General features: G+C 65.9%; 44 protein-coding genes (1 of these 44 running past the window's edge). 19 read left to right on the top strand and 25 right to left on the bottom strand.

What is annotated here, in order from left to right:
- From LOC56_RS11305 to LOC56_RS11320, 4 genes are all read right to left on the bottom strand, one after another.
- On the bottom strand, positions 1 to 215 hold a 215-nt coding region (locus tag LOC56_RS11305; RefSeq protein WP_229952372.1), incomplete at its 3' end, for a pore-forming ESAT-6 family protein.
- An 80-nt stretch (positions 216 to 295) separates the two neighbouring features.
- Positions 296 to 631 (bottom strand): hypothetical protein, encoded by a 336-nt coding sequence (locus LOC56_RS11310; protein WP_229952373.1) that lies wholly within the window; start codon positions 629 to 631, stop codon positions 296 to 298.
- A gap of 281 nt (positions 632 to 912) precedes the next feature.
- Complete coding sequence (locus LOC56_RS11315) at positions 913 to 1,218, bottom strand: pore-forming ESAT-6 family protein (RefSeq protein ID WP_227924368.1); 306 nt, start codon at positions 1,216 to 1,218, stop codon at positions 913 to 915.
- A gap of 80 nt (positions 1,219 to 1,298) precedes the next feature.
- Positions 1,299 to 1,634, bottom strand: a complete 336-nt coding sequence (locus tag LOC56_RS11320; protein ID WP_229952373.1) for a hypothetical protein — start codon at positions 1,632 to 1,634, stop codon at positions 1,299 to 1,301.
- 336 nt (positions 1,635 to 1,970) lie between these two features.
- Between LOC56_RS11320 and LOC56_RS11325 the strand changes: the two genes are divergently transcribed.
- The gene (locus tag LOC56_RS11325; protein ID WP_229952374.1) at positions 1,971 to 4,319 is read left to right on the top strand and encodes an FdhF/YdeP family oxidoreductase; all 2,349 of its coding nucleotides are present in this window, start codon (positions 1,971 to 1,973) and stop codon (positions 4,317 to 4,319) included.
- Between the two features lie 112 nt (positions 4,320 to 4,431).
- Here the strand turns inward: LOC56_RS11325 and LOC56_RS11330 are convergent, their stop codons facing one another.
- Positions 4,432 to 4,749 (bottom strand): DUF6457 domain-containing protein, encoded by a 318-nt coding sequence (locus LOC56_RS11330; RefSeq protein ID WP_229952375.1) that lies wholly within the window; start codon positions 4,747 to 4,749, stop codon positions 4,432 to 4,434.
- A gap of 143 nt (positions 4,750 to 4,892) precedes the next feature.
- Between LOC56_RS11330 and LOC56_RS11335 the strand changes: the two genes are divergently transcribed.
- The 6 genes from LOC56_RS11335 (at position 4,893) to LOC56_RS11360 (ending at position 13,093) form a co-directional block, all read left to right on the top strand.
- Positions 4,893 to 5,267 (top strand): hypothetical protein, encoded by a 375-nt coding sequence (locus tag LOC56_RS11335; RefSeq protein WP_229952376.1) that lies wholly within the window; start codon positions 4,893 to 4,895, stop codon positions 5,265 to 5,267.
- A gap of 5 nt (positions 5,268 to 5,272) precedes the next feature.
- Positions 5,273 to 6,598 (top strand): type VII secretion integral membrane protein EccD, encoded by a 1,326-nt coding sequence (gene eccD / locus LOC56_RS11340; protein ID WP_229952377.1) that lies wholly within the window; start codon positions 5,273 to 5,275, stop codon positions 6,596 to 6,598.
- 91 nt (positions 6,599 to 6,689) lie between these two features.
- On the top strand, positions 6,690 to 7,658 hold the full coding sequence (locus tag LOC56_RS11345) for a hypothetical protein (protein WP_229952378.1): 969 nt from the start codon (positions 6,690 to 6,692) through the stop codon (positions 7,656 to 7,658).
- Positions 7,655 to 11,662 (top strand): type VII secretion protein EccCa, encoded by a 4,008-nt coding sequence (gene eccCa, locus LOC56_RS11350; protein WP_229952379.1) that lies wholly within the window; start codon positions 7,655 to 7,657, stop codon positions 11,660 to 11,662. Before LOC56_RS11345 ends, eccCa begins: the two co-directional genes overlap by 4 nt.
- Complete coding sequence (locus tag LOC56_RS11355) at positions 11,659 to 12,084, top strand: hypothetical protein (RefSeq protein ID WP_229952380.1); 426 nt, start codon at positions 11,659 to 11,661, stop codon at positions 12,082 to 12,084. Before eccCa ends, LOC56_RS11355 begins: the two co-directional genes overlap by 4 nt.
- Positions 12,077 to 13,093 (top strand): DUF6177 family protein, encoded by a 1,017-nt coding sequence (locus LOC56_RS11360; RefSeq protein WP_229952381.1) that lies wholly within the window; start codon positions 12,077 to 12,079, stop codon positions 13,091 to 13,093. Before LOC56_RS11355 ends, LOC56_RS11360 begins: the two co-directional genes overlap by 8 nt.
- A 46-nt stretch (positions 13,094 to 13,139) precedes the next feature.
- Here the strand turns inward: LOC56_RS11360 and LOC56_RS11365 are convergent, their stop codons facing one another.
- The 13 genes from LOC56_RS11365 to LOC56_RS11425 form a co-directional block, all read right to left on the bottom strand.
- On the bottom strand, positions 13,140 to 14,363 hold the full coding sequence (locus LOC56_RS11365; protein WP_229952382.1) for an RDD family protein: 1,224 nt from the start codon (positions 14,361 to 14,363) through the stop codon (positions 13,140 to 13,142).
- A complete protein-coding gene (locus LOC56_RS11370) occupies positions 14,364 to 15,155 on the bottom strand; it encodes a hypothetical protein (RefSeq protein WP_229952383.1) in 792 nt (263 codons plus the stop codon). It lies immediately after the preceding gene.
- A gap of 90 nt (positions 15,156 to 15,245) precedes the next feature.
- On the bottom strand, positions 15,246 to 16,847 hold the full coding sequence (locus LOC56_RS11375) for a serine/threonine-protein kinase (protein WP_229952384.1): 1,602 nt from the start codon (positions 16,845 to 16,847) through the stop codon (positions 15,246 to 15,248).
- The gene (locus LOC56_RS11380; RefSeq protein ID WP_229952385.1) at positions 16,844 to 18,475 is read right to left on the bottom strand and encodes an FHA domain-containing protein; all 1,632 of its coding nucleotides are present in this window, start codon (positions 18,473 to 18,475) and stop codon (positions 16,844 to 16,846) included. The genes LOC56_RS11375 and LOC56_RS11380 overlap by 4 nt, the downstream gene beginning before the upstream one ends.
- Positions 18,472 to 19,365 carry a PP2C family protein-serine/threonine phosphatase gene (locus tag LOC56_RS11385; protein ID WP_229952386.1) on the bottom strand — a complete coding sequence of 298 codons (894 nt, stop codon included), beginning with the start codon at positions 19,363 to 19,365 and terminating at the stop codon, positions 18,472 to 18,474. The genes LOC56_RS11380 and LOC56_RS11385 overlap by 4 nt, the downstream gene beginning before the upstream one ends.
- A 7-nt stretch (positions 19,366 to 19,372) precedes the next feature.
- Positions 19,373 to 21,844, bottom strand: coding sequence for a transglutaminase TgpA family protein (locus tag LOC56_RS11390; RefSeq protein ID WP_229952387.1), 2,472 nt, complete (start codon positions 21,842 to 21,844; stop codon positions 19,373 to 19,375).
- A complete protein-coding gene (locus LOC56_RS11395; protein WP_229952388.1) occupies positions 21,841 to 23,199 on the bottom strand; it encodes a DUF58 domain-containing protein in 1,359 nt (452 codons plus the stop codon). Before LOC56_RS11395 ends, LOC56_RS11390 begins: the two co-directional genes overlap by 4 nt.
- Before the next feature lie 8 nt (positions 23,200 to 23,207).
- Entirely contained in the window at positions 23,208 to 24,185 is a 978-nt protein-coding gene (locus LOC56_RS11400; RefSeq protein WP_229952389.1) for an AAA family ATPase, read from the bottom strand.
- A 58-nt stretch (positions 24,186 to 24,243) separates the two neighbouring features.
- Complete coding sequence (locus LOC56_RS11405) at positions 24,244 to 30,339, bottom strand: Ig-like domain-containing protein (protein ID WP_229952390.1); 6,096 nt, start codon at positions 30,337 to 30,339, stop codon at positions 24,244 to 24,246.
- Positions 30,340 to 30,498: 159 nt separating this feature from the next.
- Positions 30,499 to 31,647: an adenylate/guanylate cyclase domain-containing protein gene (locus LOC56_RS11410; RefSeq protein WP_229952391.1), complete on the bottom strand. Its 1,149-nt coding sequence runs from the start codon at positions 31,645 to 31,647 to the stop codon at positions 30,499 to 30,501.
- Positions 31,640 to 32,209, bottom strand: coding sequence for a PH domain-containing protein (locus LOC56_RS11415; protein ID WP_229952392.1), 570 nt, complete (start codon positions 32,207 to 32,209; stop codon positions 31,640 to 31,642). The genes LOC56_RS11410 and LOC56_RS11415 overlap by 8 nt, the downstream gene beginning before the upstream one ends.
- A gap of 34 nt (positions 32,210 to 32,243) precedes the next feature.
- Complete coding sequence (locus LOC56_RS11420) at positions 32,244 to 33,110, bottom strand: biotin--[acetyl-CoA-carboxylase] ligase (protein WP_229952393.1); 867 nt, start codon at positions 33,108 to 33,110, stop codon at positions 32,244 to 32,246.
- Between the two features lie 80 nt (positions 33,111 to 33,190).
- Positions 33,191 to 34,048: an SDR family oxidoreductase gene (locus LOC56_RS11425; protein WP_229952394.1), complete on the bottom strand. Its 858-nt coding sequence runs from the start codon at positions 34,046 to 34,048 to the stop codon at positions 33,191 to 33,193.
- 265 nt (positions 34,049 to 34,313) lie between these two features.
- On the opposite strand from LOC56_RS11425, the gene LOC56_RS11430 reads away from it, so the two are divergent.
- The 5 genes from LOC56_RS11430 to LOC56_RS11450 all read left to right on the top strand — a co-directional run bounded on the left by LOC56_RS11430 (position 34,314) and on the right by LOC56_RS11450 (position 40,204).
- Positions 34,314 to 35,903 carry an acyl-CoA carboxylase subunit beta gene (locus LOC56_RS11430; RefSeq protein WP_229952772.1) on the top strand — a complete coding sequence of 530 codons (1,590 nt, stop codon included), beginning with the start codon at positions 34,314 to 34,316 and terminating at the stop codon, positions 35,901 to 35,903.
- Positions 35,900 to 36,133: an acyl-CoA carboxylase subunit epsilon gene (locus LOC56_RS11435; RefSeq protein ID WP_229952395.1), complete on the top strand. Its 234-nt coding sequence runs from the start codon at positions 35,900 to 35,902 to the stop codon at positions 36,131 to 36,133. The genes LOC56_RS11430 and LOC56_RS11435 overlap by 4 nt, the downstream gene beginning before the upstream one ends.
- Before the next feature lie 43 nt (positions 36,134 to 36,176).
- Positions 36,177 to 37,907, top strand: a complete 1,731-nt coding sequence (locus LOC56_RS11440) for a DUF885 domain-containing protein (protein ID WP_229952396.1) — start codon at positions 36,177 to 36,179, stop codon at positions 37,905 to 37,907.
- A 172-nt stretch (positions 37,908 to 38,079) separates the two neighbouring features.
- The gene (locus LOC56_RS11445; protein ID WP_229952397.1) at positions 38,080 to 39,474 is read left to right on the top strand and encodes a dicarboxylate/amino acid:cation symporter; all 1,395 of its coding nucleotides are present in this window, start codon (positions 38,080 to 38,082) and stop codon (positions 39,472 to 39,474) included.
- 94 nt (positions 39,475 to 39,568) lie between these two features.
- Positions 39,569 to 40,204 carry a Maf family protein gene (locus LOC56_RS11450; protein WP_229952398.1) on the top strand — a complete coding sequence of 212 codons (636 nt, stop codon included), beginning with the start codon at positions 39,569 to 39,571 and terminating at the stop codon, positions 40,202 to 40,204.
- Positions 40,205 to 40,532: 328 nt separating this feature from the next.
- Here LOC56_RS11450 and LOC56_RS11455 read toward each other — a convergent pair whose 3' ends face one another.
- On the bottom strand, positions 40,533 to 41,135 hold the full coding sequence (locus tag LOC56_RS11455) for a hypothetical protein (RefSeq protein WP_229952399.1): 603 nt from the start codon (positions 41,133 to 41,135) through the stop codon (positions 40,533 to 40,535).
- Between the two features lie 589 nt (positions 41,136 to 41,724).
- On the opposite strand from LOC56_RS11455, the gene LOC56_RS11460 reads away from it, so the two are divergent.
- Positions 41,725 to 43,530 carry an acetyl/propionyl/methylcrotonyl-CoA carboxylase subunit alpha gene (locus LOC56_RS11460; RefSeq protein WP_229952400.1) on the top strand — a complete coding sequence of 602 codons (1,806 nt, stop codon included), beginning with the start codon at positions 41,725 to 41,727 and terminating at the stop codon, positions 43,528 to 43,530.
- Between the two features lie 93 nt (positions 43,531 to 43,623).
- Here LOC56_RS11460 and LOC56_RS11465 read toward each other — a convergent pair whose 3' ends face one another.
- Positions 43,624 to 45,051 carry an MFS transporter gene (locus LOC56_RS11465; RefSeq protein ID WP_229952401.1) on the bottom strand — a complete coding sequence of 476 codons (1,428 nt, stop codon included), beginning with the start codon at positions 45,049 to 45,051 and terminating at the stop codon, positions 43,624 to 43,626.
- A 176-nt stretch (positions 45,052 to 45,227) separates the two neighbouring features.
- Positions 45,228 to 46,634: an NAD(P)H-quinone dehydrogenase gene (locus LOC56_RS11470; RefSeq protein ID WP_229952402.1), complete on the bottom strand. Its 1,407-nt coding sequence runs from the start codon at positions 46,632 to 46,634 to the stop codon at positions 45,228 to 45,230.
- Positions 46,635 to 46,725: 91 nt separating this feature from the next.
- Between LOC56_RS11470 and LOC56_RS11475 the strand changes: the two genes are divergently transcribed.
- From LOC56_RS11475 to LOC56_RS11485, 3 genes are read left to right on the top strand one after another with little or no spacing between them, the layout of a single operon-like run.
- On the top strand, positions 46,726 to 47,526 hold the full coding sequence (locus LOC56_RS11475; RefSeq protein ID WP_229952403.1) for a purine-nucleoside phosphorylase: 801 nt from the start codon (positions 46,726 to 46,728) through the stop codon (positions 47,524 to 47,526).
- A gap of 48 nt (positions 47,527 to 47,574) precedes the next feature.
- A complete protein-coding gene (locus LOC56_RS11480) occupies positions 47,575 to 49,335 on the top strand; it encodes a phospho-sugar mutase (protein ID WP_229952404.1) in 1,761 nt (586 codons plus the stop codon).
- A gap of 18 nt (positions 49,336 to 49,353) precedes the next feature.
- A complete protein-coding gene (locus LOC56_RS11485; protein ID WP_229952405.1) occupies positions 49,354 to 49,911 on the top strand; it encodes a dihydrofolate reductase family protein in 558 nt (185 codons plus the stop codon).
- Between the two features lie 41 nt (positions 49,912 to 49,952).
- Here LOC56_RS11485 and LOC56_RS11490 read toward each other — a convergent pair whose 3' ends face one another.
- The 3 genes from LOC56_RS11490 to LOC56_RS11500 all read right to left on the bottom strand — a co-directional run bounded on the left by LOC56_RS11490 (position 49,953) and on the right by LOC56_RS11500 (position 53,190).
- Positions 49,953 to 51,527, bottom strand: coding sequence for a putative bifunctional diguanylate cyclase/phosphodiesterase (locus LOC56_RS11490; protein ID WP_229952406.1), 1,575 nt, complete (start codon positions 51,525 to 51,527; stop codon positions 49,953 to 49,955).
- Positions 51,524 to 51,838, bottom strand: coding sequence for a DUF7793 family protein (locus LOC56_RS11495; protein WP_229952407.1), 315 nt, complete (start codon positions 51,836 to 51,838; stop codon positions 51,524 to 51,526). Before LOC56_RS11495 ends, LOC56_RS11490 begins: the two co-directional genes overlap by 4 nt.
- A gap of 323 nt (positions 51,839 to 52,161) precedes the next feature.
- On the bottom strand, positions 52,162 to 53,190 hold the full coding sequence (locus LOC56_RS11500; protein WP_229952408.1) for a hypothetical protein: 1,029 nt from the start codon (positions 53,188 to 53,190) through the stop codon (positions 52,162 to 52,164).
- A 525-nt stretch (positions 53,191 to 53,715) separates the two neighbouring features.
- On the opposite strand from LOC56_RS11500, the gene deoC reads away from it, so the two are divergent.
- From deoC to LOC56_RS11515, 3 genes are all read left to right on the top strand, one after another.
- Positions 53,716 to 54,390 carry a deoxyribose-phosphate aldolase gene (gene deoC / locus LOC56_RS11505; protein WP_227924335.1) on the top strand — a complete coding sequence of 225 codons (675 nt, stop codon included), beginning with the start codon at positions 53,716 to 53,718 and terminating at the stop codon, positions 54,388 to 54,390.
- Between the two features lie 39 nt (positions 54,391 to 54,429).
- A complete protein-coding gene (locus tag LOC56_RS11510; RefSeq protein WP_229952409.1) occupies positions 54,430 to 54,681 on the top strand; it encodes a hypothetical protein in 252 nt (83 codons plus the stop codon).
- Between the two features lie 133 nt (positions 54,682 to 54,814).
- Positions 54,815 to 54,952 carry a hypothetical protein gene (locus LOC56_RS11515; RefSeq protein WP_227924334.1) on the top strand — a complete coding sequence of 46 codons (138 nt, stop codon included), beginning with the start codon at positions 54,815 to 54,817 and terminating at the stop codon, positions 54,950 to 54,952.
- Between the two features lie 8 nt (positions 54,953 to 54,960).
- On the opposite strand, the gene mfd is transcribed toward LOC56_RS11515, so the two are convergent.
- Positions 54,961 to 57,671 carry the 3' portion of a transcription-repair coupling factor gene (mfd, locus tag LOC56_RS11520; protein ID WP_229952410.1) on the bottom strand. It continues 889 nt past the right edge of the window, so only the last 2,711 of its 3,600 coding nucleotides appear in the window; its start codon lies off the right edge, out of view; the stop codon is at positions 54,961 to 54,963.

Below are 57,671 nucleotides of genomic sequence, written 5' to 3' on the forward strand. Positions count from 1 at the left end.
ATAATGTTCCGGGTCTCATTCGCCGCGTTCCGGAAACGGTTCTCCACCGCCTGGTAATCCTCCGAAACACCATCAGCCTGGAAATCCGACATAGCCGCATTCACGGCCTTCTCACGCTCACCGATCAACGACTCCAGCCGGGCAACAATCGACTGAATGTCCCCCTGCACCGCAGAGGAAGTATCGGTGTCATAGCTCAAACGATCCTGGGACATGGCAAATCCTTTCAACACCGGCACACACGCGCCGGAAAGCAACGGAACTAAGGAAGAACTAAGAAAAAGGGACAGAAGAACTAGCGCGAGGAACCAAAACGCGCCGAGTCGAACGACGCCGAGCCCTGCTGCTGGGCCGCATTGTCCGCAGCCTCCTGGTCACCGGTCTGGAAGTGCCGGTCCATCTCCGACTGGCCCATCAGAATCGCCGAAAGGGAGCTGTTGAGCTCATTGGCGATCTCGTCCGTGCGGGCCTTGAACTCGTCAAACTTCACCCGGCCGGCACCGTTGAACTTGCCCTCCAGGGGCGCCGCAGCCTCCATCAGGCTCCGCACCAACTGACCCAGATCCTCGTTGGAGGAACTCGTCTGCTGCGTCAACGTCCCAAGGGTCGAAGAACCCATATCAAACTTCATGGCAAACCACCTTTTCGGCACCCCACGGCACCCTCGTCCGAACTGTTCCCCCGAGCAGCCGGACGAATTCACCAAAAGGTAAATCCCGTTCCATTTGCCGGTAGCCCCCATCAAACCCACCAAAACCAACCCGGTCAAGGAAAACGCATGGGTAGAACTACCCATGTGAAATCCGCAGAACTTTCGCCGGGCATCCAGCAGCATCAACAACAGCCAAGGCACCTTAAAGACAACAACGGCGCCGGACTTGGCCGGCGCCGTTGCTTCCTGGACTGAGTTGGTTAGCCGATGTTCTGCACGGCGGACTTCGCCCGAGCACCCGCACCCGCAGCGGTCTCGTCATTCTGCGACAGCGTCTGCTTCACCAACGCAATAATGTTCCGGGTCTCATTCGCCGCGTTCCGGAAACGGTTCTCCACCGCCTGGTAATCCTCCGAAACACCATCAGCCTGGAAATCCGACATAGCCGCATTCACGGCCTTCTCACGCTCACCGATCAACGACTCCAGCCGGGCAACAATCGACTGAATGTCCCCCTGCACCGCAGAGGAAGTATCGGTGTCATAGCTCAAACGATCCTGGGACATGGCAAATCCTTTCAACACCGGCACACACGCGCCGGAAAGCAACGGAACTAAGGAAGAACTAAGAAAAAGGGACAGAAGAACTAGCGCGAGGAACCAAAACGCGCCGAGTCGAACGACGCCGAGCCCTGCTGCTGGGCCGCATTGTCCGCAGCCTCCTGGTCACCGGTCTGGAAGTGCCGGTCCATCTCCGACTGGCCCATCAGAATCGCCGAAAGGGAGCTGTTGAGCTCATTGGCGATCTCGTCCGTGCGGGCCTTGAACTCGTCAAACTTCACCCGGCCGGCACCGTTGAACTTGCCCTCCAGGGGCGCCGCAGCCTCCATCAGGCTCCGCACCAACTGACCCAGATCCTCGTTGGAGGAACTCGTCTGCTGCGTCAACGTCCCAAGGGTCGAAGAACCCATATCAAACTTCATGGCAAACCACCTTTTCGGCACCCCACGGCACCCTCGTCCGAACTGTTCCCCCGAGCAGCCGGACGAATTCACCAAAAGGTAAATCCCGTTCCATTTGCCGGTAGCCCCCATCAAACCCACCAAAACCAACCCGGTCAAGGAAAACGCATGGGTAGAACTACCCATGGGGCGAGTGCCCACGGATAATGGTCGCCAATTCCCAAGGCGCCCGCCGCCGTCGAACCGCAGTAGTCCTTGCGGCGGTGCGCCCCGGACTGCTAGGCCTGTTGGTAGATAAACTGCGATAGAAGCAGTCGCCGCCCTTGCGGCAGACCTCGCGATGAAGGGAAGTGCGGCGTGGCCAGGAAAGAACCCCGCGTGAAGGAAGTCAACGAGAACGACATAGAGGTCAAGGGAGAGCCCAAGGAGTGGGCGGCGGGACTTCCTGCCGTCTACCACTCCATGAAACCGGCGATTGAACACATGGGGCTCGCCCGTGCCTTGGGGACCACCTTCCGCATGAACCAGAAGCACGGCTTCGACTGCCCGAGCTGTGCGTGGCCGGATCCGAAGGACCGCAGCCCGTTCGAATACTGCGAAGAGGGTGTCAAGGCCGTCACATGGGAAGCCACCCCGGTGGTTATCTCCTCGGATTTCTGGGCCGAACACAGCCTCACGGACCTGCGCGGGCGCTCGGAATACTGGTTGGGTATGCAGGGCCGGCTGACCGAGCCCCTGTACAAACCTGCCGGTGAAGACCATTACCGTCCCGTCGGCTGGGATGAAGCACTGGGGATCGTGGCTGACCGGCTCAAGTCCCTGGAGTCCCCGCACGAAGCAGCGTTCTACACCAGCGGGCGGACGTCCAACGAGGCAGCCTTCCTGTACCAGCTGTTCGTTCGCGCCTATGGCACGAACAACCTGCCCGACTGCTCCAACATGTGCCACGAGTCCTCAGGCTGGGCCATGGGCCAGACCATCGGAATCGGCAAGGCCACGGTGACCTATGATGATTTCGGCCAGGCCGACCTGATCATCCTCATGGGCCAGAACCCGGGCACCAACCATCCGCGCATGCTCACCGCACTGGAACTCTGCAAGCGCAACGGCGGCAACATCGTAGCCGTGAACCCGCTGCCCGAGGCCGGGCTGAAGCGCTACAAGAACCCCCAGAAGGCCCGGGGCATCGCAGGAAAGGGCACCGAGCTCGCTGACCAGTTCCTGCAGATCCGGCTCGGCGGGGACATGGCCCTGCTCCAGGCCATTTCCAAGCGGGTGTTCGAGGCAGAGGACAAGAACCCGGGGACCGTCCTCGACCACGAATTCCTCGAGGCGCACTGCGAGGGGCTGGCAGACCTCAAGGAACATCTGCTGCTGCTCGACGATGAGGAAGTGCTGGAAGCCACCGGGCTGCGCGCCGAGGAAATCGACGAACTGGCCGAGCGCTACCTGCGGGCCGAAAAGGTGATCATCACCTGGGCCATGGGCATCACCCAGCAGAAAAAGGGCGTCGCCACCATCAAGGAGATCATCAACCTCCTGCTGCTGCGCGGCAACATCGGCAAACCCGGCGCCGGCGCCGCCCCTATCCGCGGGCACAGCAACGTCCAGGGCGACCGCACCATGGGCATCTGGGAACAGATGCCGGGGACCTTCCTGGACTCGCTCGGCAAGGAATTCAACTTCGACCCGCCGCGCGAACACGGCGCCGACGCCGTGGAAACCTTCCTCCGGATGCAGGACGGCCGGATCAAATTCTTCATGGCACTTGGCGGCAACCTGATCTCCGCCATCTCGGACACCCACTTCGCCGAAGCTGCCATGCAAAAGACGGACATGACCGTGCAGATGTCCATCAAGCTCAACCGCTCCCACCTGGTCACCGGCAAGGAAGCGCTGATCCTCCCGGTGCTGGGCCGCACCGAAATCGACGTCCAGGAAACCGGCCGGCAGTTCGTTTCGGTGGAGGACACGGTCTGCGTTGTCCACGCTTCGCACGGCGGGGTCGAACCTGTCTCCAAGAACCTGCTCTCCGAACCGGCCCTCGTCGCCCGGCTCGGTGCCCTGGTGATCGGTGACCGGATCGACGCCGACTGGGCCGGCTATGAAAAGGACTACGACCTGATCCGGGACCACATCTCCCGTGTCGTCGCGGGCTGCGAAGACTACAACGAGCGGATCCGCCACGAGGGCGGGTTTGTACTGCCCAACGGCCCCCGCGATTCGCGGACCTTCCATACCCCCACCGGCAAGGCGGTCCTGACGGTTAATGACCTGGAAGCGGTGCAGCGTCCGGAAGGCACCCTGCTACTGCAGAGCATGCGTTCCCATGACCAGTGGAATACCACCATCTACGGGCACAATGACCGGTACCGCGGCATCAAGGGCGGCCGCCACGTGCTGTTTATGAACTCCGGAGACATCGAGGAACTCGGCCTGGCAGACGGCCAGTACATCGACATCCACGGTGTCCACCACGACGACGCCGAGCGTGTCCTGCGCAATTTCCGGGTGGTCTCCTACCCCACGCCCAAGGGCTGCGTAGCGGCGTACTACCCGGAAGCCAACGTGCTGGTACCGCTGGACCACGTTGCCGAGGGCAGCAACACCCCGGTGTCCAAGACCGTGCTGGTCCGGGTGGAACCGGCCGCACAGCAGACTGCGGGGCCGGAAGACAAGATGAGCCGCGAAACGGCTCCGGTGTAGGGCACCCACGTAGGCAGCAACAGCCAAGACGCACAACAGGCCAGGACTTCGGTCCTGGCCTGTTGTATCTTCGGCTGTGCGGGCCCGCCATGACCTGGCCCCAACGTGCTGCTTACTGGGCAGAGCCCTTCCAACCCGGCTGGTCCGGCCCTTCCAGACCGGTCTCGGCCAGCTGGAAGGCGGTGTCTGCCGCCTTTTGAACCGCTTCTTCGGAGGACTTACGGCCACTGGTGGTGGTGAGTCCGGCTGCATACCCGACCACAAAGGCGCTGACCAGGCCCGCGTTGTCTGCAACGGTCTCGGCCGACTTCTCCCCCAGCTCCACGAGCATCTTGTGGTCCACTTCGAGATCCAGGATCTGCAGCGCCTGGGTGAGGCGCCTGCTCCAGTCGCTCAGGCGGCGCTCTTCCATCTCCGGGTTGGTGCTCATTGCAGCTCCTTCGTCGGTGCGTGTACGGAAAATAATTACTCAAGCTTTAGCACCCGCGGCCCGGCATCCACAACGTACGCCTCAGCTTCAACGGTGTGGCGCCGGAGCATGTGACCCACAGCTCACCCGGATCGTGTAAGGATATGTCGGTAGTAGTCCAAGTGGTGGGGGGGCCTGTTTTGGCGAGCGACTATGACAATCAGCTGATCGAATCCGTGACCGTGCGCCGGAACCGGCTGCTCGGCGCGTTGCTGTACGGAGAAAACCCGAATGAACGGCGGTGGATGGACAGCGTGCGGCTGTTCCTCTTCAGTGTGGCCGCGGCAGCAGTCATCGCCGCAGTCTGTGTGGGGTACTCGTTTGTGAGCAACCTGCTGGAAGAGAACCGGCAGAAACAGGAAGAGCAGCGCCGGCAACAGAATTCGGCCGCTTATCACCCCGCCGACCACCGCGGTTACGACGCCGGCCCGGCCGACGGCCGCTACGACGTTCCCTTTCCGATGCAGACAGGATCCTAGCCGCCATGGCCCATGCCTTCACCCGAGTGACCCTCATCGGATCCCGGCGACACCTGGACCTTTTGCTTCCCTCCAACCAGCCCGTCGGTGCGTTGATGCCGCAGGTGCTGGAGATGCTGAATGACCCGCCCGCCGACGAAGTCGCCGCCAAGGTGCTGGTGGGACCGGACGGCACGGAGCTGTCGGCCGAGAGCACGCTGAGCAGCGCGGAGATCGCGGACGGGTCCTCGCTGATGCTGTGCAACGCCTCCGAGGCCCCGCCGGCCGCCGTCGTCTACGACGTCACCGATCTGGTGGTCAGCGAGACCGAGGTGGTCGCCGGCCGCTGGACCGACACGTTCCGGGACCTGACCGCCGGCATCTCCGCCGCCGTAGGCCTGTGGGCAGGTGCTGAGATCCTGCTGGGCTCGCTGGCCCCCAACGACGCCTGGTGGCTGCTGCTCTCCGCTTCCCTGGTACTGCTCACAGCCGGCACCGCCCTGGCACGGCCGCCCCGAACCTCCGCCATCGGTCCAACGCTGCAGGGTGCCGGCTGGCTGCTGGGACTTGGCGCCCTGTTGCGCGGCGATCTGGAACCGGAAACAACCGTGCTGCTGATCGCCGGATTGTCCGTGCTGACCCTTGTTGGAGTGGGACTGAGCGCAGCCAACCCGCGGGCGCTCTTCACGGGCGCCGGCACCCTTGCCCTGGCCACCGTCATCTGGGCGGCGGCGGGAATCATTTCCGAGAGCCCTTCCCGCGCGGCGGCGCTGGCCGCCGTTTCGAGTGTTCTCCTGCTCGGCCTGCTCCCGAAGCTGGCATTGTCCGCCTCAGGCCTGGCAACCCTGGATGACCAGCGTGCCACGGGTGGAACCATCAACAGGACGGATGCGCTCGAGGCAGTGGCCGGCGCCCACCGGGGACTCACCCTGGGGGCGATCCTCACGTCGGTTTCCATAGCGTTGGGGCTCTGGGTGCTCGGCACCGACACGGAGCACCAGAAATGGACGCTGCCGCTGCTGTTCGCCCTGACCTTGGCGGTTTTCCTGCGGGCGCGGTCCTTCCCGCTCGCGGCCGAACGCATTTCGCTGTACGCCGCCTCGGGTGTCGGGCTGACCGCCCTCACGGTGGCCTCCCTGCGGTTTTTCTCCTCCGCACCCTGGGCAGTGGGCCTGGCGGTACTGGTTCTCGCCGCCTGCATCGCGGTCAGCCTGACCCTTGATCTGCCGGACCATGCCGAGGCCCGCCTGCGACTGCTGGCCAAGCGCCTGGAAACCCTCGCCATCCTGGCATCGATTCCCCTGGTCATCGGGATGTTCGGCATCTTCTCCCAGCTGTTGGACAGCTTCTGATGCGCGAATCGCTTCATCCGCGGGTCTGCCCGCCATCCGACACCTTCCATCCCGCTGATCCGGCCGCCGCGGCCGGTGGAGGACTATAGCCATGAGCTCACCCGTGAACGCCGGGCCGCTGCCCTACGGTGCCCCCGGTGCCGCCACCCCGGACGGCTTCGAATCAACGCCCCAGCGGCTCCGCCGGACCCTGCGGACCCGCCCTGCCGAAGGCCTGCTCCGCCGGTCGGTCAGCTCCGCGGGGAACCTCTTCCGCGGGGATGATTATCCGCACCTCCTGGCCCAGGCCGCGGCCGGCGCCCAGGCACCGGTGGCCACCGGCCGGCGCATCGCCGTCGTCGGATCCCGCGGAGGTGCAGGGAAGACCACACTTGCCGCCCTGCTCGGCTCGGTCTACTCCTCCATGCGCGCCGACGCCGTCACGGTCCTGGACAACGCCCCTTCCGGGGGCACGCTGGCGCTGCGCACCGGAGTCCCCGACGCCGCATCCCTGGATATTGCCGCAGCCGAACTGTCCCGCCGCCCCCCGACGTCGCTGGCTGATCTCTCCGCGTTGCTGACACCCGCAGGCCGCGGCAACCTGCTGGTCACCGGGCGCCGCGGCACCGGCGGACGGCCGGCAGCGGACGACGCCGCCGCCAAGGCTCTGTCCCTGGCCATCTCCCGGTATTGCCCCATCACCGTCCTGGACTGCTGCACCGGGCTGGAGCTCCCGAGCACGCGTTGGGCGCTTGCCCAGTCCCATCTGGCCGTCTTTGCCACACCGGCATCCGTGGCGGGCCTGGAAGACGCCGGTCTCTACGCGACAGCCTGGCGCCGGGACCCCGCGTTGGCTTCCGTGCCGTTGCTGGTGGTGGTGATCCAGACGCTGCCGGACGCACCGTTCCGCGCCGACGCCGAAGCCCGCAGGCTGACGCGCATGGGCATTGACGCCGTCGGACTGGGGTATGACCGGCACCTCGCAGCCGGGGTGGAAATCAGCCTGGGCCTGCTGGCCCGCCGAACACGCCTCGAAGCGGCCGCCCTGGCCGCCGGCGTCCTGTCGAGGGCCTCGGCGTGAGCGTTCGGATCCTCCACCGGCCCGCACGCACCACGGCCCCCGCACGCAGCCTGGAACCGTTCATGATGGATGCCCCTCCACCGATAGAACAGGGCAAGAGCGGCATGAACATGATGTCGCTGGTGCCCCTGCTCGGAGCCGGCGTCTCGATGACCGTCATGATGCTGTTCCGCGGGTCGCCCCTGGCCGCAGTAGGGGCACTGGCGATGGTGGTGACCATCCTGGCTTCAGTGATCATGATGGTCAGCCAGCGAGGCAAGCAGGGACGCCAGCGCAAGGAGCAGCGGGAGAACTATCTCGAGTACCTGGAACGCAGCCGTGCGACGCTCCGCACCGAGGAACACACGGCCGTCCGGGTTGCCCGCGTCGCCAGCCCGCCGCCGGACGCCCTGTTCGACATCATCCGCAACACCCGGCGGATCTGGGAGCGGCGCCGGCATAACGAGGATTTCCTCAATGTGCGTATCGGCACCGGCCCGCGCCAGAACCGCGAAGTGCAGATCATGAACTCCGGGTCCGCGGTGATGCAGGGCGACACGTTCATGACCACGGAACTGGAGATCCTCAAGCGGCGCTACGAGTCCAGTCCCGAGCTGCCGCTGACCGTTCCGCTGGACTGCGCCGGCAACGTCAGCATTGTCGGCTCAAGGGACTTCGTGCTGCGGGTTGCCCGGCTGCTGCTGATCCAGGGCGCTGCCTTCCATTCGCCCGAGGATCTCCATCTGGCGCTGGCCGTGCCCGAGGCCGAACGGGACAACTGGGAGTGGGCCACCTGGCTGCCGCACCTGGCCGACCAGAAAAGCACGCACCGCACCGGACCCGTGCGGCGGTTGGCCCCGTCGATGGACGCACTGTCGGACCTGCTGGCGGACGACCTCCACGGCCGGTCCAGCATGGCCGCGGAGTCCCGCAAGAACTTCCTGCGCGGCGGCGTGGGCACGGCACTGCCGCGCCTGCTGGTGGTGGCAGATTCCTACGGCGAACTGCCGGCGGAGCTGGCAGTGCCGGACAAGCAGTCCTCCCCCGGCGCCCTCGGGATCACCACCCTCTTCCTGGTCCAGGAACGCCGGCAGGAACCCGGCGAGGTGGCCATCCGCATCAGCGAGGACGGCGAAGGCTTCCGGGTGGAAAACTACCGGCCGGATCCCGTGGAGCCAGTGGTCGAAGCCGGCACCCTTGACCAGTTGCCGGTCCCCCTGGCCCAGTCCCTGGCCCGCAGCCTGGCACCGTTGCGGCTCTCCCCCGATTCACTGGAACACGATTCCTCGGAGAATTCCGAGGGGTTCCTGGAGATGCTGGGCCTCTCCCCGCGGTTGGATGAAGATGACATCCGCCGGCTGTGGAAGCCGCGCGGCGAAGTGGACTTCCTGCGGGTACCCCTGGGCCCCGACGACCGCGGCCGTCCCGCCCTGCTGGACCTGAAGGAATCGGCGCAGTTCGGGCACGGCCCGCACGGCCTGTGCGTGGGCGCCACCGGTTCCGGCAAGTCGGAAATGCTGCGCAGCCTGGTGGTTGGCCTGCTGGCCACGCACTCCCCGGAGGTCCTGGCCATGGTGCTCGTGGACTACAAGGGTGGTGCCACGTTTGCACCCTTCGCCAACGCACCCCAGGTCACCGGCGTCATCACCAACCTCTCCGACGATGTCAGCCTGATTGAACGCGTCTATGCCAGCCTCTCGGGGGAGATCCAGCGCCGGCAGGAAGTCCTCAAGGAGGCCGGCAACCTAGCCAACATCACCGACTACCAGCTGCACCGGCAGGAACTGCGGGCCAAGGGCAAAGACCTGGCGCCGCTGCCGCACCTGGTGGTGATCATCGACGAGTTCGGGGAACTGCTGACCGCCCGCCCTGACTTCATTGAGCTGTTCCTTTCCATCGGCCGGATCGGCCGGTCCATCGGGGTGCATCTGCTGCTCTCCAGCCAGCGCATCGAGGGCGGCAAGCTGCGCGGCCTGGACACCTATCTCTCCTACCGGATTGGTCTGCGAACGCTCTCGGAGGCGGAATCCCGCACCGTGCTGGACACCCCCGATGCCTTCCACCTGCCGCCGGTCCCCGGGTTCGGGTACCTGAAGGTGGACACCACCACGTACACCCGCTTCAAGTCCGGATACGTGTCCGGCCCGCTTGAGATGGAAGAAGAGGACGAGCCGGAAACCGACGACGCCGGGCAGCCGGCCGTCCTGCCGGTGCCGCGGTATGCAGCCACCCTCGAAGACGCCGCGCAGCCGGACATTGCCAAACCGGCGTCGACGTCGGCCTCCAAACGGACTACCGGCCCCACGGTGCTCTCCACCCTGATGGATACGCTGGCGAAGTTCCCCCGCGCCGTCGACCCGATCTGGCTTCCGCCGCTGCCCGGCGGGATTGCCCTGGACACGGCTGCCGGCGGCCTGGACGTGACCAGCCAGGGCATCCGCCTGGCCACGGGCGGCGGCCTCAAGATCCCTCTGGGGCTCCTTGATGATCCGGCCAAGCAATGGCAGGGCATCTGGGAACTGGACCTGGCCGCCAACGGCGGCAACGCAGCGATTGTGGGCGGGCCGCAGACCGGCAAAAGCACTGCCCTGCGCACTATCGTTGCAAGCCTGTCGCTGACCCACACTCCGGCCGAAGTAGGCATCTATGCCGTTGACCTGCTCGGCAGCGGTCTGGTCCCCCTCGAGGGGCTGCCCCACGTGGGCGGTGTGGCGGTGCGTACCAACCGGGAAGTTGTCCGGCGGACCGTGGATGAAATCCTCGCCATGCTCTCGCAGCGCGAACGCATTTTCGAGAAGTACCAAATCGATTCGCTGCCCACCCTGCGCCGGCTGTGCGCTCAGGGCGGCATCCCGGAGCTGCCCAGCGCCGACATTGTGATGGTGCTGGACGGTTACGGACAGCTGACGGACGAATTCGAAGAGATCGAAAAATCCGTCCATGCCCTGATCAGCCGGGGCGGCGGGTACGGCATCCACGTGGTGGTGACCTGCTCCCGGATGAACGAAATCCGCATTGCCCAGCAGAGCTTCTTCGGCAACCGGATCGAGCTGCGGCTCTCAGATCCCGGCGAATCCGCCCATGGCCGGAAACTCGCCGAATCGGTCAGCCAGGGAACGCCCGGCCGGTCCCTGACGAACCGCAAGCTGCAGGGACACATTGCCCTCCCCCGCATCGACTCCGACCCGGATCCGGACACTGCGATCACGGGCATGCGCGATCTCGTGGAGTCGGTCTCCGCCTCCACCGACGAACGCGCCATGCAGGTGCGGGTGCTGCCCGCGGTGGTGGACGCGGCAACGGCACCCACTCCGGCGGCACCGGCCACGGTTCCGCTGGGCCAGCGCGAGACGGACCTGGGCACCGAGCTGCTGGATCTGCACAACAAGGAACGCCATCTGGTGATCATGGGCGACGACGGTGCCGGCAAGACCAACGCCATGCGCTCGGTGATCCGCCGCTTGGCCGAGCAGCACAACGCCGAGGACATCGTGTTCGCCGTTTTCGATCCCCGCCGCACGCTCGCGGACGAAGTGCCGGACGATTACCTGGGTGGATATGCCACCAGCGCCGCCCTGGCCGAACAACTGGCATCAGCCGTCGCAGCGGAACTGCAGAAACGGATCAGTGCCAGTCCCGAGGAAGTCGCGGCACTGCCCCGGGTGGTGCTGGTGATTGACGACTATGACGTGCTGACCGCCGGCGGGTCCTCCCCCCTGGGCAGGCTGACGCCGTTCCTGCCGCTGGCTCCGGAAATCGGCCTGCACGCAGTGCTTTCCCGCCGTGTCCGCGGTGCCAGCCGGGGCATGTACGAGTCCTTCTTCACCGCGCTGCGTGATTCCGGTGCCGCGGCGCTGATTCTCTCCGGCGACCGCGGCGAAGGCACCCTCATCAACGGTGTCCGTGCCCGGGCGCTGCCGCCGGGACGCGCCCAGCTGGTCCAGCCCGGCCGGCCTGTACAGACCCTGCAGCTATTTTGGAACGACACAGCCAGTGACGTGCTGGTGGGAGGAGCACCGCAATGAGTTCAGACTGGACGGTTATCGGGGTCCAAGAGCCCACGCTGAACCGGATCACGGAAGCGCTGGTGATGACGGTGCCTCATCTGTCGATACGCCAGCAGGCGCAGGACACGCTTCTGGAAATCGTGGACGACGCCGGCACCGCGATCCTTGCCCTGGAGGCTCCGCGGTTGATCCAGCTGCCGGAAGAGTCGGTTCGGTTGCTCACCGGTGCGCCGGTGAGTGCCCCCGCGGGCGGAACGGTACCCGTGTTCTTCGCACCGGGCGGTTCGGGCAGTCCGCAGGATCCCTTGTGGTGGCAGGAAATCCATGCCTTGGGCAGCCAGCCGGACAGCGGAGAGCTCGCGGACAAGGTCAGTCATGCCTTGGCAGCACTGTGCACCGGGGTAGTTATTGTTCCGTTCGGAGAGGATTCCAATGCATGATTCGGCCTTTGACTTCGTAACCGGTACAACGGCGGTCCTGTTCCAGGACAAGCCCGTAGCGGCCCTAACCCCCTGGGTACTGCGCTCCTACAACGCCGCCGCAGCGGCAGGCATGGACTTCGTCCTGCTCACGCCGGGCAGCACCCGAATCACCTTTCCCCTGTCCGATTTTCTCGCGGGCGGAAACGGCCGGTGGCTGGTGACCGCTTCTGACGGGACCCTGTATGACGGGATGACCGGCCGGGAGTACGACTGGGCGGATGATGCCCTTTCGGCCAGCGATACCCTGGCGGACGAGTTCCTTGCCGCTGAAACGCAACAGGTGGGCTACCTGCATGTGCGTGCCGTGACGCTGCACCCGGCGTCCTACCGGACCCTCGCGGGCAGCTTCACCGAGCAGATCTTCACCGCCGTCACGGGCGCGGCGCCGAGCGGCTGGGGGGTCTGCGAACCCGTCAGCGAGCGGTGGGACGTGCAGGCCGCGTCCGCCTACTGCTACGACCGTTCTCCGCAGACCACCCGGATGGAGGTGGTAGGCCGGGCTATGGAAAGCGATGCGACGGGACGCCTGCCTTCCACCGGTTCCGTTGGCGTGATGACGGTGGAACGCACCTCCCGGGGAGTTCTGGAAACCGTGGAACTGCTGGCGGACATCCAATCGCCCCTCACCACCGAACAGGTGACGGGTTTCGTTGAGGGCGCACATCATGCCCGTGCCCGCACGGCCGTACTGGGCCAAGGGGTTGGCTACACCGATTTGAACCGCCCGGCACGCTTCACGGGACTGGTGGTTCCGCGGTGTGCGGTCTTCGGGGCGGAGTCCCTGACAGCCGTCGGAGCCCAGCGGGCGCTGGCAGCCGCGGGCGACGGCGCGCGGCTGACGGGAGCGGCCCCGCAGCAGTCGCTGGTGGTGGAATACCAAGGTGAGCCGACACAGGGGCAGAAGCACCCGGTGGAGGCGTACGCGGACCTCGCCGCGGCCCTCGGCGCAGTGACCGCAGCGGAATAAGCGCAGCGTGGTGACGCCGCGGGAGGAACTGCGCGGCTAGCCCCTCCTAGGCCGGAGCTACCGTGAAGCTACGGTCGCCGAAAAAGACCGTACTTCCCGTCGGAGCCAAAACCGGGCGGAGCGGCTCGAGTTCCTCCCGCAGTCCCTGGGCCGTGACGACGGCGCTGCCGTTGGTCGAATTGCGGTCCGTCACCCAGACGCCGTTCGAATCCGCCTGCAGGTGCAGATGGGTCTTGGAAACCGACCGGCCCATGTCCGCGAAATCAAGCAGCTGGTCAGCGGTCTCCTGAGGCTTCGGGCTGGGATTGCGGCCAAGCAGGGCGGTACCCGTAACCACGACGGCGGCACCGTCGTCGAACTGCAGGCGTACGGCCCTGGAACTCCGTCTGGACGCCACTCGGGTCATTTCCAGCTCATCATCGGCATGCGCCGGCGCGGGAACGGACGGCACCGGTGCGGGGTCGGGCGTACCGTTGGGCTGCCAGCCGGCGGAGAAACCCGGGGAGGCAGGTGGCAAGGAGGCTGCGGCCTGGGCCACGCTTCCCGGAGGAGGGGCATAGACCGGAACGGAACCGGACGGGGCAGCAGGGACACCCGCCGCCGGGAATCCCGGCACCGCAGTAACCGGGGGCACAGCAGTAACCGGGGGCACAGCAGTAACCGGGGGCACAGCAGCGGCCGGGCCGCCGCCTGGGCCGGCACCAAACGCCGTCGGGAATGCGCCTGCGGCCCCCGTCGGGGCACCTGCACCTCCTCCGGCCGCCCCGTCGGATCGGACCCCGTCGGCCGCCCCGTCGGACCGGATTCCTCCGGTGAGCAGCGGATCCCGGCCCGCCCGCACGTCCACCACCAGGGTGCCGGCTGCCTTGTCATGCCATCCCTGCCGCTGGTGGTTCTTATCCCACAGGTTGGAAACCAGCAGGATGACCGGTCCCGCCGGCACAACACCGGAAACACCCAGGATCGCGTTGCGCAGCAGAACCGGGACCAGCCCGGGCGCGTGGCCGTCCTTGCCGGTGGTCCGGATGCCCAGGGCGAGGTTACCCGGAGTCTTGCCGGTTCCCGCTTCCCAGATCCAGAGCCACAGCGCATATCCACCGGCCAGTACAGCCCCGGTGCCCCAGCCCAAAGCCCGTGCATCGTCTCCCCCGGCCAGGGAAAACAGCAGGGACGCGGCAATCACCAGGGCCACGGACGGCAGCGCGTCCAGAGCCTTGGCCGCTAAGCGCTGGAAAGCGGTGGCGTTGACGAGATTGGGGCTGGACGCCATCTAGAGCTTCCTTGTCGTTCTGTGGGTCGGGGCCGCAGGCAATGCTGTCCCGGTTGGTGTCTGCGGCAGGATTTCGGCTGCCTGCCCTTCCTCCGCTGGGTTGTCCGCAGGACGGTCCAACAGCGCCAGATCGGCCGATGTTACGAGCTGGGATGTGACTGCATGCTCCACCAGCCGGGCCCGCCGGTTCGACGCAGGCTTCCCCCCGGCTCCGCGCAGGCCGGCCACGCCAACCCGGTCCAGCTTTTCGCACACGTTGTCGAGCTTCCGGTTGAACCTGGTCTGTGACCAGCCCAGCCGCTGGGCCGCCTCCGCGGAGGTCGGCAGGGCACTGTAGCCGGTGCCGTCGCGCCGCAGCAGCGGTTCCGCCAGCGCCACCATCACTGCCTTCTGGGATTCGGTAAAGAGTACGGGACCGATGGTTGTTTCCCCGCCGTCGGCTGCGCTGAGGGGATCCTGCCGGAAGGTGGGCGTTTTCAGATGGACATCGAATTCGTAGGTGGTGGAACCGGCACTGAAGATAATCCGGGTCTGTTCAAAGACCACGGGAAGCCGGGCACCGGGGGCCAGCCAGGCCTGCATCCCGCCGCCCGAGTCAGCAATGGTGGCAGAGATGCGGCTGCCGATATTCGTCAACCACCAGATTCCGTTGTCCTTGGCAATGCTGAGGAACTTCCGGTGCAGGTAGGGATTGTCGTCGATCGCCAGATCGCCCTCCCTGCCGATGCTGAAGACGGCAGGCTCCTGCGGCTCGTACCATTCGCCGCAGTACTCTATGCCAAGCTCCCCCACGCGTCTCCCCCTTGTCCGGTTGCCCGGCTTTCCGTGCGGCTCCCCCATGGCCCCGCTACGTCTTCATTGTCCATCCGTACCTGCTGCTTCTCACTGCGGCGCGCAGAACGCCACCGCCGGCGATGCTTTCCCGTTGTCCCTCGCCACCTGCACTTCTATACAGGTCTCACCGTCCGATGCCGGAACCTGTGCCTTGGCCTCCGGTGTCCGGACCATGTCTCCCCGAGCGGTGGCACTGACCGTCCGCCACAGATAAATGTCCCCTTCTGCCGGTTCCGGGTTCTTCCAGGTGAACACCACCGAACCGTCCGAAACAGCGGCGGCCAGCGATTCTGGCGGGAGCACCGCACCTTCGGTCCCCGCCAGAGGGTTCTGCGCGGATTTCGACGGCGTGGGCAGGACGCTCTTCGGCTCCGTTTCGGGCAGCAGCAGGGCCGCAGCGACAATGCCGACGACGGCGGCTGCCGCAGTCACCAGGCCGATGCGCAGTGCAGTCCTGGCCCGGCGCCGGGGCGGTTCCGGCCAGCTAAAAGCCTCCGAAACCGATGTGTCCACGGCCCCCGGGGCCGGTCCCGCCGCCGCAAGTCCCGAACGCATTACCGTGCCCTCGTGGACCGCAGCAGCCGCCTCGTCACCGCCGGAAGCAGGGCCGGGGGCAGCAGCAGGGACCGCCGCCCGCGCTGCACCGGCTCCGGCGACTGGCGACGTCGGGCGCTGCAAGGGTGCCCGGCGCGGCGGCGTTGTGGTGCCTGGATCGATCGAGACCACGCGCCGGATGCGGGTGCGGTCCTCGTCGTCGCCGCTCTCCTCAGCCTGGTCCGGCTCCTGCAGCACCTCAAACGGCGTACTGGCCAGGTTCAGCTCGCCCTGGATCCGCTGAAGTGCCAGCCCGAAGGCGTAGGCGGAGGAGAACCGGGACTCGGGAGACTTGGCCATCGCCGTGGCCAAAGCCAGTTCCAGCGATTCCGGGACGTCCGCCCGTCCGGTAGGCCGCAGCGGCTGGCTGACGATCCGGTCGATCAGTTCACGCTGGGTATTGCCTTGCCCGGGCACTACAAACGGCGAGCGCGCTGCCAGCAGGGTATACAGGGTGGCGCCGAGGGCCCAGACGTCAACGCGGATTCCGTCCGCCCGGCCGCCGGTGAGCGCTTCCGGAGGCGACCAGGGGATGGACAGTCCCAGGTCCTCATCCTCGGCGGCGTCGGTGGTTCCGGAAATCCCGAAGTCCGTCAGGGCGGGACGGTTGTAGTCCGTCGTGAGGATATTGGCCGGTTTAATGTCCCGGTGGGCGATGCCGGCCCGGTGCGCGGTCTCTACCGCGGAAGCCACCTGGATGCCGATGGTGAGCACTTCAGCCAACGGCAGGCCGCCCTGGCGGTACCTGATGTCGAGACTGGGCCGGGAGCAGTACTCCATTGCCAGATAGGAGTGGCCGGCCTCAGTGATGTCCGCTTCATAGATGGTGACGATGTACGGGTGCGAGGACAGCTGTGCCATGAGGTTCGCTTCGGCCTCGAAACTGCGCCGGGCACTGTTCGTGCGCAGGTCCGAGAGGAGCACCTTGACGGCAACCCGCCGCCGGGGATGGTCCTGCTCATAGAGGTAGACGTCGGCAAAGCCGCCGGAGCCCAGGTGCCGCAGGTAGCGGTAGCCGGTGATCTCCGGCGGGGGCGCCGGAGCACGCTTCTTCATGCCAGTCCCTCGAACCGGATCCAGACGTCGTCGCCGAGCTCGGCGGTGTCGCCGTCGAGCACAATCACTCCTTCACCCTGCCCGAGGCGGTGCGGCAGCTGTCCGTTGCGGACCAGCACGGTGCCGTTCGTGGAGAACAGGTCCCGGAGCATCACGTGCCACCCCTCCAACCGGATCTCCGCGTGGGAGCGGGAAATATCGCCTCCGCTGCTGGGAACCTGCACCATCCGCGGCATGTCCGAGCCCGGAGTCCTGGCCACCGACGGCTGGCGTCCGACAACAATGTTCCGGTCCAGGACCTCCGTCTGGCCGGTGGAAAACACCGCCCGTCCCAGGGCAGGACGGCTCACCGGGTGGGGCTCTTCGCCCAGCGGCTGTCCGCAGTGCACGCACACGCTGCGCGTAGGCGGATTTGCATGCCCCTGCGGGCAGGTGCGGGCCAGAACCGTCGGGGCCGTACCCGGCTGGCCGGCAGGGGCCGTACCCGGGTGGCCGGCGGGCGGTGCCGCCTTGGCCAGTTCGCTGCTCATGATGGTGTCGCCGTCGTGGTCCAGGTCTTCCGGAACCTCACCGACGGCTACCGCGGGTGCTGCCGCCGTGACCGGAGCAGCAGGCACGGGGACCGTCGGGATAGGGGCGGGGGCCGGGGCGGGGGCAGGAACCGGGGCGGGGGCAGGAACCGGTGCCGCAGCTGCGGGCGCTGCTGCCGGCCGCCCGGGGGCACCGACGGGGGCCGCCGAGTTGCTGCGCAGCCACGGAACCGAATCGATCAGCGCACCCGAAGGCGCGTCCACCGCCTTCGGTGCAGGCGGAGGGGATGCTTCGACAGGCTGGAGCGTGTCCGACGGGATGAAAGCTTCGTCCGGGGGCCGGACGGTCTCGCTCAGGTCCGTCTCCTCCACGGAAACCGGCTCCTGCACGGATTCCACGGTTTGCTCCGCTGCTCTACCGGGTTCGGCAGGACCGGCAGCGTTACCTTCCGGCGATGGGCTCTGCAATGAGGCAGGCTCGGGGGGTCGGACAGCGGCGGGCTGAGCAGGCGCGGGCTGAGCAGGTGCCGGCTGAGCAGGTGCCGGCTGGGATTCCATGGGCTGGACGGCTGCGGGCTGAGCAGGCGCGGGCCGGGATTCGGCCGGCTTCCCATCGGCGGTTGTCCGCGCCCCGACTTCCAGCGAGCCGAATTCCAGCATCGAAACCAGGGCCACGCCGCTTTCGAGCGGCAGCAGCGGATTCTCTGCGGAACTCCCGGCAGCACCATCCGAAGCCGCTGCCTTCAAGGTGAAGGAGCCGCCAGCCGGCAGGACCCGCTCGCTCCACGTGGTGACGAATTCGCCCGACGCCGCCGGCTCGTCCTTCCCTGCCTCCTGCAGTTCCAGCGGACCGCGCAGGATGACATGCAGGCGCTCCCGGTCCCGCAGGGAAAGAACACCGAAGGAAGGCATATCCGCCAGACTGCCGGTGAGCCCCCCGGAGACAGCCGAAAAAACGCGGTCGAGTGCCGGTGCTGTTGCCAGCAGTGACCAGATCTCCCGTACCCGCTCTTCCCCGGTGTCCGGGGGCAGCAGGCACAGCACCGAATCGCGAACCAGGCACAGCCACGCCCCGGGGCGGTAGCGCAGACCGTTCATTCCTCTGCGGTCTTCCGTGATACCGCCGGGTCAGTGCCCGAGCTCGCCGGATCGCCTTCGACGGGGCGGGGGCTGGTGGGCTGCTGTTCCTGGGAAGCTCCGGGCAACGTGATGGCGGCGGACTCGTGTCCGTCCGGTCCGCCCTCGGCGTCGATGACCAGAACCGTGACGTTGTCCCGTCCGCCCGAGCGCAATGCAGCCTGGACCAGGGCTGCACAAGCGTCCTGGGGGTTGGTGACGGACGTCAGGATCTGCAGGATGTGCCCGTCCGCAACCTCGCCGGTGAGACCGTCGGAGCAGACCAGGAGCCGGTCCCCGGGTTCCACCGGGATCAGCCAGAAGTCCGCATCGGCATCATTTCCGGTGCCCAGGGCGCGGGTGACTACGTGGCGGCGCGGATGCACCAGGGCCTCGTCCGGAGTGATCTGTCCCAGATCCACCAGTTCCTGGACCTCGGAGTGGTCCACGGTGATCTGCTCCAGCACGCCGTGGCTCAGCCGATAGGTGCGTGAATCGCCCACGTTGAACACCAGCCAGTAGGGGTTTCCCCCTTCCCGGACGAGGACGGCGCCGGTCAGCGTGGTGCCGGCCCGCCCGCCTGTGGCCTCACGGATGCGGTGGTCCGCCTCCTTGACCAGGGCCTCCAGCTGTTCAGCGGAGAACTCCGGCAGGTGCTTGCCCACTATCGGGGAATCCCCAAGGGTCCGGACACAGATGCTGCTGGCCACCTCCCCCGCCTCGTGGCCGCCCATGCCGTCGGCAATGGCAAAAATCGGATCCGCAGCGATGAGCGAGTCCTCATTCAGTTCGCGGCGCAGTCCGCGGTCCGAGGCGTAGCCAAACACGGCGTGCATATCGGTATCCGGGGATGCAGTTTCGTCGGAGTTCATTCACGCCCTATCCGGAAGGTTCACTAAAGTGATCTGGCTTACGAGTTCTCCTGCTTACCCTAGCCGACGGCAGCGCCCAGCGGTCCGGGGTGAGGCGGCGGGTCCACATCCGCGCGTCGAGCAGCAAGGAGCGCGGTGAATAGCGGGCCCGCTGGCGCCGCCAGAAACCCACTGATCCTGCGAGCCTGCCCAGATGCTCCTCGACCTGCTTCCAGTACTCTTCGACCTCAGCCTCGGAAGGTTCACCCGGGCCGAAGATACCGGCGTCGGCGCGCCGGGCCAGGACTGCAGTCGAATCCGCCGCGACAGGGAACGCGTGCTGCAGCAGGGCTGCATGTTCCCGCCGGGTCGCGTGGCTGGGCGGGCGGCTGCCGAGGTCGGTCGCCAGGCTCACCACTTCCTTCCAGCCGCCGCCGACCCGCCGGGAGGGTGTGCCGGACGTCCGCCGGGACCGCCGCCGTCGGACCTTGACCAGCAGGATCAGCAACAACGGTCCCAGCAGGATGACAAGCGGCAGCGAGGCCAGGGCAACAAGGCGCAGCCAGTAGCGGAACGTCGCCCAGAAATCGTCTTCCTGCTCCTCGGGGTCCTGGGCCTCGGCCTCCGTATCCGGAGGCAGCTCGGCCGGTTCCTGCGGCGGAGGCGGAGGCTGCAGGACCTGGGGTTTCGGCGTGGACTTCGGCTGCTGCTGCGGCGGCACCGGTTCGTTGTCCTCATCCGGGGTGGGGAAGAAAGGCACCCAGCCCACGTGTTCGAACTCCACCTCCACCCAGGCGTGGACGTCGTCACCGGTGATTTCCAGCGGCGCCGAGGGATCCTTCACTTCGTCCCAATCCGGGTAGAAGCCCATCACCACGCGTGCCGGGATGCCGAGCTTGCGTGCCATCAACGCCATCGCGACGGCATACTGCTCGTCGTCACCGACCATCTGGTCCGCGTCCATCAGCCGCAGCATCCGCGCGGCGCCGTGTCCGGGCAGCGAGGGGGTCTCCCCCTCCTTGCCGTTGCTGAAGAAGCCCTCCGAGGCAAGGATCTGCTGCAGGCGGCGCACGCGCTGCACCGGGCGCGACTCATCGCCCACGTAATCAGCAGCCTTCGAGCCCAGGATCGGCGGATCGTTGTAGACCCGGGGAAGCTGGGTGGAGGAGAAGCGGTATTTAGCCAACTGCGCGTCGTCGGGCTCTTCTGGGAAAACGACGCTGGCCTCATAGGTGTCCCCCGGCTGCAGCTGCGCCACCGTCAACGCAGTACCGGAGGCTTCGCTGTAGTAGAGACCGGCGGCAAGGTCCGCGGCACGTTCACCCGTTACCTTGAAACCCGTCGCCTGCCCGCCTGCCGGAACCCAGGCGCCGCCATACTCACCAACGGTGAACTTCAGGTTCGCCTTGGTGCCGTCCTCGTCGGCTGTCTGTGCCAGATCCGAGCGTGCGTCACCCACGCGGGTGAAGTTCCCGTTGCTGCCCGGGTCCACGGTGTAGACCACGCCGTCGTAGGCGTCCAGGGCGGCCAGGCGGATGCGCTGGCCCTCGGGCAGTCCTTCGACCGTAAAGAGCGTGGTGTCCGATTCGTCCTTCACATACCGCCGGAAATCCGTGAGCGGGCTGGGATAGTCGAAGAGGTCCACGGGAGGCTCGACGACGTCGCGCAGCACCTGGCGGTCGGCGCCCTGGTCCAGCAGCGGAGCCGCGCCAAGGGACGAAGCCAGCGCTGCGGCAAGCACGGCCGTCCCGAAACCGAGCCGCCGGGCCCGGGCGGACCGGGCGGCAGCGGACGGCTGCCCGGACGCGCTGCGGAGGTTTCGCCGGGTCGTCTCCCCCACCCCGGCAACCGGGGAGCTGCCCCGCAGGGTAATGGTCTCGACGGTGCCCCGGCCCAGCTCCCGCCGGTAGGCGAGCCAAGGCATCGTCAAGGCAATGAGCACGGCCCCGCGGACGCCGGGCAGCGGCGCCTCGTCCGTGCCGAGGGCAATGCCTGCAACGAACACGGCCAGAACAGGAACCAGCACCCAGTAGGGCCGCCGGGCACGCCAGGCGAGGAGCCCGGCCACCAGCCCGCCGACCAGCCCAAGCAGGAACGGCACCACCAGCATGCCCGCTGCAAGGCCCACCGGCGGCGCGATGGTCAGCAGGTCCTTCCACGCGAAAACGATGCCCAGGACCAGCACCCGGACGGAAGCGAACGAGGGAATGAGGCCGGCGATGGCTTCGAGCGGTGCCGCGAAGGCGCTGCCCAGCAGCACATAGGTGCCGGCCGCAGCGCCCGCGGTGGCCCAGAATCCCCAGCGCAGGCGGGCGGATGCTTCGGCCAGGCCCAGGCCCAGCAGGATGCCGCCGATCCCGGCTACCAGGAAGCGCGTATCCCAGCCGAAGGTGGGTCCGAATCCCAGGATCCCCAGGGTCAGCACTGCCGTGAGCAGCGCCCAGTCAGCCAGCCGGGGCAGCAGGGCTGCCGCCCCCGGGCCGGTTACGTCCGTGCTCACGCGACCGCCTTCCGCAGCACGCCGGGAAGGCTCTCCAGATCCCCGATGTCCAGCACGGCAAGATCACCGATGGCGGCCAAAGCGGGTTCCACGCCCGTTCCGCAGCGCAGCGCGATGCAGCGGATGCCCGGTGGCACCTTCATCGAGGCGGACCGCAGCGCGGCGCCGTTGGGTTCGGTGCCCGTCACAAGGAACACTACGGAGGCGTTGGGCACGGCATCCGCCGTGATCCGGGCGAGGTCGACGATCCCGGAAGTGCGTGACTGCCCCTCTGCCTCGGTGAGGCCGTCCAGCATGGCACCCGCGGCCGTGCAGCGCAGCGGCCCGTCCTGGGTCAGTACCGACAGTGCCAGCTGTTCACGGAACGCCTGGACTCCCAGCGAACCCGCAACCGACACCGCGAGTTCCAGGTCCTCCTCGGAGGTGTACTCGGCGCTGCTCAAAGACAGTGCGACTGCCACGTGGGAACGCCGGGTTTCCTCAAACTGGCGGACCATCAGGGTGCCCGTCCGCGCGGTGGTCTTCCAGTGGATGTGCCGGCGGTCATCACCGGGAACATAGGCCCGGAGGGCATGGAAGGCCACATCCGAACTGGACAGGTCCGTAGTGGGCTCGCCTTCCAGGTCCCGGATGAATCCTGTGGTCGAACCGCTGAGCGACGCGGTGCGGGGATGCACGTACAGGTCCACGGCGTCCGCCCAGATAAGCCGCCTGCCCATCAGCCGCAGCGGATCCTGGCGCACGGATTCCACGGGGCCCACCCCAATGACGGCTCGGCGGCGCGTAGGGATACTGAAGAGTTCCTCATGTGTCTGTCCCGGACGCATGCGGGGCAGGTCGAATGCCGCGACGGCTCCGCCCACCGGAAGCTCAAAGGTCACCGGCAGCATCGACCGCGCGGCCGTGCTCGTGATGCTGAGGCTGCCTACCGCGGCATCGCCGACGGCAACCCGGGTGCGGGCCAGGTCCAGTGCCACGTCATAGGAGAGCCGGCCGACGACGAACGCCGTTCCGAGCACCAGCAGGACCCCGGAGCCGACGGCGGCAACCAGTGCCTCCTGCCAGTTGAACACGGTGCCGAGGAGAACAAGAACGAAGGTGAGTCCCACGGCCAGCCAGCCCAGCGGGCTGACGGCGGCCATGGCCGCCCGCAGGCGGCGTCCAGCCGAGCCAAGTCCGGCTCCGGTCCGTTCCAGGACCGGAGCCAGGCGGCGGGCGGCCGGCGCCAGTTTGGGTGCTGCGGCCCGCCAGTAAGCGGAGCGGAGGAATGCACGACGCATCCGCAGGACGCGCCGGCGCAGGGTGACTGCGGCGCGCCGGCTCCAGCGGCCGGTGCGACCGGGAAACTTTGGCATGGTCGTCCCTAGGCCTGCGCCTGGGCCCGCTGCTGGGGTGCAGCCACGTCGGCGAGCACAGACAGCAGAACGGCTTCCGGGCTGGCTCCGGCAAACTCGGCTTCCGGGTCCATAACCAGCCGGTGCGTCCAGACGGCCGGCGCCAGTGCCTTGACGTCGTCGGGCAGGACATAGTTCCGGCCCTCCGAAGCTGCCCGGATCTTCGCGACGCGAACCATCGCCAGGGCCCCGCGGACGCTGACGCCAAGCCGCGTTTCGGTTGCGGTACGGGTGGCTGATACGAGGTGCGAAATGTACTCCAGCACCGCGGGTTCCACATGCACCGTGCTGCCCAGCTCGGCCATGTCCCGGACCGCCGACGTCGTGATCACCGGGGTGAGGGCCGCCGAGCGGTCTCGGGTGGAGGAACCGGAGAGCAGTTCCAGGGTCGCCTCGTGGTCCGGATAGCCGATGGATGTCTTGATGAGGAAGCGGTCCAGCTGGGCTTCGGGAAGCCGGTAGGTACCCGCCTGCTCAATCGGGTTCTGGGTGGCGATCACCATGAACGGACGGTCCTGGGTGTACGTCTCCCCGTCCACGGTAACCCGGGATTCCTCCATCACCTCCAGCAACGCTGACTGCGTCTTGGGCGAAGCGCGGTTGATTTCATCCGCAAGCACGATGTTCGCGAAGATGGGCCCGCGGTGGAATTCGAACAGCTGCTGCTTCTGGTCATAGATGGTGATGCCGGTTACGTCGGAGGGCAGCAGGTCCGGGGTGAACTGGATGCGGGAGTTGGATCCCTGCACCGTGGCGGCCAGCGCACGGGCCAGCATGGTCTTGCCGGTTCCCGGGGCATCTTCAAGCAGCACGTGGCCTTCAGCCAGCATTGCCGTCAGTACCAGCCGGACAACGTCCTTCTTGCCCAGCACCGCTTCACCGACGTTCGCCGTGAGCCGTTCAAAGGTCTCCGCGAACCAGGCTGCCTGTTCTTCGGTCATTGCCATTTGTTTTTCTCCCCAGTGAGTGTTTCATAGTGCTTGCTTCGAAATGGGTTCATGCTGGTCAGCCGTTGGTAGGCGGGCAGTTGCCTATCTCGGCGACGGTACTGCCGCCCGTATGGGCCACATCACGGGCAAGGACATAGGAGCCGGCATAGCTCGCGCGTCCGGGAACCCGCAGCCACGTTTCGCCCTTCCATATTCCGGTGCACTCGGCGGTGACCACCGCAGTGGTGTCGACCTTTCCGCGGCGGCAATCCCCATCCACCGGATCGTCCGGTTTCCTCCAGCAAGTGTCGACATTTGCCGTTCCTTCGAAGTAACGGCCCGTCAGGACGGTTACAGTGGCCGGCTCGCCGGGTTCCCCCTTCGAATTGACTGCCCGGATCTGGTACTTGTGGGTTTCGCCCATTTTCTCGCCGACCTCGGCACGGTCCGAGTACATGCGGATCCACTGGGGATCGCCTTCCTTGCGTGCCTCGAGCCATGCCACGTCGAAATTCCGAGGGTCCGGAGGCGACCAGGTGACTTTTCCTGGAATCTTCAACGGGGTGCCGTTGGTGAATGTGACCGTGGGTATCCCGGGCGCCCCGTAGGGCACTACCTTCGCTGACTCCACCCCGCCAAGCTGGCCGTCGTAGCTGGAGCCCTCCACATTGACGACAGCCATCACCCGGGCAGAGACTTCGGCCCCGTTGGTGAATCCTCTGATCACGTCCCCGCTGCGGACAGGTTGCCGCTTGCCGTCGGAGAAGATCGCAGTGTAGGTGACCTCTTCCGGCTTGGCACCGTTGCGTCCAGCGGCATCGAGTTCCTTAAAGGTGACCTTGACTGCCCGGCCGGCGCCGCCGGTTTCTGCCGGCTCCAGCACGGGAGGCGCCAGGGGGTCAGGTATGCCACGGGCACGCCGCGGCGCGGACTGTGGCCCGGTTTCGCCCCATCCCGACCGGTTTTGTGCCTCTACCGCGTAGGAATAGTCCTGTTCGGAATTGGGGACGTCGAAGGTCATCTGCAATGACTTGCCCGCAGGAATGGTCCGGATCCGCTGGCCGCCCTGGTATTCGTGAACCTGGTAGGCCAGGACTTCTGCGCCGTTGCCCGGCGCAGCGGCCCATTCCACCGTCAACTGGGACTGCTTCCCCAGATTCGGGGCCGAGGACGTGGTCGGCTTCCCGGGAGCTCCCGGCAGGCCGTTGGGATGTTCGGGAGCCGAGAAATCGCTCCACTCGGACGGGTCCGGTGCGGAGTTCCGGGCCTGGACCCGGACGCGGTAACTTGTGCCGTTCTCCAGCCCGGTCCACACGATGGTCCCGCCGGCTGCCGGAGCGGACTTCTGCACCGCACCGTTCGGCGGGGCCGGAGAAATCTGCAGATCGTACCCGGTAATCGGCGATCCCTCGTTGGCAGGCGCGCTCCAGTTGACCTTGAGTTCGCGGTCACCATGGACCAGCATCGGAGGCGCAGGCCGCCCGGGCTGGGTGTCAGGGCGGGCGACGGCGGAAGTCGGCGACGGCGCCGACGTTCCATGGGCGTTGGTCGCCGTAACCCGGAAGACGTACTCCACGTTGTTCGTGAGCCCGGTGAGTGTGCAAGTCGTGGCCGGGCAGGCCTGGCTGAAGCCGTTGGGTGCGGAAACGGTGTACCCGGTAATCGGTGACCCGTTGGCCGCTGGCGGGCTCCATGCCAGGACCACCGTGCGGCTACGGGTGGACTCGACAATGGGCGTCGCAGGAACGGCAGGCTTGCCCTGTACGACCAGCCTGACCTGGCCCACGGCCTGGCGGCTCAGTTCTCCGGTTCGGTCCCGAACGGTGTACAGGACGTTCATGCTGCCCACGAACTCTGAGCCCGGTGTGACCACCACGTTGGAGTCCCGAATGACGGCGGTGCCGTTGCCGTCGGCCGTGACGTTCACGAGTTCAAGCGGCCTATCCTCAAACGGATTGAAGTCATTCTGCAGTACCGGCACTGTCACTGAGCGGCCCTGGACCGCATCGGGGACAACGTCTTCGTTAGCCACCGGAAGGGAGCGTGTGGAAGCCGTCACCGTGAGGTCCACGCGCCCTACCACGGGTTCACCGCGCCCGTCCGTGACTGAGACCCAGAGCTCTGCAGTGGTCCCGACGGCCGCGTCATCACTCGCGGTGATGTTCAGTTCGCTGCCATCGAGTTCACCTTCGAAACCGGTGGGAATGCCGGCAGTCAGCTTGAAGCGGAGACGGTCCGCGTCCTCCGGGTTGGGGTCCGAGGCAAGCCCGGCCAGGTCAAGGGTCTTGACCGGTTCTCCCTTGGCTGTTTCCAGCGAACCCGAACTGATCGTGGGCGGATAGTTCTGTTCGGGCAGGGGGATCACGTTGACCAGCACCGTCAGCGTGGCCTTCAGCCCGTCCGGGTCTTCGAGGCCTGCTCCGTCCGTAACCTCGAATGTCACTGAGCCGAGGCCTGAATAGTCCGGGTGGGGTGCATAGCGCAGAGTCGAGGTGCCCATGATTCGCGCCCCGCCGTCTTTGGTACCGATGGCCCGGACGGACTCGGCGTTGGTTACCCGGGGGGTGCGGCCGTCCCTCACCACCACCATGGACTTCAGGTTCAGGTCCAGGGTGCTTCCGGCCTGGACCTCCAAGGGCTCGGCCTCCCGCAGCATCGGGTACTGCGTGCTTAGCCCCGGCACCCAGATGATGGCGCTGGAGGTGCCGCCGTCTTCGTCCCGTGCGGTGTACGGAATGATCTGTGCTTCATCAGTCAGGTCCACCCGCACGGTTCCGCCGGAGACCGAGGCATTGGCATGCTCACCGAAAATTTCCACAGACATATCGCTGGCAAGTCCGTCCGGGTCCTCGTCGTTTTCCAGTACCGGAACTTCCACAAAGCTCTTGTCCCGCGTTTCAGCGGCACCCACCAGGTCATCGCGGGAAATAGGGGGCAGCAGAGGAGCGTTCTCATCGACAATCACCGTGACGTTTCCCGTGGTCGAGGCCCCGCGGTTGTCCTGGACGCCGTAGCTGACACCGTACGTACCCGGTGTCTTCGGCGACTTCAGGAGGACCTGTGAAAGGTCGGAACGGGTTTCCAGTGCCGGATCGCTGCCGGAGACCATCGACGTGTTCAGGGTGATCGGGTCACCGTCAGGATCGGAGTCGTTGCGCAGCACGGGAACGGCATGGGAACGTCCCGGCCGCAGGGTTACCGCGTCCTCAACCGCCACGGGCTTTTGGTTGGCCTGGGCGGCGGGAGCGATACCCACTTGGACGGTTCCGGTGTTCTCCAGCCCCAACCGGTCCCGGACCGTGTAGGTGAACGAATCGGTGCCGGCGGCCTGCGCCAGGGCGGTGTAATCAATGAAGTTCGGACCGGCCAGGGCGGCACCCTTGGTGGGAGCGCTGCCGATTCCGTTGAGCACCACGGAATCCCCGTCCGCGTCCAGTCCGTCCAACGGAATAGGAATGCGGACCGTGGTTCCGGCAACTACTCGTCCCTCGACGTTCTCGGGGACCGGCGGGGTGTTTTTCTCGTCATCACGGGGCCGGATGTTGATGCGCACCTGTGCGGAGTTTTTCTGTCCCGTGTCATCGGTGACTTCGTAGATTGCGTAGACAGTCTTCGCATTCGGCCCGGCAACGAACCGCAGCTTGTTGTCCGAGACGAACATCTGTCCGTCCGCGGGATCCGCCGCCTGCGGCAGTACCGGGTTCAGCGCCAGCTCTCCGCCCGTGGGAGAGGAGTCGTTGTCCAGCACGGGAATGGTCACGACGTCCCCTACACGGACCACTGCCTCGTCGGCACCGGCCGTGGGTGGCAGCAGAGTCTCCGGCGGCTCAACGGGGATGATGTTGACTTCCCCCGTTTTCGACGCTGTGCCGTTGGAAACCGAGTACTCCAGGACCATGTGCTGGTTGAGGCCTCGTACATCGTGGATCTGCAGCAGGTTTCGGTCCAGAACCGCGACATTAACCGGTGCGTCAGGCGAATCATTCGCAGCCCTGATGGACTGCACGACCAGGATTCCACCGGCGGGATCGGTGTCATTGGCCAGCACATCCACCAAGACGTTCCCGTTGCGGGGCAGCAGGGCAACGTCGCGCACGGCGACGGGAACTCCGCCGCGGCCCGAAGGATTGACGTCGACGCGAATGAGTCCGGTGGCACTCTGCGGACCGTTGGTCACCAGGTATTCGACGTAAAAGGTCCCGGCTTCCGTGGGATTGAACCCGATGGCCCCGGTCTGGTAATCGGGAGTGACCGCCACGCCGTTTTCGCCCTCGGCCTTGGCCAGGGCCAGTAGCCCGCCGGCCGGGTCCAGGTCATTCTTCAGCGGAAACATCTGCACCGGTTGATCAACGGTGGTGGTGACGTGGTCAAAATTGGCAACCGGAGGAAGGACCCCTCCGGGTCGGACGTCGTAGGTCACCGTCCCCTTGACCTCCTCCGTGCCGTCGGAGACTGTGACGGAAACTTCCTTGATTCCCTGTGTTTTTCCGACGTCCCGGAAGTCCAGCAGGCCGTCGGAGCTGGGACGGATCTGGTCCCCGTCTTCGGTGGGCTCGGCACTGACCAGCACCAGGTCGTCGCCGTCAGCGTCCTTCCAGTCAGTAAGGATGTTCTGATTGACCGATTTTCCCTGTTCGAGCAGGATCTTCGTCTTCCGCCGCTGCTCTGGAGGCGTATTCTCGCCCGGTCCCTCCACATTCACCGTCACCGTAGCCATGTCCGTGCCGCCGCGTCCATCGCTGACCTGATAGGTGAAGGTACCTGTGCCTCCCGCAGTATTGCCCGGGATCACTATCTGCAGCGCGGCACCGTTGTAGATCGATTCCACGGAGCCCACCCGCGGCATGTCGCCGACAATCGAAGCCGTCAGGAGGTCGCCGTCCGGGTCGCTGTCATTGTCCAGCACCTGGAGGATGGTGGTGCGCCCGGCCCGGGCGCCAAGCTGGTCATCAGCTGCCGAGGGCGGACGGTTTTCGGTGGTGCGGTCCGGAAGGGTGTTCACCGGGTTTTCGCTGGCTGACTCTTCCTCGTCGTCGCTCGAATCCTGCTGGGGCGGAATGATGTCTCCCCAGTTATCCACCAGCTGCATGTTTTCGAGCACCAGCCAGACGTCACCGCCGTTGACATCGTTAAGCACCACCACGTCCCGGTTGACCCGGAACACCAGCTCGGAGGACGCGGTGAGATCGGGGATGTCTTCGCGGGCATCTTCGGCGTCGTTGCCGCAGTTCCGCACGTGGGTTCCGGCTCCCGCCCAGGCGGCGTATACGCAGTCCCCCAGCTTCACCGGTGCCGCAGCTCCGCCGCCGGCGTCGATGTCCGTGACTTCCGGATCTCCGCCGTCGAGCGGCTGCAGGATAAGTGCTTCCTCCGTGGCAATGGCCACGAAGTCACTCGCCGGCCCGCTCTGCTGGAGTTTGGCGTTCTTGGAGTCCGGGATGCCGACCGTTTCACCGTTGGGAAGCAGCAGCGTCTCGGTCTCGGTGTTCAGGACCACGCCCTGATTTCCGACGGCGGCGATCTGCGCGTCCTTGAAGTCCTTCAGCGCCGGGGCCTCCTGCCCCTCGGGTTCGCCGTACCCGCCGTCTTCATCCTTCTCGAAGGTGTAGAGCATGCCGTCTTCCGGTGCTGCAACCACCACGTGGTCACCGGCGGAAACCGCGGCGAGCACCCCGGGGTTCCCTTCCAGTACGGGCTCGGTTTCCCCGTCGCTGAAGAAGCCCATCTCGCTGACAGGAGTAATCCAGACCCTGCCCTGTGCCGGGTCGGTGACCGCCACGGTCTCGGTGCCGAAGGAGAAAGCGGCCGTACCGGGAAGCTGGACTTCCGCACCGCGGACCACGTTGGCCACGTCCACGGGGCTGATCTTGGACTGGTCGGTGTTGAGGTTGAAGACGGTGCCGGCGTTCTGCAGGACGTCGAAATTGTCGCTGTTGGCGGTGTAGCCGCCGTCCAGGAGTTTGGAGGGGTAGTTCAGGTGGCCGACCATGCCCTGGGTCCGGTTGGTGACCCAGACGCCGCCGTCGTTCAGGTCCACATCGGCACTGGCGAAGCCGGGATAAAGCAAGGCACCGGTGACCAGCGCCGTGGTGACGGCGACAGCCGACCCTACCGAGACTGCCTTCCGCCGCCTACGCGTGAGTAGACGTGCTTTTCCCCCGAGCACTGCCACGATGTTTCCCCCTGGTTATGAACCTGCACCGAAACCGAGGCAATGCCGCGGACAAAGCGGCGGGCACAGCAGTTCCACCGCATAGTGTTGCACACATCTCAGGAGGGGGTGAGCCCCATCACCAGCAGTCGCGGAGGGTGAGGGGGGCGGGAGGTGCCGCTAGTCCAGCACGAGGCCGGATCCGGTCCCCCGGGCCAGGGTCACCGGATGGATTTCGCCGAACCCGCGCACGTTGCGCGGCTGGTGCGGGATGAGCACGAACTTGGGATTGTCCTTCAGCGCCGCAGCAGTGGAGGCATCGGTGAGGACAGTGCCCGGTTCGGCCAGGGAAGTCAGCCGGGAAGCAAGGTTGACGGTGGGCCCGTAGATATCGCCCAGCCGGGAAAGCACCCTGCCCCAGACCAGGGACACCCGGGCAGAGGGCAGCAGATCGTCCTCGGTAAACGCCTTAGCCAGCGCGAGTGAAATCTCCGCCCCGGCCTCCGGTGTCTCCGCATTGAAGAGGACCTCGTCACCGATGGTCTTCACCAGCCGACCGCCGCCCACCGAAATGATCTCCGCGCACTTGTGCTCGAAACGCTGCACCATCTGGGCCAGGGTCTTCTCGTTCATCTGCCGGGAAAGGCTGGTGTAGGAGACGAGGTCGGCGAATCCAACCGCGCGCGCCAGCGGCAGCGGCGCGTCGTCGGAGGCGGCGTCGTCGTGGCTCGCCAGGCCGGCCTCCGCACGGAGGGCCAGACGCTGGATGGCCGCGTTGAGCTGGCGTTTCCAGGCGTAGACGAGGGTCTTTTCGAGCGGCTCGATGAGATCGGGAAGTGCCTCGACGAGCCGCTTGCGGGCCTCTGCGTCGGTGATTCCGCGGCGGACCACCATTTCCTCCACCAGCGCTTCGACCTGCCAGACCACCATCCGGTCCGTCATCTGGCCGATGGACCGCATGATGGAGATAGCTGCTTCCTCGGTGAGCTGCTCGTCGCGCACCAGTTCGATCACGGTGGTCAGGGCCTCGCGGTCCTGTTCGGTGAAGAAGACGGCATCGTCGTCGAGGTTGGGGAAACCCATGGCCCGCCAGAGCTTGCGGGCGGAAAGCAGGGACACGCCCGCTTCGGCGGCGGCTTCGCGGCGGCGAAGCGTTCGCGGGCCGCCGAGCAGCTGCGCCTCAAGCCTGCGTACATCCTCGCGGTCAATCTCGGTGCCGGTACTGGCCAGGGAGTAGTCGGGACGAGGTACCGGAACGGGCTGCACGGGCGGGGTCATGGGTTCGGGGTGGCTTGCGGGACCGAGCTCGCCGTGGCCGGTATCAGTCATCGTCCCTCCCTTCGTAGTCGTATTCCCCATCTGCTTCCATATCTACACCATCGAACATGGCGGTCAGCGGCAGCTGACCGATGGCGGAGACCACCATGGAGCGGAAACGGTGCACCTCCGGCACCGCCGGATACTGCATAATCCGCCCGTGTCCAAGGTCGAGGATGAGGGTCCCGCTGCGCTGCATCCGGTCCGTCACGGACTGCCGGATTTCCAGTTGGTAGATGGCGGCAAGTGCAATCTCGTGCTCGCGGCGCATCAGCACTCCCTGCCGCTGGATCAGCCTCCGGTCGGTGAGGATGATGAGCCCGGCCAGCCAGCGCAGCACGGGCGGAACGGCGTAACGGGCCAGCAGCAACACAGCCAGTACTACGACAGCCGGCTGCAGGTAGGGGCTGAATTCGGCCAGCTGCCCGGGCAGCGAGTCACGGCCCAGCCAGCCCAGGGCGTAACCGGCCAGGGCCCCGGTGATTCCAGCGAACACCAGCGGTTTCCACAGGGAACGGGCGTGCGGGCGGCCGGCGGCGATGATGTGCTCGCCGGGAGAGAGCTTCAGGCGCACGGGGCGCCTCCCGGCAGGCGGGTGGATTCGGCCCTCACGGCTGCTCGGGGCGCAGGTGTACGACGTCGGCGGCGCTGACGGTATGCGTGGCGCCGTCGTCGTCGACAATAACCAGCGCTCCCGTCGGCGCCAGGGCAACGGCCCGGCCGGTAAGGACGTTTCCGCCGGGCAGCTGCGCTCTCACACCCCGGCCCAGGGTGCCCAGGCGTGCCGCCACCTCGTCCCGCAGTGCCTCCCGGGATCCGGCAGGCACGGCTTCCGGGTCGCCGTCCACCGAGCAGAACGCCCGGTACCGGGCGGCGAACGCCAACAGGTAATCCTGCAGGAGGATGTTCCGGTCCGTAGTGGAGGCATATTCCATCAACAGGCTGGTGGCGGTGGGGACGGGCAGGTCCTCGTCGGTGAGGCTCACGTTCAGGCCGACGCCGACCACCACGGCCGGCGGTCCGCCGTCGGATGCCGGAACCAGCTGGGCCAGCACGCCGGCGAGTTTCCGCCCGTCCACCATGACATCGTTCGGCCATTTCAACCGGGCCTCGACGCCGGTGCGCGCGGCCACGCTTTCGGCCATGGCCAGGGCGGCCAGCAGCGACAGCCAACCGTAGGAGGTTGTAGGCAGCGGGCGGCCGGACGGGCCCACCGGTCGCAGCAGCACGCTGACGAACAGCGAGGAACGCACGGGAGCCACCCAGCTGCGGTCCATCCGGCCGCGGCCTGCGGTCTGCAGTTCAGCGGTCAGGACGGTCAGGTCCGCAACCTCCCAGGGGCGCAGCCGTGCGGCATCCGCCAGATCCGTATTGGTGGATCCGGTCTCCGCCACCACTTCCAGCGCAGCGAAGGGACCGTTGGGCGCCACCAGCGCCGCCCTCAGGCGGCCGGGGTCCAGAGCCGGTCTTTCCATGCTGGAGTAGTGCAGTTGCATTCTTCCGATCTTACGCGGGCGCCCTGACATTCCCTTCGCGCACGGTCCGGCAGCGCGGGTTAGAGGAAGAAGTCCGGCATCAGCTTGTCCGCGGGCACGCCGGGTGCATAGCGGCTGAAATCCGTGATCCCTTCCTCCCGCAGCACTTCCTCATCCGTGTAGAAGTTGCCGGTGGACTGCCCGCTGGGACGGGTGAGGATCGCGTGCGCGGCGTCAGCCATGATGTCCGCGCTGCGGGAGGCCGCGGCGAGCTTGTCCCCTCCGGGCATGTTGCGGATGGCCGCAGTGTTAATCCCGGTCACCGGCCAGAGCGAGTTCACGGACACGCCGTCATTCTTCAGTTCCTCGGCCAGGCCGAGCGTGGTGAGGGACATGCCGTACTTGGCCATGGTGTACGCCAGGTAGCCGCCGGCCCACTTGGGATCCAGGTTCAGGGGCGGGGAAAGGGTGAGGATATGGCCGTTGCCGGAGCGGCGCAGGGCATCCAGGGAGAACTTGGAAAGCATAAACGTGCCGCGGGTGTTGATGTCGGCCATCAGGTCATAGCTCTTCATCGAGACGGCGTCGGTGCCGGAAAGGTCGATGGCTGAGGCGTTGTTCAGGACAATGTCGATCCCGCCGAACTGCTCGATGGTGGATTCGACGGCGCGGGCAACGTCTTCGTCGCTGCGCACGTCGCCGATGATCGGCAGGGCCTTGCCGCCGGCCGCTTCCAGCTGTTCGGCGGCCGTGTAGACGGTCCCTTCCAGCTTCGGGTGCGGCTGCGCCGTTTTGGCGAGCATGGCGATGTTGGCGCCGTCTGCTGCTGCGCGCAGGGCAATGGCGAGGCCGATGCCGCGGCTTCCGCCGGACATCAGGATGGTGCGTCCGGCGAGGGACCGGGACGCCGTTTCCGGGGTGCTGTTGGGGATGCTCATAGGCACAGGGTAATGCACCTCACTCCTATGTTACTAGCCGGTAACATCGTGTCCCCGAGTATGCCCCTCCGGGAACCGGACCAACCGGCGGGAGACGAAATTGTAGGTTTTCTACACTCTGTCCCCCTGCTGCGGCTCACTAGACTGGGTAAACCGTCACGCATTTTGTGCGGAACCTACTTAACGCCCTGCACTGCCTCAGCCCCGGGATCCCCCGGATGGTTTGGCAGCGTCTGAACTGAAGCACCCGGAGGCCCCTTTGAGCATCGACCAGGACCTGTCCCTGCATACGACGGCCGGCAAGATTGCCGAGTTCCGGCGTCGGCAGGCTTTGGCAGCGATGCCCTCGGGGGAGGCGGCAGTGGAAAAGCAGCACGCCCGCGGCAAGCACACCGCCCGCGAGCGGATCGACCTTCTGGTGGACGCGGGATCCTTCGTGGAGTTCGATGCCCTCGCCGTGCACCGCTCCACGGCTTTCGGCATGGAAAAGAAGAAGCCCCTCGGCGACGGACTGGTTTCCGGTTACGCCACCGTCGACGGACGCCCCGTGGCCGTCTACAGCCAGGACTTCAGTGTCTACGGCGGCTCCCTGAGCCAGGTCAACGGCGAAAAGATCGTCAAGGTGCAGGAATTCGCCCTGCGCAACGGCTGCCCGGTGATCGGCATCCTGGACGGCGGCGGAGCCCGCATCCAGGAAGGCGTCGCCTCGCTGGCCATGTTCGCCGATATTTTCCGCAACAATGTCCACGCCTCCGGCGTCGTTCCCCAGATCTCACTGATCATGGGCCCCTCGGCCGGCGGTGCCGCCTACTCCCCCGCCCTCACCGACTACGTGGTGATGGTGGACAAGACTTCGCACATGTTCATCACAGGACCAGACGTCATCAAGACGGTCACCGGTGAAGACGTGGACATGGAATCCCTCGGCGGCGCCCGGCAGCACAATGCCAACACGGGAACCTCCGCCTATCTCGCCTCCGATGAAGAGGACGCCGTGGAGTTCGTGCGCGAACTGCTCGATTTCCTGCCGTCGAACAACCTGGCCGAAGCGCCGCTGACCGCGTTCGATTCCGATCCGGAAACCACCGACGCCGATCTGGCCCTGGATGAGCTGATCCCTGACTCCGCGAACCAGCCCTATGACATCCGCACCGTCATCGAGACCGTCCTGGACGACGGGCACTTCCTGGAAATGCAGGCGCTGTACGCCCCGAACGTGATCATCGGCTACGGCCGGATGGAGGGCCACACCGTAGGCATCGTGGCCAACCAGCCCATGCAGTTTGCCGGCACCCTGGACATCGCCGCCTCCGAGAAAGCGGCCCGGTTTGTCCGCAACTGCGACGCCTTCAATATCCCGATCCTGACCTTCGTGGACGTGCCGGGCTTCCTGCCGGGCAAGGACCAGGAGTTCCAGGGCATCATCCGCCGCGGCGCCAAGCTCCTCTACGCCTACGCCGAAGCCACGGTTCCCAAGCTGACGGTCATCACCCGCAAGGCCTACGGCGGCGCCTACATCGTGATGGGCTCCAAGAAGCTCGGCGCCGACATCAACCTCGCCTGGCCCACGGCGCAGATCGGCGTGATGGGCGCACAGGGCGCGGTGAACATCCTCTACCGCGCACCGCTCAAGGCAGCGGCCGACGCCGGCGGCGACGTCGAGGATGTCCGGCGCCAATACATCGAGCAGTATGAAGACGAGCTGCTCAACCCCTACCAGGCGGCCGAGCTCGGCTACGTGGACGCCGTCATTGCCCCTTCGGAGACCCGCCTGCAGCTGATCCGCGGCCTGCGTGCGCTGCGGGACAAGCGGGCGTCCCTGCCCGCCAAGAAGCACGGGAACATGCCGCTGTGAGTATCGACAGCAGTACCCCGGAACCGGCTCCGGAGCCGTTGTTTTCGGTGGTTTCCGGCTCCCCGACGGACGAGGAACTCGCGGCCCTAGCCGCCGTCGTCGCCGGGTTGGGAGCGCAGTCCCCACCCCTGCCTCCCGCCCGCCCGGTCCACCGCGCGTGGGCCCGGCGGCGGAACCTGCGCCTGGACCCGAAGCCCGGGCCCGGGTCCTGGCGGCGGAGTTTCCGCTAGTCACAAACAAGACCGGGGTGCCCTCTACGGTTAGGCTACCTTTGTGACCCAACAGACACCTTTCACCGCCTCCGTGTCCGCCACTGCCAGCAGTGCCCCGGTACGCCAGCCCACCGCCATCGACGCCGTTGCCGATGCCTTCACCGCCACGCTCCTGCAGCTGGACCCGTCCTTCGCCACGTCCCTGGGCATCCCGGGCCGGGAAACCGAATACGGCGACTACTCGCCGGCAGGCCTGGAGTCCATGGCCGAAGCCGCCCGCGAGGCACTTGGCCGGCTGGACGGACTGCAGCCCGCAGACGACGTCGACAGCGTGACCCTTGACGCCATGCACGAGCGCCTCGGCCTGGACCTGGAAATCCACGAGTCCGGCTGGGACCTGGCCGAGCTGAACAACATTGCTTCCCCCGCGCAGGGCATCCGCAGCATCTTCGACCTGATGCCCACGGACACCGAGGAGCAGTGGCACCACATTGCCGGGCGCCTGGACAACGTGGATGACGCCGTCGCCGGCTACATCACCAGCCTGCGCAGCGGCATCGCACACGGCCGGGTGGCCGCCCGCCGCCAGGTAAAGATCGTGGTGGAGCAGGCTTCCGCGTACGCCGAGGACGGCGGCTTCTTTGACGCCCTCGCCGCCAATGCCGCCCTTGCCGGCGGCGGGGAGCTGCCCGACGCGCTCCGTGCGGACCTGCGGGCAGGCGCCGAATCAGCCCGCCGGGCCTATGCCAACCTTGCATCCTTCCTGGAGGAGGAACTCCTTCCGGCTGCACCCGCCGCGGATGCCGTGGGCCGGGAGCGTTACGCACTGATGTCCCGCCAGTTCCTCGGATCCGCCGTGGACTTGGAGGAGACCTACCAGTGGGGCGTGGAGGAACTGGACCGCATCATCGCCGAGCAGGAAGCCGTGGCCGAGCAGATCCGACCCGGCGCCACCGTGGCTGAGGCCATGCGCATCCTTGATGAGGACCCTGCACGCCAGCTGCACGGAACGGACGAGCTGCAGGCCTGGATGCAGGACCTGGCGGACCGCGCCGTCGCCGATCTGTCCGGATCCCACTTCGAGATCAGCGAACCGATGCGCCGGATCGAGTGCATGATTGCCCCCACGCAGGAGGGCGGCATCTACTACACCGGCCCCAGCGACGATTTCTCCCGCCCGGGCCGCATGTGGTGGTCCGTGCCGGCCGGCGAGGACACCTTCACCACCTGGCAGGAAACCACCACGGTCTACCACGAGGGCGTCCCGGGGCACCACCTGCAGATTGCGACGGCGACCGCTTCCCGCGGACTGCTCAACGACTGGCGGCGCAACGTCTGCTGGGTTTCCGGCCACGGCGAAGGCTGGGCGCTGTACGCCGAACGGCTCATGGAGCAGCTGGGCTACCTCAGCGACCCGGGCGACCGGATGGGAATGCTGGATGCGCAGCGGATGCGTGCCGCACGCGTGGTTTTCGACATCGGCGTCCATTTGGAACTGGACGTCCCCGCACGGTGGGGTGAAGGCACCTGGACCGCAGACAAGGGCTACGCGTTCCTGAAGGAAAACATGACCATCAGCGAAGGGCAGCTCAACTTCGAGTTCACCCGGTACCTGGGCTGGCCCGGTCAGGCCCCCTCCTACAAGCTGGGGCAGCGGCTCTGGGAACAGATCCGCGACGAGGTCCGCAGCCGCGAGGGCAAGGCGTTCGACGAGAAGGCTTTCCACACCCGGGCACTGCAGCTCGGCTCCGTGGGACTGGACACGCTGCGGCGTGCCCTGCTGGGGCAGTAAGCGCCTGCGACCTTAGTCACAGTGGCCCGGGGGATCTCCCGGGCCACTGCCGTTTTCGGGCAGTATCGGCGCGGATCCGGCATTCGCCAGGCGACTGCAGCAACTTTTTCCTTCCGTCACATTTCGCAACTTTGAGGCGGTTCTGATAATGGCGCACGGCTAGAGTCTTTTCGTGACCTCACAGACCTCCTCCCCTGAATCCCCCGCCCGGCGGCTGCCCAAGTGGGTAACCTCCTTCGGACCGCAGATCATCGCCGCCCTTATTGCGGGCCTGGCGCTGGGCCTGCTGGCCAAGTCCATGGGCACCGTTGACGATGAGCCGAACTGGCTCACCACCACGCTGGACACCATCGGCACGAGCTATGTCTCGCTGTTGAAGGCCGCCGTTGTCCCGCTGATCTTCACCGCCGTGGTCAGCTCCATCGCCAACCTCCGGGCCGTGTCCAACGCCGCCCGCCTGGCCTGGCAGACGCTGCTTTGGTTCGCCATTACGGCACTCATCAGCGTGGTTATCGGCATCCTGCTCGGCTTCTTCCTGCAGCCCGGCAACAACGCCGATGTCAGCCAGGGAGAAGAGTTCAACGGCAGCCAGGGCAGCTGGGTGGGCTTCCTGACCGGCCTGGTGCCGGCCAACTTCCTGGGACTCGGTGCCAGCTCCAAGGTGGCGGAGTCCGGTGACGTCACCACCAGCGTCAGCTTCAACGTGCTGCAGATCCTCGTGATCGCGATCGCCGTCGGCATCGCCGCCCTCAAGGTCGGCAAGCCCGCCGAAGCGTTCCTGGCCCTGAATGCCTCGGCGCTGGCCGTCATCCAGAAGGTCCTGTGGTGGATCATCCGCCTCGCACCGGTCGGCACGGTCGGCCTCATCGGCACCGCCGTCGCCACCTACGGCTGGGACACCATCGGATCCCTGGGCATGTTCGCCCTCACCGTTTACCTCGGCCTGTTCCTGGTGCTCTTCGGTGTCTACCCGGCGCTGATCAAGGCCCACGGCCTCTCCGTCCGCCAGTGGTTCTCCGGTGCCTGGCCCGCCATCCAGCTGGCCTTCGTCTCCCGCTCCTCGGTGGGAACGCTGCCGCTGACCCAGCGAGTGACCGAGCGCAACCTCGGCGTGCCCCGCGCGTACGCCTCCTTCGCCGTGCCCCTGGGTGCAACCACCAAGATGGACGGCTGCGCCTCGATCTACCCGGCCGTCTCCGCGATCTTCGTGGCGCAGTTCTTCAACGTGGATCTGGTCTTCACCGACTACCTGCTGATTGCACTGGTCTCCGTCCTGGGTTCCGCCGCAACCGCCGGCACCACCGGCGCCGTCGTGATGCTCACGCTGACCCTGTCCACCCTCGGCCTGCCGCTGGCCGGCGTCGGCCTGCTGCTGGCCATCGACCCGATCCTGGACATGGGCCGCACCGCCGTGAACGTGGCCGGCCAGACCGTGGTCCCCACGCTCGTGGCCCGGCGCAACGGACTGCTCGACAGCGGACTGTACAACGCACGCCGCCAGGGCGATCCCTTCGCGGACGATTCCGAAGACATCGAGGTTCCCCTGCTGGTTGAGTCCAAGAGCTGATCCTCCCTGCAGTACGACGCCGGGCTGTCCCTTCGGGGGCGGCCCGGCGTTTTTGGTTTCCGGGCCGGTCCACACCGGCACTAGGCTTGAACCCGTGACCAACCCGAACCTTAGCCTCATCCTGGCCTCCGCGTCCCCCGCCCGCACCAAACTGCTGACCGATGCCGGCATCAGCCACACCGTCCTCGTTTCCGACGTCGACGAAGACGCCGTCACCGCCCGCTACGGCCTGACCGACCCGCACGACACGGCCCTGCTGCTGGCCCGTGCCAAGGCCGAAGCCGTAGCGTCCCTGCCGGAGGCCGACGGCGCCCTGGTCATCGGCTGCGATTCTGTCTTCGAGTTCGACGGCGAGGCGCACGGCAAGCCGTGGGAGGCCGACGTCGCCCGCGAGCGGATCCGCCGCATGAGCGGTTCCTCCGGGGTGCTGCACACCGGGCACTGGCTGGTGGACTGCCGCGACACCGACGAGGACGGTTCCGGGGCCACCCTCGGGGCGGTGTCCTCCGCCGAGGTGCACTTCGTGAAGCTTTCCGAGGACGAGATCGAGGCCTACATCGCCACGGGTGAGCCGCTGCAGGTCGCCGGTTCCTTCACCATCGACTCCTTGGGCGGGGCGTTCATCGAGCGCGTCGACGGGGACCCGCATGCCGTCGTCGGGCTGTCCGTGTCGACGCTGCGCCAGCTGCTGGCCAGCGCCGACGTGCGGATCATCGACCTCTGGAAGTAGCTCTCGCTGCGTTCAACGGTGCGGGGGATCTACTGAGCAGATAACGGGCTTATCCGGGCACCCATAACCCCGTTATCTGTACTAGCACCGCCGGTCCGCAGCCGTTGTACAGATAACGGGCTCATCCCGGCGCCAATACCCCGTTATCTGTACTAGCACCGCCGAACCGCAGCCGTTGTACAGATAACGGGCCTAATCCCCGCTCCACCGCAGCCGTTGTACAGATAACGGGCCCAATCCCGGCGCGGTCCGCAGCCGTTGTACAGCTAACGGGCTTATCCGGGCACCATAACCCCGTTATCTGTACCAGCACCGCTCAACGGCAACCCTACGAGCCGCTACCCGGGTGCCACCCGGCCAGGGCCAGGCCTCTCCGCACCTTTGCTCTGATACGGTGCTGGCCCTGCGCGAAGTCAGCTTTGCTTATCTTGACCTGAATCCAGCCCAGCTCGGCCGTCTTGAGATCCCGATAATGATCACGGGCCTGCTGTTCGGGAGTCAGGTGATGCACGCCGTCGTACTCCAAGCAGGTCCGGTATTCCCTGCAGCCGAGATCAGTCCATACCTGCGGCTCCCCCGTGGCATCACAGATGGCAACGTTTGGGAGGAATTCGGGCAGTTCCGGATCAGCGAGAAGCATTAACCGCAGCCGCGTTTCCGGTGGTGAATCGACTCCCACCCGGAGGAGCTCCAGTGCAGTCCGGCATTTACGGACGTGGGCGTTATGTGCCTTGGTGTCGATAAACTCGCGTAGATCCGCCAATGGCACGAGCGCCACTCGGGGCGTTCCAAAATTCCGCTGATGCTCGCTGACGATCTGGTCCCCGATAACAACAAGCTCTTCCGGAGACAACATCCCGGCAAGATCCATCCACGTGCGGGCAATGCTGGTGACGGGCAGTCCCTGGACCTCGTCCGTCTCATGCGCCATTAGGTCCAAACGGTGACCCACGACATTCCGTCTCCTTGGCTTCCCTGTCCCCGGGGGCCGGCTCAAATGGATTACCGGTTCCTCAGCCAGCCGCCGCGGAAGCACCAGTCCGTGCAGCCGCGCTGCCGTTGCATGGCTGACGACGGCGTCCGGCAGGAGATCTAGATACGGCCTGCAACTCATTGCGAGGTTTTCGGTGAATCCGCGCGGCACCCGAACCGACCGGCTCGGTGTCCGGAGGTCGGAGGCACGGAGCCGTTCCGTCCCGATGCCCTGAGCTTCGGCATCTGCCACGGTGAAAGGCCTGTTGCGAAGCACGGCCGGCAATGGGTTTGCGGATCTCATGTCTCCATCCACCACCTGCACTAAGCCCTCGCCGTCTCGTTCGCGCTCGGACTGGAACTGGAACCTCCGGGAATCCGTCGGTGGAGGAATAGTTGCCGACCCCGCCGCGCACCCAAGGAGCTCCCGGCTTTTGTAGAATCCCCACAACGAACAGCCGGTTCCCACGCAGAAACAGCACGCATTATGGCCCGAGACCACAAAACCGCGCTAGGCTCCGAACAGATCAAAAGGAGCCAGTGCACCAATGAGCCAGAACATTCCCGAGCCTGCTGCGACCCCCGCCAAGGCACTCACCAAGATCCTCATTGCCAACCGCGGCGAGATTGCGGTCCGCGTTATCCGCGCCGCCCGCGATGAGGGAATTGCCGCCGTGGCGGTCTACGCCGACCCCGACCGCGACGCCTTGCACGTCCGCCTCGCCGATGAGGCCTACGCCCTGGGCGGCAGCACCGCAGCCGAGTCCTACCTGGACATGGACAAGATCCTCGACGCCGCCGCACGCGCAGGCGCCGACGCCATCCACCCCGGCTACGGCTTCCTCTCCGAAAACGCCGAGTTCGCCCAGCGCGTCATCGATGCCGGCCTGACCTGGATCGGCCCCTCCCCCAGCGCCATCTCCTCACTCGGGGATAAGGTCCAGGCCCGGCATATTGCCGCCAAGGTGGGCGCCCCGCTGGTTCCGGGCACGCAGGATCCGGTCGAGTCCGCCCAGGACGTCCTGGATTTCGCGGACCGGCACGGCCTGCCGCTGGCCATCAAGGCAGCGTTCGGCGGCGGCGGCCGCGGCATCAAGGTTGCCCGCACCCGCGAAGAGATTCCCGAGATGTTCGACTCGGCCGTCCGCGAAGCCACGGCCGCCTTCGGGCGTGGTGAGTGCTTCATCGAGCGCTTCCTGGACGCCCCGCGCCACGTGGAAACCCAGTGCCTGGCGGACGCCTACGGCAACGTCGTGGTGATTTCCACGCGCGACTGCTCACTGCAGCGCCGCAACCAGAAGCTTGTCGAGGAAGCCCCGGCCCCGTTCCTCACGGAAGAACAGAACGCCAGCCTCTACTCGGCGTCTAAGGCAATCCTCAAGGAAGCCGGCTACCAGGGCGCAGGGACCTGCGAATTCCTGGTCGGCAAGGACGGCACCATTTCCTTCCTGGAGGTTAACACGCGGCTGCAGGTGGAACACCCCGTCTCCGAGGAGGTCACCGGTCTGGACCTGGTCCGCGAACAGTTCCGCATTGCCCGCGGCGAGGCTCTGGGCTACGGCGACCCGGAAGTGCGCGGGCACTCCTTCGAGTTCCGCATCAACGGCGAAGACCCGGGGCGCAACTTCATGCCTGCCCCCGGCACCGTCTCCGAATTCAAGCTGCCCACCGGCCCCGGCGTCCGAGTGGACTCGGGCATCGAAGCTGGCGAAACAGTGGGCGGGAACTTCGATTCCATGCTCGCCAAGCTGATTGTCACCGGCGCCACCCGCCGCGAAGCGCTGCAGCGTGCGCGGCGTGCCCTGGCGGAAATCGACGTCGTCGGCCTGCCTACCGTGCTCCCCTTCCACCGCGCCGTCACCGCAGACCCCGCCTTCACCGGCGAGGACACCTTCGGCGTCCACACGCGCTGGATCGAGACCGAGTTCGCGAACACCATCCCGGCGTGGAGCGGCGAACCCGGAACGGCCGACGACGACGACGAGCGCCGGCGCGTCACCGTCGAGGTAGGCGGCAAGCGGCTCGAGGTTGTACTCCCGGCCGGCCTTGGCGGCCCCGCAGCCGGCGCTCCCAACGGCGCCCGCGGCAACGGAAAGTCCCGCAAGCGTTCCCGCGGAGGTGCATCCACCGCGGCCGCGGGGGATGACCTGACCTCACCCATGCAGGGAACCATCGTCAAGGTGGCCGTCGAGGACGGCGCGACGGTCCGCGAAGGTGACCTCGTGGTGGTGCTCGAAGCCATGAAGATGGAACAGCCGCTGACAGCACACAAGTCCGGCACCATCTCCGGCCTGAGCGCCCTGCCCGGCGCGACGGTGTCCGCCGGCGCCGTCATCGCCTCGATCCTGGACTGATCCCGGACGAACCCGGAGCAACAGCAGCAGCACCGCAAAACGAAGCAGGCCCGGTTCCCGTAAAGGGAACCGGGCCTGCTGTATTTAAGCGGTCTAGAGGACCTTCACGGCCTCACTGGAATTGTTTTCGTAGTCGACGTCGCGCGTTTCCTTGGTCACGAACAGTGCGATCAGCGTCAGGACCGCCATGGAGGACAGGTAGATGCCCACCAGCCACGGGCTTCCGTCCGCGGCCTGCCACAGGGCGACGGCGATGAACGGAGCCACGGCCGCACCCAGGATCGAGGAGAAGTTGTAGGCAATCGCCGAGCCCGTGTAACGCACATTGGTTGGGAAGAGCTCCGGCAGCAGGGCTCCCATCGGTCCGAACGTCAGGCCCATGAGCGTGAAGCCGATGATCAGCAGTGCCATCACCCCCACTGTTCCGCCGCCCAACAGCGGCGAGAACGTGAAGCCGAAGAGGAAGATGCCGGCGGTGACAACCAACAGGGTCTTGCGGCGTCCGAACTTCTCCGCCAGCGGACCGGCGACGAGCGTGAAGATCCCGAAGAACACCACGCCGATAATCAGCATGATCAGGAAGTCGTTGCGGGCGTAGCCCAGACCGGCGGTGAAGGTCTCCGGGTCGAAGGCCTTGCCGGCCTTGTCCGCGGCGGCCTGGGCCGCTTCCGCGCTCTTGGCCGCGGTCCCGTAGGACAGCGTGAAGGTGGTCATCAGGTAGAACAGCACATACGTCGCCAGCATGATGAAGGTGCCGGCAATCATCTGGCGCCAGCTGTACTTGAAAGCGCGGCTCAGGGGCAGTTTGCTGATCTCTCCCGAATCCACAACCTTCTGGAAGGCCGGCGTCTCGACCAGCTTCAGCCGGACGTACAGGCCGATGATCACCATGATGGCGCTGGCCAGGAACGGCACGCGCCAGCCCCAGGAGTCGAACTGCTCGGCATCCAGCTGGAGGCTCAGCAGCAGGAACAGGCCGTTGGCCAGGATGAACCCGATCGGCGCGCCCAGCTGCGGGAAGGTTCCCCAGACGGCACGCTTGTTGGCCGGCGCGTTCTCCGTGGCGAGCAGGGCCGCTCCGGACCATTCCCCGCCCAGGGCCAGACCCTGGGCAAACCGCAGGACCACCAGCATTGCGGGAGCCAGGATCGTCCAGCCGTTTTCCGCGGTCGGCAGGCAACCGATGAGGAACGTCGCAATGCCCATGGTCAGCAGCGATGCCACCAGGGTTCCCTTGCGGCCCACCTTGTCACCGAAGTGCCCGAAGACGATGGAGCCCAACGGCCGGGCAATGAAGGCCACCCCAAACACGGCGAACGAGCTCAGCAGGGCCGTGACCCCCTCGGCGTTCGGAAAGAACAACCGCGGGAAGACGAGGACCGCAGCCGTTGCGTATACGTAGAAGTCGTAGAACTCGATGGAGGTGCCGACGAGGCTGGCGACAATCACGCGGCCCTTGGAATTGGCCTTGGCCGGCACCGGCGCCGGCGTGGATGCCGCGGAGGGATTCTTAGTAGACATTGGAACTCTTTCGCAAGAGGAATTGAAGTACCCACATCCTAGGAGCTTGCGTCCGTTATTTGAGATTTGTGTCCAGATAATGGACAAATGTTTCGGAGCGCCGATATCCGGGCAGAAAAAATCCCGCGCCCGCGACGGATAATCCGCCGCGGACGCGGGAAAGAAAAGAGTAATCCCTACAGGTGCACGTGCAGCCGCCGGGCAGCCTCCGAAATAGATCCGGTGAGGGACGGGTACACGGCAAACGTATTGGCCAGGTCATCCACGTGCAGCTTCTGGCTGACCGCAATGGCAATCGGGAAGATCAGTTCCGAGGCACGGGGCCCCACCACAACGCCGCCGATCACACTGCCGGAGCCCTTGCGGGCAATGATCTTCACGAAGCCTTCCTTGACGTCCATCATCTTGGCCCGGGCGTTGGTGTGCAGGGACAACTTGATCACGTCGCCCTGGTAGCGGCCCTCGGCCACGTCGGCCTCGGAGACACCCACGGAGGCAATTTCCGGGGAGGTGAAGATGTTGGAGGCCACGGTCTTGAGCTTCAACGGCTTCACGCCGTCGCCCATCAGGTGCGCTACGGCAATGCGGCCCTGCATGGCCGCCACGGATGCCAGGTTGAAGACGCCGGTGCAGTCGCCCGCGGCGTAGACATTGTCCGCCGTGGTGCGGGAGACGCCGTCGACCCGGATCTGGCCGCGTTCGTCCAGCTGCACGCCGGCCTCTTCCAGGCCGATTCCGGCGGTGTTGGGAATTGCGCCCACGGCCACGAGGCAGTGGCTGCCCTCCACGGTGCGTCCGTCCGAAAGCGTCACCAGCACGCCGTCGCCGGTGTTCTTCACGGAATCGGCGCGGGACCGGCTGAGCACGGTCATGCCGCGGGCCTGGAAGACGTCCTCCAGAACGACGGCGGCGTCCGCATCCTCGCCGGGGAGCACCCGGTCACGGCTGGAGATCAGCGTGACCTTGGTGCCGAGCCCGTTGTAGGCGGAGGCAAATTCCGCGCCGGTAACGCCGGAACCAATGACAATCAGGTGCTCGGGAACCTCGGTGAGGTTGTAGATCTGCTTCCAGGTGAAGATCCGTTCGCCGTCGGGCACCGAGGTGTCCAGCTCGCGGGGGTTCGCACCGGTGGCAATCAGCAGCGCCTCGGCCTTGACCGTTTCCACGGTGCCGTCGTCGGCCGTGACCTCGATGGTGGAGTTGTCCAGGAGCCGGCCGCTGCCGATCTTCACTTTCACGCCCGCACGTTCGAGGGTGCTGCGGATATCGTTGGACTGCTCCTTGGCCAGGGCCAGCAGGCGGTGATTGACCACCTTCAGGTCGGCGAAGACCGGTGAAGCCACATCCCCGAATTCGACGCCGAGGTTCCGGGCCGCGTTCATCCGCGTCATCACGTCGGCGGTGGCGATCAGGGTCTTGGAGGGAACGACGTCGGTGAGGACGGCGGAGCCGCCCAGTCCCTGCCGCTCGACGATGGTTACGTCCGCTCCGAGGGATGCCGCCACGAGGGCAGCCTCATAGCCGCCGGGGCCGCCTCCGAGAATTGCAAGTTTCCGGGCAGTGAAATCTAGTTGGGTGGTCACAAGGCTCTATTCTGTCCCATCGAGTGACGGCGCTCAAACGGCGGTACCGGGCGCGGACATGGGCAGGCCGGCGAGGCTGTAAGTTTGTTAAGTGACTAACGACCCATTTGAACTTGCCCAGCAGGCCGCCGACTACATTGCAGAGCACACCGGCGTACCCTCCCACGACATTGCACTGGTCCTCGGAAGCGGCTGGGGAGAAGCCGCCGAGCTGATCGGCGAGACCACCGCTACGCTCTCCGCCGCCGATATCCCGGGCTTCTCTGCCCCCTCCGTGCAGGGGCACGTGGGTACTATCCGCTCCGTACTCACCACCGACGGCAAGCGCGCGTTGGTCCTGGGCGCACGCACCCACTACTACGAGGGCAAGGGCGTACGCGCCGTCGTGCACGGAGTCCGCACCGCAGCCGCCGCCGGCGCCAAGGTCATGGTCCTCACCAACGGCTGCGGCGGACTGAACCCCGAGTGGCAGCCGGGCACCCCGGTGCTGATCAGCGACCACCTCAACCTCACCGCCACCTCCCCGCTCGAAGGCGCGACGTTCGTGGACCTGACCGACCTGTACTCGTCGCGCCTGCGCGACGTGGCACGCAGCGTGGACCCGACCCTGGATGAAGGCGTTTACGCCCAGTTCACCGGCCCGCACTACGAAACTCCGGCAGAGGTCCGCTACGCCAAGACCATCGGCGCCGACCTGGTCGGCATGTCCACGGCGCTCGAAGCCATTGCCGCGCGGCACGCCGGCATGGAGGTCTTCGGCATCTCCCTGGTCACCAACCTGGCCGCCGGCATCAGCCCGGTGGCACTGAGCCACGGCGAGGTCCTGGAAGCGGGACAGGCCGCCGGACCGCGCATCTCCAAGCTGCTTGCCGAGATCATCAACAAGATCTAGCAGCTTTCCGCCGCACAGCTACCCGCACCAGCAACAGTAGGTATCCACATGACTCTGATCCCCGCCGAACTCGAAGAACTCACCGCCGCCGCGCACGCGTGGGCGGACAGTGACCCTGACCCGGACACAGCCCGTGAACTCCGCGCCCTCCTCCGCACCCTCGCGGACGGTGCGGACGGCGCGGACGAAGCTGCGGCGGACCTGGCGGACCGGTTTGCCGGCACGCTCGAGTTCGGAACTGCTGGGCTGCGTGCGGAGCTGGGCGCCGGTTCAAACCGGATGAACCGTGTGGTGGTGCGGCGCACCGCTGCGGGCATCGCCTCCTTCCTGCAGGACACAGCCGGGGACCACTGGACCCCCAGTGCCGTGATCGGCTACGACGCCCGGTACAAGTCGAAGGACTTCGCACTGGAAACGGCTGCCGTTTTCGGTGCCGCCGGCATCGAAACGTTCCTGCTGCCCTGCACGCTTCCGACGCCGCTGCTCGCCTACGCGGTGCGTGTCCTGGACACGGACGCGGGTGTGATGGTCACTGCCAGCCACAACCCTGCGGCCGACAACGGCTACAAGGTCTACCTGGGCGGCCGTACGGTCAAGGGCCCCGGCCGCGGTGCGCAGATTGTCACGCCGTACGACGCCGAGATTGCCGCACGGATCGACTACACCGTTCCGCTGGACTCCATTGAGCTGGCACCGGACGGCTACACGGAAGTTTCCGAGTCGCTGATCGCTGACTACATCGGAGCCGTGGACGATCTGGCGCACCGCGAGGGCTACCCGGCCCGGGACCTGGACATCGTCCTCACGCCCATGCACGGCGTCGGCGGCGAAACGATGTCCGCCGTACTTCGCGGAGCAGGGTTCACCTCGGTGACCCTGGTTCCGGAGCAGGCACTGCCGGACCCGGACTTCCCCACCGTTGCCTTCCCGAATCCGGAGGAACCCGGAGCGCTGGACCTGGCCCTGAAGCTTGCCGCCGAGCGGAATGCGGACCTTGTCCTTGCCAATGATCCCGACGCCGACCGCGCCGCCGTCGCCGCCAAGGACCCTGCCACGGGCGAATGGCGCATGCTGCGCGGGGACGAAGTGGGCGCCCTGCTGGGCCGCCACATTGCCCGGCGGATCGCTGCCGGCCGCTGGAAGGTACGGGGTGAGAAAACCCGCTCCGGCGTTGTTTTCGCCAACTCGATTGTTTCCTCCCGGCTGCTGGCCCGCATCGCTGACGCTGCAGGATTTGAGCATCAGGAAACCCTGACCGGCTTCAAGTGGATCTCCCGGGTGCCGAAGCTGACCTACGGCTACGAAGAAGCACTGGGCTACTGCGTTGCCCCCGGACTGGTCCGGGACAAGGACGGCATCTCCGCCGGCGTGCTGCTGGCCGAGCTGGCCGCTGCGCTGAAGGCGAAGGGCCGGACCCTCTTTGACGAACTTGACGAGCTGGCCCTGGAGCACGGCCTGCACCAGAGCGACCAGCTCTCCGTCCGGGTGGAGAACCTGGGCCTGCTGACCGAGATGATGCAGCGGCTGCGCGAGCACCCGCCTGTCTCCTTCGCCGGCTCCCCGGTGGAAACCGCCGTCGACCTTTCCGAAGGCGCCAACGGCCTGCCGCCCACCGACGGGCTGCGGTACATTACCCGTGACAACACCCGGGTCATCATCCGCCCCAGCGGAACCGAGCCCAAGCTCAAGTGCTATCTCGAGGTGATTGAGCCCGTCGGTTCGGCGGCTGATCTGCCGGCTGCGCGTTCCAACGCACGTGCAACCCTGGACGCAGTGCTGGCAGACGTTCGGAAGGCCCTGGGACTCTAACCTAGGCGGGAGGCCGGCATGGGACGGCTGATCTACACGAGCATCACTTCGCTCGACGGGTACATAGCGGACGAGTCCGGGTCCTTTGACTGGAGCATGCCCGATGAAGAGGTCCACTCCTTCGTCAACGGGTTGGAGAGCGACGTACACACCCATCTGTTGGGCCGGCGGCTGTATGAGGTGATGGCTGGCTGGGAGGCCGTGCCCGCCGAGGACGAGCCGCCCGCCATCCACGAGTACGCGCGGATCTGGCAGGGGGCGGACAAGGTGGTTTTCTCTCGGACCCTCACCGACCTCTCTGCGCCGCGCACGCGCCTGGAGCGGGAGTTCGATCCCGCTGCCGTGCGGGCACTCGTGGAGGCGTCCGACGGCGAGGTGTCCGTGGGCGGAGCGAAGCTCGCCGCCCAGGCGCTGCAGGCGGGACTGGTTGACGAGCTGCAGCAGCTGCTCTCCCCCGTGATTGTCGGCGGCGGGAAACGGTTCCTGCCGGACGGTTTGCGGCTGGACCTGGAGCTGCTGGAGGAGAAACGGTTCACGAACGGCGTCGTGTTCCTGCGGTACCGGGTCCGGAACTGAGCTTTCGCGTCCGGGCGTCCGGTTACGCCAGCAGTGTCCGGTTACGCCAGCAGTTCCGTGGCCAGCGGCAGGCGACTGCCGCTGGCCAGGAGCGTCCCCACCTGTTCGGCGGTGAGCGGCCGGCTGAAATAGTAGCCCTGGCCGCTGCAGCAGCCCATCTCCTGCAGTAGTTCAGCCTGTTGCTGGGTCTCTATCCCTTCGAAGACGGCTTCCATTCCGGCTGCCTGGATCAGCCCATGGACCGCGTCCACGAACTGCAGCTGCCCTTCGTCGCGGCTGATTTCGGCGATCAGTGCCCGGTCCACCTTGACTGTGTCCACGGGCAGGCGCCGCAGGTAGCTGATGGATGAATAGCCCGTGCCGAAATCGTCAATTTCCAAGCGGATGCCCAGGGCTTTGAGTGATCTCATGGAGTAAGTCTCCACGTCTCCGCTGCCCACGAAGGCGCTCTCGGTGATCTCCAGGATCAGGTCCCGGGGTGCTGCGCCGGTTTCGCGCAGCTGCGCCCGGACAAAGTCCACGAGGTCCATGCTCTGCAGCTGGGACGGCGAGACATTGACGCGGATATGGAAGCCGTCCTGGTCCTGACCCTCAGCACGCCAAGCAGCTAGTTGCTCCAGGGCCGACCGCAGCACCCAGCGTCCGATCCCCAGGATGGCTCCGCTTTCCTCCGCCAGTGGAATGAAGATATCCGGCATGACCAGCCCCTGCGTCGGATGTTCCCAGCGCAGGAGCACCTCTACCCCCTGCATCTTTCCGGTGACCAGATCAACGACGGGCTGGAATGCCAACCGAAACTCGTTGCGCTCAATGGCATTACGCAGGTCAGAGGCCATTTCCCGCCTCAGTTGGCGGGCGTAGAGCATTACCGGTTCGAATAACCGGACCAGCCCCGGGCCGTTTTCCTTCGCCTCGTACATGGCGGTGTCCGCGCGGAGCAGCAGGTCCTCGGCGGATTGCCCGGACTCAGCCAGATGCACGCCGATGCTGGCACGGGGCCATACGTCCAGTCCCTCCACAACGGTCCGGACTCCCAAAGCCGCCTGGATCCTTTCCGCGACCGCAAGTGCCGATAGTCTGGCAACCCCAGGGAGCAGAACTGCGAATTCGTCGCCGCCGAGCCGCGCTACGACGTTTTCCTCCGGTGCCGAGGCGAGCAACCGTGCCGCTACTTCCTGCAGCACCAGGTCCCCGGCCTTGTGTCCAAAGCTGTCGTTGATTTCCTTGAACCCATCCAAATCAATCATCAGCACGGCCGGTGCGGACTCCGTACCATCCCAGTCCGTCAGAGATTGCTGGACCTGCTGCATCAAGTCGATCCGGTTGCTCAGTCCGGTGAGCGGATCCGAAAGCGCCATCCGCTGCACCTGTTGGTGCGCTTCGCGGAGTTCCAGCGTGCGGGACTCCACCCGCTGCTCCATGTCCTGGTACATGTCGTCCAGTTCCGCTGCCAGGAGGTTAATGCCCGTGCTAACGGCATCAACCTGGTCGCGGGCAGATGAAACCGGAATCCGGGAGGTGAGGTTTCCCGCTGCGATCCTGACAATGCCTTCGACGATCTGGCCGAGGCGCGGGTCCGCCGGCAGGTCACCGGCTCCCTCTTGTGAACGGGTCACGCGGCGTACCTTCTCAGCCAGTTCAGGGCATCGCCTTCCTCGGAAAAATACCGGGTGGGACAGGGCTGAACCTCTCCGCCGAGCAGGAAATTAGCGATCACCCGGTCCACCGGAGAAACACCAATGACAGCGACGGCGGACAGGGAACGTGCAGCGCTGAAGACGTCCCGGGCACTACGGGAAATGGATTCCACACCCGTCAGTGTCAGCAGCAGCGGGAGACTGTGCGCAACCGCCAGACGGTCGATCTTTTCGGCAACGGCGACAGCCATGGACCCGGTAATCACCTCGTTTGGAGGCAGTACCAGCACGAGGTGTCCCTCATCCGCCAGATTTACCAGGGCTTGGCCGGGCGATGAAGGGTTTTGAATCCCGATTCCAGAATCGGGTCCTGCACTTTTAGACATGCTCCGGAGCGAGCTGTCGCCGTGCGGGCCGGAGCTGTTGTGCTGCACCGTTTCCTGTCTTGTCATAGCTTCCCCCAAGTCGCCGCGCAGGACCTCAATGCAGCGGAATATGCCTTACCGTACCGGTGCTTCTGGAGCCACCGCATGGAATCGGTAGCCCAGCTCGTAGTATGCGCCTTTATTACTCATTCATCGAGATGCTGAAACCTGAATTCGGTGACTTGCGATTATGCGACCGGCACTTCACCTGTGTCAATGAGCTCCCGTGATTCGGACGCATACACGTCAGCCCCGAGCTTGGTAAAGATGCTTTCACATTGCATCGCGCAGTTCCTGGCTTCGGTTTTACGATCCAAGGAGTAGAGGCAGCGCGCCAGAAGCAGCAATGAGCGTCCCTGCAGGAAGGGATGGCTATCTGAGGCTTGTCTTTCGACCGAACGCAGCAGCCTTTCTGCCGTACTCGCGCTTCCCGACTCCAATTCCCACCAAGCCCGCGTTATAAGCATTTCAATTCGGTCTATCTCGGCCACACCAGCGACTTCAAAGGCCACCTCGGCTCGCCTGATGCATTCACCTGTCTCTTCTTCCACAAGTCCGGCTGCCAGACGAAAATGGGCGGATGCCTTGTTGAACTGCGCCCAGTTCCGGACATCATTCACGGAGGCTAAGTCCTCCGCCGCCCGCCGGTGGTACTTCAATCCTTCTTCGATCCGGGCCGACACAAAGGCTGCGTTGCCAATCGCCCAGCACGCGATGCCTTTCACCTGCGGGCTCGCCTCGGAGGACACCATGTTGGCGAGATTCATAGCCTCCTCCCACGCTCCCTCGGTATCCCCCTCTTCGGCAAGCGCTGCAACAAGCACATGTTGAACGTTGAGCCGGCTCCCTGCTGGAAGCTCCTCCTGCGGGACCTTCGCCGCTTCACGGGCAGCGGCAAGCGCCCCGCTCATCTCGCCCTTGTCCTGCAGTGCATGGGTTATCAGTACTCTTGCCCGGGATTGATAATCGGGAAAGTCGTTGATCGCCTCGGTCGCGAGCAGGGCTTCGCCGGTGGCGAAGCACGCTTCGACCTGCCCCAATTCAAGTTGAAGCTCCGCAATGTTGAACGTCATGCGGCAGAAACCCCGATTGTCTCCAGCTGCGACCGCAGCCTGCGTCGCCAGGCGGGAATACTCAATCGCGGAAGCATACTCCCGTCGGTCTTTTGCTTGTGCGGCACGGTATTCGTTGAGAACGAAGACGGTATTGCTGTCCATGGCAAGGGCACCTTCTGGTAGTAAAAATCCCGCGGGACTGGACTCTATTCTTATGGCATACCGGCGATTCCTCAAAGATTACGCACACCACCCTCCGATTCTTCCCAGCCGATCAGCTTGCCCTCAGCTTTTCTGCAGAAATTATCCGGGGCGCCACACTTTCGTCGAAATGTGTAGTTATACTTCATGTGTCTTGATGAGCCCGTTCAATTGAGGAGTAAAAATGAAGAAACTCGGTGCAGCACTGTTGCTAACAGCCGTAATTGCGGGCGCGGGTGTCGCAGCACCGGCAGCGGCCTCTGCCGCTCCGGCTTCCCAGTCGCCCGGCAAGCTAGTCCAGCCGTTCGGCATGTGGCCGCACACGAAATAACTCCCGTCAGGGCCCGGATGAACCGCTAAGACGCGGGGCATCCGGGCCTTTGCCGTTTCCGGCGTGCAACCTAGTTACGTTGCCCGTCGATTACAGCCCGCCGCGGCCGTGATCTCGACCACGCGGCACCACTGCCCTATGGCAAGATAGATCCCATGTCTACACCCATTGCCTCGTATATTGATCACACGCTCCTCAAACCCGAGGCCAGCCGCGATGACATCCTCCGGGTCTGCTCCGAAGCCGCTGAGTACCAGTTCAAGTCCGTCTGCGTAAACCCGATCTGGGTCGGCACCGTCCGCAACGCCCTGAAGGGCAGCGGAGTGCTCACCTGCTCGGTCATCGGCTTCCCGCTGGGTGCCACCACCACCGAGGTGAAGGTCTTCGAAGCCCAGGGTGCGCTTCAGGACGGCGCCGACGAAATCGACATGGTCATCGACATCGCCGCAGCCCGGCGCGGAGACCGTGCAGCCCTGGTCCGCGACATCGCAGCTGTAGCCGACGCCGTGCACGCCGCCGGCGGCATCCTCAAGGTCATCATCGAAACCTCGCTGCTCAATGATGAGCAGAAGGTCCTGGCCTGCGAAGCTTCCGTTGAAGCCGGAGCCGACTTCGTGAAGACCTCCACCGGTTTCAACGGCGGCGGAGCCACCGCCGAAGACGTGGCCCTGATGCGCCGCACCGTCGGCCCGGACCTCGGAGTCAAGGCTTCAGGCGGTGTCCGTTCGCTCGAAGATGCACAGGCAATGATCGACGCCGGCGCCACGCGTATCGGAGCGAGCTCCGGAATCGCTATTGTTAATGGAAGCAAAGCCACGTCGGACTACTGACCGGCATAGCTACTGACACTTTTTGAAACGGAGAACTTCATGGTTGGAACACGGTCAAAGCAGCCTTCACACTCAGGCGAGGGCCATCTGGTCAGCAACATCCTCATCTTTGCCGTGATGTTCGCCATCTTCCTGGGCGCCATCTACGCGGTGAACTGGCTGACCCTGGACAACGTATGGCCGATGGCCGTTCTGCTGGTCGCCGCCACCGGCATGTACCTCGTTGCGTTCAGCATCGGCCGTTCCGACACCACCACGGAGTTGGCCAAGGGCTACTCACACAACGAGTAGCCTTCCTGCGTAAACAGTGATGCACCCCAGCCCGCGGGCTGGGGTGCATCACTGTTTAACTGAGTAGTGGCCGGGGCTAAGCAGGTGTGTCCTACTCTTCGCCGCTGTGCCGCACCGTCCCTAGATTCGGTTCATGACTACTACCATGACCCGCAGGCAGTGGCGCCGGAACCGGGCCCTGCAGCAGCGCATCGTCCTCGTCGGTTACTCGGTACTGGCCTCCTGCGTAGTGGCCGCCGCCGCTGTCTTCGTTATTGCGGTGACGGGCTAGCCCCCGCCTTACTCCTTGAACACGGCGTCCAGCACCTGCTTGGCCCAGGCCAGAATTTCGGCGTCCACCAGATCCCTGCCGCCGATCCGGGCGGTCTTCGGCTTCGGTACCAGCACGGCGTTCAGCGCCGGCTTCACGAGCGCCCCGGGATACATGCGCTGCAGCCGCATGGTCCTCGATTCGGGCAGGTCCGCCGGTGCGAACTTAATAAAGTTGCCCTGCAGCGCGACGTCGGTCAGGCCGGCGGCACGTGCATCCACCCGGAAGCGGGCAACATCGATCAGGTTCTTCACTTCCTGCGGGGGCTCGCCGTAACGGTCCACCAGTTCGGCCAGCACTTCGTCGATCGCCTCGTTGGTGAGCGCTGACGCCAGCTTGCGGTAGGCCTCCAGCCGCAGCCTCTCCCCAGGAACGTAGTCGTGCGGGAGATGGGCGTTGACCGGCAGCTCGATCTTCATTTCGGCCGCCTTCTCCTCGGCCTCGCCCCGGTAGTCGGCCACGGCTTCGCCCACCAGCCGGATGTACAGATCAAAGCCGACGCCGGCAATATGGCCGGACTGTTCCCCGCCCAGCAGGTTGCCGGCACCGCGGATCTCCAGGTCCTTCATGGCCAACTGCATGCCGGCCCCCAGCTCGTTGTGCGTGGCCACGGCCTTCAGCCGTTCAAGCGCCACCTCGCCCAGCGGCTTCTCCGACGGGTACAGGAAGTAGGCGTAGGCACGCTCCCGGCCGCGGCCCACGCGTCCGCGCAGCTGGTGCAGCTGTGAAAGCCCGAAATGGTCCGCACGGTCCACGATCAGGGTGTTGGCATTGGAGATGTCCAGGCCCGTTTCGATGATGGTGGTGCACACCAGCACGTCGAAGCGCTTCTCCCAGAAATCCACAATGATCTGCTCAAGCTTGGACTCGCTCATCTGGCCGTGGGCGACGGCGATCCGCGCCTCCGGCACCAGTTCCCGCAGATGCGCGGCTGTCCGGTCAATCGAGGACACCCGGTTGTGGACAAAGAAGACCTGGCCCTCGCGCATAAGCTCGCGGCGGATGGCCGCTGAGGCCTGCTTGTCCGTGTAGGGGCCCACATAGGTGAGCACCGGGTGCCGTTCCTCCGGCGGGGTGGCCAGCGTGGACGTCTCGCGGATACCGGTCAGGGACATTTCGAGGGTACGGGGAATCGGGGTGGCGCTCATGGCCAGCACGTCCACGTTGGTGCGCATCTTCTTCAGCGCTTCCTTGTGTTCGACGCCGAAGCGCTGCTCCTCGTCCACGATCACCAGGCCCAGGTCCTTGAACTGGACCTCCTGGGACAGCAGGCGGTGGGTACCGATGACGACATCGACCGAGCCGGCCTTGACGTCCTCGATAGTTGCCTTGGCCTGCTTGGCGGTCTGGAAGCGTGAGAGCGAATCCACCCGGACGGGGAAGCCGGAGAAGCGTTCGGCGAAGGTTTCCATATGCTGCTGGGCCAGCAGCGTGGTGGGCACCAGCACTGCTACCTGCTTGCCGTCCTGCACGGCCTTGAACGCTGCACGCACCGCGATCTCGGTTTTGCCGTAGCCCACATCGCCGGAGACCAGCCGGTCCATGGGCACTTCCCGCTCCATGTCCGCCTTAACCTCGTTGATAGTGGTCAGCTGATCCGGGGTCTCGACATAGGGGAAGGCTTCCTCAAGTTCACGCTGCCACGGGGTGTCCGGGCCGAAGGCATGGCCCTTGGACGCCATCCGGGCGGAGTAGAGCCGGATCAGCTCCCCCGCGATCTCCTTGACCGCCTTGCGCGCCCGGCTCTTGGTCTTGGCCCAGTCGGAACCGCCCATCTTGGACAGGACAGGGGTTTCACCGCCCACGTACCGGGTGATCTGGTCCAGCTGGTCGGTGGGGACGAACAGCCGGTCCCCCGGCGCCCCGCGCTTGGAGGACGCGTATTCAAGCACCATGTACTCGCGCACTGTCTTGTTGGTGCCGGCACCGGTGGCGCGCTGGATGAGTTCGATGAACTTGCCCACGCCGTGCTGCTCGTGCACCACGAAGTCGCCCTCCTGCAGCTGCAGCGGGTCGACGGCGTTGCGCCGTTTGGAGGGCATCTTGCGCATGTCGCGGGTGGAGTAGGTGCTGGCGCGGCCGAGCAGGTCCGCTTCGGTCAGCAGGCCGGTCTTGAGGGTGTCAAAGACATACCCCCGGCCGGCGCTGGCCGTGGTGATGGCGATGACGCCGGGACGCGGTTCCTCGTCCAGGGATTCCACCAGCGCTGCGGGAATGTCGTTCTCCCGGAACAGTTCGGCCAGGCGGGAGGCCGGACCAGGCCCCTCCGTCACCACCACCACGCGCCAGGCGTCCCGGACACGGCTGCCGATAAACTCCATCATTTCCGCCACGTCGCCCCGGTAGCCGCGCGGTTCACGGGCATTGATGGTCAGGGTGTCGATGTCCAGGACGGTTTCGTCGTCGGGGTTGAAGGACGTGATGGACCACCAGGCCACGTCATTGGCGTGCGCGGCAGTGCGCGTATCAGCCAGGGAACGGAAGCTTGCAGCGTCCAGGTCCGAGGCCAGCCCCGCGGAAAGGTCCAGGGGCGCCGCACCGCCGTCGGACGCTGTGGCCCAGGCTGCGGCCAGGAACTCCTCGTTCGTGGCGGCCAGGTCGTGGGCGCGGGCCCGGACCTTTTCCGGCTCGACGACCACGGCAATGGATCCCCGGGGCAGCTCGCCCATCAGCGGGACCA

It is taken from the genome of Arthrobacter sp. zg-Y179 (assembly GCF_020907345.1).
Lineage (GTDB): Bacteria > Actinomycetota > Actinomycetes > Actinomycetales > Micrococcaceae > Arthrobacter_B > Arthrobacter_B jinronghuae.

Coding starts and splice junctions, on each gene's coding strand:
- LOC56_RS11455 (WP_229952399.1), bottom strand. CDS start 41,135: ATGGCGCATGAGACGGACGAGGTCCAGGGACTGCCCGTCACCAGCATT.
- LOC56_RS11465 (WP_229952401.1), bottom strand. CDS start 45,051: ATGTCTACTAAGAATCCCTCCGCGGCATCCACGCCGGCGCCGGTGCCG.
- LOC56_RS11380 (WP_229952385.1), bottom strand. CDS start 18,475: ATGAACGGTCTGCGCTACCGCCCCGGGGCGTGGCTGTGCCTGGTTCGC.
- LOC56_RS11395 (WP_229952388.1), bottom strand. CDS start 23,199: ATGCCAAAGTTTCCCGGTCGCACCGGCCGCTGGAGCCGGCGCGCCGCA.
- LOC56_RS11360 (WP_229952381.1), top strand. CDS start 12,077: ATGCATGATTCGGCCTTTGACTTCGTAACCGGTACAACGGCGGTCCTG.
- LOC56_RS11375 (WP_229952384.1), bottom strand. CDS start 16,847: ATGAAGAAGCGTGCTCCGGCGCCCCCGCCGGAGATCACCGGCTACCGC.
- LOC56_RS11425 (WP_229952394.1), bottom strand. CDS start 34,048: ATGAGCATCCCCAACAGCACCCCGGAAACGGCGTCCCGGTCCCTCGCC.
- LOC56_RS11420 (WP_229952393.1), bottom strand. CDS start 33,110: ATGGAAAGACCGGCTCTGGACCCCGGCCGCCTGAGGGCGGCGCTGGTG.
- LOC56_RS11385 (WP_229952386.1), bottom strand. CDS start 19,365: ATGAACTCCGACGAAACTGCATCCCCGGATACCGATATGCACGCCGTG.
- LOC56_RS11480 (WP_229952404.1), top strand. CDS start 47,575: ATGACTCTGATCCCCGCCGAACTCGAAGAACTCACCGCCGCCGCGCAC.
- LOC56_RS11460 (WP_229952400.1), top strand. CDS start 41,725: ATGAGCCAGAACATTCCCGAGCCTGCTGCGACCCCCGCCAAGGCACTC.
- LOC56_RS11410 (WP_229952391.1), bottom strand. CDS start 31,647: ATGACTGATACCGGCCACGGCGAGCTCGGTCCCGCAAGCCACCCCGAA.
- deoC (WP_227924335.1), top strand. CDS start 53,716: ATGTCTACACCCATTGCCTCGTATATTGATCACACGCTCCTCAAACCC.
- LOC56_RS11345 (WP_229952378.1), top strand. CDS start 6,690: ATGAGCTCACCCGTGAACGCCGGGCCGCTGCCCTACGGTGCCCCCGGT.
- eccD (WP_229952377.1), top strand. CDS start 5,273: ATGGCCCATGCCTTCACCCGAGTGACCCTCATCGGATCCCGGCGACAC.
- LOC56_RS11315 (WP_227924368.1), bottom strand. CDS start 1,218: ATGTCCCAGGATCGTTTGAGCTATGACACCGATACTTCCTCTGCGGTG.
- LOC56_RS11365 (WP_229952382.1), bottom strand. CDS start 14,363: ATGGCGTCCAGCCCCAATCTCGTCAACGCCACCGCTTTCCAGCGCTTA.
- LOC56_RS11500 (WP_229952408.1), bottom strand. CDS start 53,190: ATGGACAGCAATACCGTCTTCGTTCTCAACGAATACCGTGCCGCACAA.
- LOC56_RS11485 (WP_229952405.1), top strand. CDS start 49,354: ATGGGACGGCTGATCTACACGAGCATCACTTCGCTCGACGGGTACATA.
- LOC56_RS11355 (WP_229952380.1), top strand. CDS start 11,659: ATGAGTTCAGACTGGACGGTTATCGGGGTCCAAGAGCCCACGCTGAAC.
- LOC56_RS11330 (WP_229952375.1), bottom strand. CDS start 4,749: ATGAGCACCAACCCGGAGATGGAAGAGCGCCGCCTGAGCGACTGGAGC.
- LOC56_RS11510 (WP_229952409.1), top strand. CDS start 54,430: ATGGTTGGAACACGGTCAAAGCAGCCTTCACACTCAGGCGAGGGCCAT.
- LOC56_RS11335 (WP_229952376.1), top strand. CDS start 4,893: ATGTCGGTAGTAGTCCAAGTGGTGGGGGGGCCTGTTTTGGCGAGCGAC.
- LOC56_RS11320 (WP_229952373.1), bottom strand. CDS start 1,634: ATGAAGTTTGATATGGGTTCTTCGACCCTTGGGACGTTGACGCAGCAG.
- LOC56_RS11310 (WP_229952373.1), bottom strand. CDS start 631: ATGAAGTTTGATATGGGTTCTTCGACCCTTGGGACGTTGACGCAGCAG.
- LOC56_RS11400 (WP_229952389.1), bottom strand. CDS start 24,185: ATGGCAATGACCGAAGAACAGGCAGCCTGGTTCGCGGAGACCTTTGAA.
- LOC56_RS11515 (WP_227924334.1), top strand. CDS start 54,815: ATGACTACTACCATGACCCGCAGGCAGTGGCGCCGGAACCGGGCCCTG.